This is a genomic window from Streptomyces sp. NPDC057623, from assembly GCF_042800355.1.
Classification (GTDB): Bacteria; Actinomycetota; Actinomycetes; order Streptomycetales; family Streptomycetaceae; genus Streptomyces.
Genome location: NZ_JBHVGZ010000082.1, coordinates 1 through 42,399 on the forward strand (window position 1 = coordinate 1; position 42,399 = coordinate 42,399).

27 protein-coding genes, 1 tRNA gene and 1 pseudogene are annotated in these 42,399 nt (G+C 68.8%); 19 read left to right on the top strand and 10 right to left on the bottom strand.

What is annotated here, in order from left to right; translation table 11 throughout:
* Window positions 1-349: 349 nt before the first annotated feature.
* Together ACFU95_RS43745 and ACFU95_RS43750 are read right to left on the bottom strand one after the other, a co-directional pair.
* A complete protein-coding gene (locus tag ACFU95_RS43745) occupies window positions 350-1,612 on the bottom strand; it encodes an NAD(P)/FAD-dependent oxidoreductase (RefSeq protein ID WP_383840936.1) in 1,263 nt (420 codons plus the stop codon).
* A gap of 391 nt (window positions 1,613-2,003) precedes the next feature.
* Window positions 2,004-2,948: an RNA polymerase sigma-70 factor gene (locus tag ACFU95_RS43750; RefSeq protein ID WP_383840939.1), complete on the bottom strand. Its 945-nt coding sequence runs from the start codon at window positions 2,946-2,948 to the stop codon at window positions 2,004-2,006.
* Window positions 2,949-3,222: 274 nt separating this feature from the next.
* Here ACFU95_RS43750 and ACFU95_RS43755 point away from each other — a divergent pair, with 274 nt between their 5' ends.
* The 6 genes from ACFU95_RS43755 (at window position 3,223) to ACFU95_RS43780 (ending at window position 13,873) form a co-directional block, all read left to right on the top strand.
* A complete protein-coding gene (locus ACFU95_RS43755; protein WP_383840942.1) occupies window positions 3,223-4,773 on the top strand; it encodes a TIGR02677 family protein in 1,551 nt (516 codons plus the stop codon).
* Window positions 4,770-6,050 (top strand): TIGR02678 family protein, encoded by a 1,281-nt coding sequence (locus ACFU95_RS43760; RefSeq protein WP_383840945.1) that lies wholly within the window; start codon window positions 4,770-4,772, stop codon window positions 6,048-6,050. Before ACFU95_RS43755 ends, ACFU95_RS43760 begins: the two co-directional genes overlap by 4 nt.
* Window positions 6,034-10,305: a TIGR02680 family protein gene (locus ACFU95_RS43765; protein ID WP_383840948.1), complete on the top strand. Its 4,272-nt coding sequence runs from the start codon at window positions 6,034-6,036 to the stop codon at window positions 10,303-10,305. Before ACFU95_RS43760 ends, ACFU95_RS43765 begins: the two co-directional genes overlap by 17 nt.
* 1 nt (window position 10,306) lies before the next feature.
* On the top strand, window positions 10,307-11,575 hold the full coding sequence (locus tag ACFU95_RS43770; protein ID WP_383840951.1) for a Wadjet anti-phage system protein JetD domain-containing protein: 1,269 nt from the start codon (window positions 10,307-10,309) through the stop codon (window positions 11,573-11,575).
* A gap of 404 nt (window positions 11,576-11,979) precedes the next feature.
* On the top strand, window positions 11,980-12,363 hold the full coding sequence (locus ACFU95_RS43775) for a hypothetical protein (RefSeq protein WP_383840954.1): 384 nt from the start codon (window positions 11,980-11,982) through the stop codon (window positions 12,361-12,363).
* A complete protein-coding gene (locus ACFU95_RS43780) occupies window positions 12,353-13,873 on the top strand; it encodes a caspase family protein (RefSeq protein WP_383840958.1) in 1,521 nt (506 codons plus the stop codon). The genes ACFU95_RS43775 and ACFU95_RS43780 overlap by 11 nt, the downstream gene beginning before the upstream one ends.
* Before the next feature lie 387 nt (window positions 13,874-14,260).
* On the opposite strand, the gene ACFU95_RS43785 is transcribed toward ACFU95_RS43780, so the two are convergent.
* Window positions 14,261-18,172, bottom strand: a complete 3,912-nt coding sequence (locus ACFU95_RS43785) for a hypothetical protein (protein WP_383840960.1) — start codon at window positions 18,170-18,172, stop codon at window positions 14,261-14,263.
* A gap of 234 nt (window positions 18,173-18,406) precedes the next feature.
* Here ACFU95_RS43785 and ACFU95_RS43790 point away from each other — a divergent pair, with 234 nt between their 5' ends.
* The 6 genes from ACFU95_RS43790 (at window position 18,407) to ACFU95_RS43815 (ending at window position 22,650) form a co-directional block, all read left to right on the top strand.
* Window positions 18,407-18,790 carry a hypothetical protein gene (locus ACFU95_RS43790; protein ID WP_383840963.1) on the top strand — a complete coding sequence of 128 codons (384 nt, stop codon included), beginning with the start codon at window positions 18,407-18,409 and terminating at the stop codon, window positions 18,788-18,790.
* A 149-nt stretch (window positions 18,791-18,939) separates the two neighbouring features.
* Window positions 18,940-19,227, top strand: a complete 288-nt coding sequence (locus tag ACFU95_RS43795; RefSeq protein ID WP_383840966.1) for an XRE family transcriptional regulator — start codon at window positions 18,940-18,942, stop codon at window positions 19,225-19,227.
* Window positions 19,224-20,792: a helix-turn-helix domain-containing protein gene (locus tag ACFU95_RS43800; protein ID WP_383840969.1), complete on the top strand. Its 1,569-nt coding sequence runs from the start codon at window positions 19,224-19,226 to the stop codon at window positions 20,790-20,792. The genes ACFU95_RS43795 and ACFU95_RS43800 overlap by 4 nt, the downstream gene beginning before the upstream one ends.
* The gene (locus tag ACFU95_RS43805) at window positions 20,792-21,364 is read left to right on the top strand and encodes a transcriptional regulator (protein ID WP_355836607.1); all 573 of its coding nucleotides are present in this window, start codon (window positions 20,792-20,794) and stop codon (window positions 21,362-21,364) included. Before ACFU95_RS43800 ends, ACFU95_RS43805 begins: the two co-directional genes overlap by 1 nt.
* A 61-nt stretch (window positions 21,365-21,425) precedes the next feature.
* Window positions 21,426-21,499 (top strand) — tRNA-Met (locus tag ACFU95_RS43810).
* A 530-nt stretch (window positions 21,500-22,029) separates the two neighbouring features.
* Window positions 22,030-22,650 carry a hypothetical protein gene (locus tag ACFU95_RS43815; RefSeq protein ID WP_383840972.1) on the top strand — a complete coding sequence of 207 codons (621 nt, stop codon included), beginning with the start codon at window positions 22,030-22,032 and terminating at the stop codon, window positions 22,648-22,650.
* Here the strand turns inward: ACFU95_RS43815 and ACFU95_RS43820 are convergent, their stop codons facing one another.
* Both ACFU95_RS43820 and ACFU95_RS43825 read right to left on the bottom strand, forming a co-directional pair.
* Entirely contained in the window at window positions 22,651-23,877 is a 1,227-nt protein-coding gene (locus tag ACFU95_RS43820) for a hypothetical protein (RefSeq protein ID WP_383840975.1), read from the bottom strand.
* Window positions 23,874-24,983 (bottom strand): ImmA/IrrE family metallo-endopeptidase, encoded by a 1,110-nt coding sequence (locus ACFU95_RS43825; protein WP_383840977.1) that lies wholly within the window; start codon window positions 24,981-24,983, stop codon window positions 23,874-23,876. Before ACFU95_RS43825 ends, ACFU95_RS43820 begins: the two co-directional genes overlap by 4 nt.
* 547 nt (window positions 24,984-25,530) lie before the next feature.
* Here ACFU95_RS43825 and ACFU95_RS43830 point away from each other — a divergent pair.
* The 4 genes from ACFU95_RS43830 to ACFU95_RS43845 all read left to right on the top strand — a co-directional run bounded on the left by ACFU95_RS43830 (window position 25,531) and on the right by ACFU95_RS43845 (window position 34,470).
* Window positions 25,531-27,357: an ATP-dependent endonuclease gene (locus ACFU95_RS43830; protein ID WP_383840979.1), complete on the top strand. Its 1,827-nt coding sequence runs from the start codon at window positions 25,531-25,533 to the stop codon at window positions 27,355-27,357.
* A gap of 375 nt (window positions 27,358-27,732) precedes the next feature.
* On the top strand, window positions 27,733-28,902 hold the full coding sequence (locus tag ACFU95_RS43835; protein ID WP_383840982.1) for an exonuclease SbcCD subunit D: 1,170 nt from the start codon (window positions 27,733-27,735) through the stop codon (window positions 28,900-28,902).
* Window position 28,903: 1 nt separating this feature from the next.
* Window positions 28,904-31,918, top strand: a complete 3,015-nt coding sequence (locus ACFU95_RS43840; protein WP_383840985.1) for an AAA family ATPase — start codon at window positions 28,904-28,906, stop codon at window positions 31,916-31,918.
* A gap of 161 nt (window positions 31,919-32,079) precedes the next feature.
* The gene (locus ACFU95_RS43845; protein ID WP_383840988.1) at window positions 32,080-34,470 is read left to right on the top strand and encodes a Helicase associated domain protein; all 2,391 of its coding nucleotides are present in this window, start codon (window positions 32,080-32,082) and stop codon (window positions 34,468-34,470) included.
* 693 nt (window positions 34,471-35,163) lie between these two features.
* Here ACFU95_RS43845 and ACFU95_RS43850 read toward each other — a convergent pair.
* The 3 genes from ACFU95_RS43850 to ACFU95_RS43860 form a co-directional block, all read right to left on the bottom strand.
* Window positions 35,164-35,373: a hypothetical protein gene (locus ACFU95_RS43850; RefSeq protein ID WP_097887225.1), complete on the bottom strand. Its 210-nt coding sequence runs from the start codon at window positions 35,371-35,373 to the stop codon at window positions 35,164-35,166.
* A gap of 1,242 nt (window positions 35,374-36,615) precedes the next feature.
* A complete protein-coding gene (locus tag ACFU95_RS43855) occupies window positions 36,616-37,074 on the bottom strand; it encodes a hypothetical protein (protein ID WP_383840991.1) in 459 nt (152 codons plus the stop codon).
* A complete protein-coding gene (locus ACFU95_RS43860; RefSeq protein ID WP_383840993.1) occupies window positions 37,071-37,226 on the bottom strand; it encodes a hypothetical protein in 156 nt (51 codons plus the stop codon). The genes ACFU95_RS43855 and ACFU95_RS43860 overlap by 4 nt, the downstream gene beginning before the upstream one ends.
* Window positions 37,227-37,786: 560 nt before the next feature.
* On the opposite strand from ACFU95_RS43860, the gene ACFU95_RS43865 reads away from it, so the two are divergent.
* A complete protein-coding gene (locus ACFU95_RS43865) occupies window positions 37,787-38,197 on the top strand; it encodes a hypothetical protein (protein ID WP_383840996.1) in 411 nt (136 codons plus the stop codon).
* A gap of 98 nt (window positions 38,198-38,295) precedes the next feature.
* A pseudogene (locus tag ACFU95_RS43870) lies at window positions 38,296-38,415 on the top strand (GntR family transcriptional regulator); the annotation flags it as partial.
* 342 nt (window positions 38,416-38,757) lie between these two features.
* Here the strand turns inward: ACFU95_RS43870 and ACFU95_RS43875 are convergent.
* On the bottom strand, window positions 38,758-40,407 hold the full coding sequence (locus ACFU95_RS43875) for a hypothetical protein (RefSeq protein WP_383840999.1): 1,650 nt from the start codon (window positions 40,405-40,407) through the stop codon (window positions 38,758-38,760).
* Window positions 40,408-40,528: 121 nt separating this feature from the next.
* Complete coding sequence (locus tag ACFU95_RS43880; RefSeq protein ID WP_383841002.1) at window positions 40,529-40,852, bottom strand: hypothetical protein; 324 nt, start codon at window positions 40,850-40,852, stop codon at window positions 40,529-40,531.
* A gap of 354 nt (window positions 40,853-41,206) precedes the next feature.
* Between ACFU95_RS43880 and ACFU95_RS43885 the strand changes: the two genes are divergently transcribed.
* Window positions 41,207-42,307, top strand: coding sequence for a pentapeptide repeat-containing protein (locus ACFU95_RS43885; protein ID WP_383841005.1), 1,101 nt, complete (start codon window positions 41,207-41,209; stop codon window positions 42,305-42,307).
* Window positions 42,308-42,399 lie beyond the last annotated feature (92 nt).

Below are 42,399 nucleotides of genomic sequence, written 5' to 3' on the forward strand. Positions count from 1 at the left end.
CCACCCCCCGGGTCATGGTCGACAGGGGGCAAAAGTCATGCCGGGCCAGAAGGCCGGGAGCCCCAAGATCGGGGCCGTCTAGAAGGTAACGGGGCATGACGGGCCCGGAGGCCGCTGGCCGTCTTGCCGGACCGCGAAGGACGCAACGGTGGGCGGGCTGCGTCTTGGGGTTCTTCGTGGTCTGTGGTGGGTGAGGGGCCTCGTTGCACGTTGTGTGGGGTTCTTTGCTGGTGCTGTGTCTGCGTGGTCTCGCTGGAGGGGGCGGGGCGGGGCCCTCGTGTTGAGGGCCTTGTTCCGTTGTGCGGGTCGGGTCGGGTCGGGTCGCGCCGTGCGGGTTGTGTTGTGTGGTTCAGGCTGCGGTTTCGACTGCTGTGTCGGCTTGCTTTGTCGGGTTCCCTGCGTCGATCTGGCCTGTTTGTCGCGTCTGGTCTGTCTGGTTTGTCTGCAGTGCTGGCTCTACGGTTCGGCGGCGGCGGGCGGGCATGCCGGCGGTGGGGTGGGCGACGGTCCAGGCGGCGCCCTTGCAGATGATTTCTTTGTAGAGGGCGGCGAGGCGGCCGGTGAGTGCTGTGGGGAGGGTCTGGTCGTCGGCGGTGACGAACTGGATCAGGCCTTCCTTGCGGCCGAGTGAGATGCACTGCTGGAAGTAGCGGATCGTAGTCTTCGGGAGCTTTGTGGCGGTGAGGCGGGCCGCGATGGTGTCGGCGGCCTGCCACGCGGTGGGGACGCCGGAGGCGCACGACATCCGCAGCGGCTTGTTGCCGGGGCCTGCTGCGAGGGCGGCGTCGCCGATGGCGTAGATGTCGGGGTGGGAGAGTGAGCGCATGGTCGCGTCGACCACGATCTGGCCGGTGCCGGAGGTGCGCAGTGTGCTGGCCTGTGCGATGGGGTGGACGGCGAAGCCGGTGGCCCAGACGGTGACCGCGGCCGGGACGGGCGTGCGGTCGGTCAGGACGCGGTCGGCCTCGACGGCGGTGACGGCGGTGTGTTCGTGGACGGTGATGCCTCGCTGGGCGAAGACTTTGTGCAGGTGGCTTTGGCCCTTGTCGGAGAGCCAGTCGCCGAGGCTGCCGCGGGCGACGAGGGCGATGTCCAGGTCGGGGTGCATCTCGGCGAGTTCGGTTGCGGCTTCGAGGCCGGTGAGTCCGCCGCCGACGACGACCACGGGCTGTCCCGCCTCGAGCCGGGTGAGGCGTTCGCGCAGGCGGAGTGCTCCGGGGCGGCTGGAGATTTCGTGGCCGTGTTCGGTGGCGCCTGGGACGCTCTGGGGGTTCCAGCCGCTGCCGAGGGCGTAGACGAGGGTGTCGTAGTGCAGTTCCTGCTGGCCGGTGGCGTGGGGGTCGGTGACGGTGACGGTCTTGCGGTCGGCGTCGAGGCCGGTGACCTGGGCGAGTTTCACCTCGACGCCGGTGCCGGCGAACATCTTCTCGAGGGGGCGGGGGGTGAGTTCCTGGCCGGCGGCGAGCTGGTGCATCCGGACGCGTTCGACGAAGTCGGGCTCGGCGTTGACGAGGGTGATGGCGACGTCTGCGCGGTGCAGCCGCCTGGCGAGGCGCCCGGCGGCGGTGGCTCCGGTGTAGCCGGCTCCGAGGACGATGATGCGGTGCTGCATTTCCTGCTCCTGTCTGCGCGGGCGGAAGGGGGCTTGCCGTTGCTCGGTGACGCCTCTTGAACCGGGCAGCCCGCGTTTTCCTGACAGGAACAGGATGTGAAGCAGGTCACATCCTCGCCGGGAGGTGTGACTCCGTCCGCCGAACGGCGAGGGGCGTCGCAAGGGCGAAGCGGGTCACACCTTGGCTGGGGGGCCCGGTCCGTCGAAGGGGGAGGGGTGTCGCGAGGGAGAAGCGGGTCGTGCTCTGGCTGGTGTGTGACCCGGGTCTGTCGGAGAAGTGAGGGGTGTCGCGAAGGCGAGGCAGGCCACACCTCGCCCGGGAGGCGTGACCTGGGTTTGTCGGATGGTGAGGAGGGTGGGGGGTGTGGCGGGGCTGGTGGGTGGTCTCGCGTCAGAAGGCGTGGAACAGGGGTTGTGCGTGTTCGGTGGCGGCCCATGTCTGGGTGGCGCGTTGGAGTTTGTCGGGGTTGACCTGGCTGCGGAACGCGAGGATGCCCTCTGCGGTGATCTCCAGGCAGATGATCCCGACGACCCGGCCGTCGACGACTGCCAGGACTGCGGGGCCGCCGTTGGCGGTTGCGATGTGGATCTCGGGTGAGCCACCGACCAGGGCCTGTTTGGCCGGGGCGGGTTTGAACAGGCCGCGCATGAACCTGGCGACTGCGAGTGCACCTTCGAATGCCCTGGCGCGGGCGGGGACCTTTCCGCCGCCGTCGCCGACCGCGATGGCGTCGGCGGTGAGGAGCTTGACCAGTGGTTCAGTCTTGCCGCTGGTGGCTGCCGCGAGGAATTCCTCGACGATGCGCCGGGCTGCCGTCTGGTCGATCTCGGTGCGGGCCTTGCCCACCGTGACGTGCTTCTTCGCGCGGTGGAAGGTCTGCTGGCTGGCGGTCTCGCTGACGTCGAGGATCTCGGCGATTTCCCGGTGCGGGTAGTCGAAGGCCTCTTTGAGCACGTAGACGGCCCGTTCGCTGGGGGAGAGGCGTTCGAGGAGGGTGAGGACGGCGTAGGAGAGGGATTCGCGCTGTTCGGCGGTGTCGGCCGGGCCGAGCATCGTATCGCCGGCGAGGAGGGGTTCGGGCAGCCACTGGCCCACGTAGGTTTCCCGGCGTGCGCGGGCCGAGGTGAGCTGGTTGAGGCACAGGTTGGTCAGGACCTTCGTCAGCCAGGCCTCGGGCACCTGGATCCGGCCGGTGTCAGCTGTCTGCCAGCGCAGGAACGTGTCCTGTACGGCGTCCTCAGCCTCGCTGGCCGAGCCGAGGAGGCGGTAGGCGATCGCCTCCAGGCGGGGCCTCGTCGCCTCGAACCGGTCCACGTCGTGCGTCGTCAGGGCCATGCCCCGGATCCTAGCCAGAGGCCAGGCGCATCGGCTGCCTCGCGCTCGCTCCCGAAAGCGCTGCTCTGCCCTTCTCGAAACTCCTGCGGAACGCCTGGCGTTCGGCCGGGGTGTTGCCCGCCCTGTCCGGCGGTGCGGGCGCCTGGTGTGTTGCGGACACCGCCGGCGTCACTCGGCCGGTGGCCGCGATGGAGGGCTCACTGTGTGGGCGGGGTTTGCGGGTGCAGCGGCATCATGGCCGGGGGCCGGGGGCCGGGGGGCGGGTGTAGCGCACGTGGCCGCATTCGGCGGGCGTATGAAGATCGTGGCCTACCTCAACCAGGAGAAGACGCTGTTCTATCGCGTGGTCCTGGATGTGTTGCTGGAGGAGGAGGCGCGACTCGGCGTCCACCTCAGCACGGCGCAGATCAGGCAACGGGTCCAGGAAAGGCTCGCGAGCGAACCGGACCTGCTGGAGGCTCTTCCGGCCGTCGAGGGCCTGCTCAAAGACCTGTGCGGCTGGCGGAATGTGGACTGGATCCACAACACCCGGCACACCACGACGCCTGAGGAGTACCTTGAGCGGGACTACCTGTACCAGCTGACCTCCGCCGGCGCCCGGGTTCACCGCGAGATGACCCGGATCGACGAGGACATGTCTGACGCCGGCTCACTGCAGGCCTCGATGCTTCCGGAGATCCTTTCGTCCCTTGCGGCACTGTTGCGGGCCGTGCGAGAGGAGGACGGCGATCTCAGTGGCGCCCTTGGCGCCTTCCGGCGCACGACGGAGGGATTCGCGCGGTTGTCGGAGGACGCGAAGCTCTTCGTCCAGGGCCTCAACGGCTCATTGGCTTCGGAGGAGATCCGGGACCCCGAGGTATTCATCGCCTACAAGAACGTCGTGGTGGGATATCTGCAGTCCTTCACGGTCGTCCTGCACCAGAGCGCTGCTCCGATCGCGAAGCTGATCAATCAGTTGGAGCGGGCGGGGCTCTTGGCCCGGCTCACAGAGATGGCGGCGCTCGAGGCCGCGCCCGTCCTGGGTGTCAGCCACGAGGAGGTTGTCGCCCGTGAGGCGCAACGGATGCGGGAGCTGTGGGAAGGCCTGCGCCGCTGGTTCGTGGCCGCCGAAGACCGTCCCCCGATCGCCGAACTGCTGCTCGACCGAGCCTCCGATGCGATCGCCTTCATCGTCATGACCGTCGGGCACATCAACGACCAGCGGTTCCGGCGAGCGAGTCGGACAGCCGACCTGGTGACCCTGGCCAGCTGGTTCGACGGATTCGACAGCACCGGCGACGGGCGCGAGACCACCGCGTTGTGGCGTACGGCCTTCGGCTCCTACTCGTCCCGGCACCTGGGCCATCCCGGTCCGTCCGAGGACGACTTCGATGTGCGACCCGAGGTCGGCTGGTGGCAGAGTGAGCCGGCGCCGGTGTCGGCGGAGCTGCGCTCACGTGGGTCTCGGGCACACACGGGGCCCCCGCCGCGAGTCCGCGACCCGCGACGCGCCAAAAGTCTTCTGGCTGTCCGGCAGAAGCAGGAACACGCGACGACGGAAGCTGCGGAGCAATCCCTGGCGAGCAGAGGACCCGTGCGACTGTCGGAGCTCGGCCAGCTGGATGCCGCCGAGGCGGAGGTCTTCCTGACCTGTCTGGGTCTCGTACTGTCGGCGCGGACACAACGCGGAGGCATTCGGCGCACGCGTACTCCTGACGGCCGCCTGCTGATCACGCTGGGGCCCGCGACGGAGGGCGCGGCCGCCGCCGTGGAGCTGCGGGGCGGAGCGCTGAGCACCCGGGACTTCGAGTTGACCCTGCTGGTGGAGGAGCGTGGGCGACGGTGAACGGTTGGACGGGGCAGGAGGGACACGAACGCCGTGAGGTCGTTCGCGCTCTGCTGCACACACCCGTGCTGCGGCGCGAGGGCCGAAACCGGCGGCTGGTGGATCAGGCCCGTCGGCACGGGGACGAACTGCGTGCCTGGTTCGACCGGCAGCTGGGGTGGCCGCTGGTGGTCGAGCGCGACCTGATACGGCTGCTCAAAATTCCCGAGGATCCCGGGCGTCATCCTGATCCGAGCGTCCCCACGCCGAGGCAGGGCGCACTGTACTGCCTGCTGTTGGTCGTCCTGCTCGACTGCGGTGGGCAGACCGTGATCAGCGAGCTGGCCGACCGCGTGACCGCGCTCACCACCGCGCACCGCGGTCTGCGCAGGTTCGACGCCACCTCGACGCGGGAGCGCCGCGATCTGGTCGCGGCGCTCCGGCTCCTTGCTGGGAGCGGCGTGCTGCGGTCTCCCCGGGAGGCGGGTGTCACGGCCGACTCCGAACAGGCCTATATCGCGGGACGCGGCAACGCCATCTACGACGTCGACCACCGTTTGGCCGCTTCCGCCGTGGTCTGCCCGGTCCCACCCAGCCAGGCCGACGGCCCGGATTCGCTGCTGCGCGTCACCGAAGGGGACCCCGGGCACGGGGCCAGGACCGACACCGAGCTTCGGCAGGCGCTCATGCGTCGTCTGGTCGACGACCCGGTCGTCCACATGGAGGACCTGCCGTCAGACCAACGTGACTACCTGGTGGTTCACCGGGAGGAACTGGCGGCGGAACTCGTCCTCGGACTCGACACCCGGGTGGAGGTGCGGGCCGAGGGCCTCGCGATCGTCGACTCCCGCTTCTCCGACATCGAGTTCCCCGCTGCCAGCGCTGTCTCGGTGGCGGCGCTGGCTCTGGCCGACCTGCTGGCCGGGGAGGCCGTCCCAGGGCAGGCGGGCAGCTTCGTCGTCGGGCACGACCGTCTCGTCGAGCTGGTGGGCCTGGTCGCGGCGCAGATCCGCCGCGTCGTACCGAACATCGAGCGCAAGCCCGTGGACGGTGCCGTCGTGCTGAGGTATTCCGTGCCCGTGTTGACGCAGTTCGGACTCGTCGACCCTCATGAGGACGGTGTATTCGTCCGTCCCGCCCTCGCCCGCTACCGCGACCCTTCCGGACGAGGGGTGCGTGTGACGGGGGAGGCCTTGCTTCTCTTCGGCCCAGATTTAGACACGCCGGCCAGCCGGAGCAGGTCGGAAACCGCTCGCTCCTCGACTCCGGAAGGTCACCCCGATGGCATCGCCGACTGACCGAACGCCGACCCCCGCGCTGCAGCGCATACTCGACGCAGAGCTGCCGCTGCCGGAACGGGAGCGGTTCCAGCAGTTGCGTCTGGGCCTCATCGGTATGTGGGAGTACGAGGAGCAGGAGTTCGTCTCCTACCGCAACGGGCTGATCCTGCGCGGGCGGAACGGGGCAGGGAAGACCAAGGTCATGGAGGTCACCAGCCCGCTGCTGCTTGACGCGCAGCTCAGTGCTCGGAGGCTGGACCCGTTCGGTTCGACCGCTCGCCCGATGCGGGACAACCTGCTGCATCGAGGGCGCGGCCATCGCGTCGGGTACACCTGGTGCGAGTACGGGCGCGTCACCGAGGACGGCGGCTACGAGTTCATCACCATCGGTATGGGGATGAAGGGCAGCACATCCGTCAAGGGAGGGGTGCACAAGCCCTGGTTCTTCGTCACCACCAAGCGTGTCGGCCAGGATTTCAGCCTGCTGAACGAGCAGCGGCAGCCACACCTGCGCAAGCAACTGGCGCTCAGGCTCGGCCCCGACGAAGTTTTCGAGGACCGGCGCGCATACCGAACCGCTGTCGCGGAGCGCCTGTTCGGCTTCGGTCTCGGAAAGCTGGCCGCCTTGGTGGAACTCCTGCTGGTCCTGCGCAAGCCGAAGCTGAGCGAGAACTTCAACGGCGAGCGACTCAGCCGGATGCTGAGTAACGGACTGCCGCCGGTCAGCACGGGGTTGCTGAACGACCTGGCCGTCCGCTTCGACCAGTTGGCCCGTGACCGAGTCGACCTGGAGCGGCAGGAGCGACATCAACTGGGCATGTCCACCTTCCTGTCGGTGTACTCCCGCTATGCGCGCCGGTGGACCAAGAGCATCGCGGAGGGGTTGGCCGAGGCAAATTCTCAGCTCACCGAGGCACGACAGAGAAGCAAGAACGCCGCCGACAAGGCAGACCTGATCGGGAAGGCGCTGAAGGAGAGACAGGAGGAGCGGCGGCGCTTCCTCGCCGAGCGCGAGACGCTGCGGATCGCCGTCGACGCACTTCGTACCGACCCGCTGATGGATCAGCATGAACTCCTCACCCGACTTCAGGAGCAGGCCGAGGAGGCGGAAGCGAAGCTTCCTGGCCTCCGACAGCGTCTGGAGGCGGCGGCGTCCGCCACGACAGAGGCCGAAGGCGCGGCCGCCAAGCAGACCCGGCTTCTCGAAAGAGCCGCCGAAGTACTGCTGAAGGCCGAGGACCAAGCCCTGAAGAGGGCGGCCAGGACCCGCATCGGGGATGCCCACATCGAGCTCGCCGCAGCTGTCCGAGAGGACCCCGAGCAGGTGGAGACCACGCTCTTGGGGCACGTGGAAGCCCGTGCGAACGTTCTCCGGCGCGCGGTCGTCCTGGCCGAGGCCACGCAGAGCGCCAAGACCGCACGCGATCAAGCGGACGAAGCCCTCCAGAAGTCGTTGGCGCTGCGTGGGACGGCCAAGCGGGCCATGGACGAAGGCGAGAAGCAACTCGGAGAGCGGATAGCCGAGTTGCGAGTCAAGCTCGTCGACTGGAGCGAGCGGTGCCAGGAACTACGGCTGAGTGACGTCGAACTGGGTGGGCTCCAGTCACTGGCGAAGACCTTCGGCCTTCAGGGCGCCACCACCCTCTCCCATGAGGTCACTCGCCTCGCCCGTCCCCGAGGCGACCTGCTCGCTCGGCAGTCGTCCGACCTGGCCACGGAACTCTGTACTGTCCAGGAGGAAAGGGACAGGACGGCCGCGATTCGGCTGCGCGTCGCCGAGGAGAAGGATCCCCGGCCGGAGGCCCCGACGCACGAGCGGCGGGATCGCAGCGCGGCCGCCGACGGTGCTCCGTTGTGGCGGCTGCTCGACTTCGCACCGGACATCGACGACCGGGCCCGGGCGGGCCTGGAGGCGGCCCTGCTCGGTTCGGGGGTACTGGACGCATGGGTCACCCCTGAGGGAGGCCTGCTGGACGGCAGCACTCTCGACAGTCTCCTGCCCGCTGACCGGGAGCCTGTCCTCGGTCGATCCCTCAAGGATGTTCTGCATGCGGTCAACCACGAGAGGGTCCCGTCGAAGGTGACCACGAGCATTCTCGCCGCCATCGCGCTCGCTCGCGCGAACTCGGAGCATCCGCAGGGTGATTGGGTTTCGATCGACGGCTCCTGGCGGATCGGCCCGGTCCACGGCCGTACCACGGCGACGCAGGCCGCGTACATCGGCGCCGCCGCCCGTCATGCCGAGCGCCTGCGACGGCTGCGGGCACTGGACGATCAGCTCGTCGAACTGGACGGCCGGATCGTGGAGACCAACAAGCGGCAGCAGCGCCTCAGCGAGCGGCAGGACGACCTGCGGGCGGAGTGCGACGAGGTCACCGACTTCGACCAGCCGCTCCGGGACTGTCAGGTAGCCCTGTCGACGGCCAGAGGCGTGTTCGAAGCGCACGACGCACAGAGCCAACTCGACAAGGCCGCGCTGGACGAGAGCGAGACCTTTTGGAAGGAGGCACGCGCGGAGCTTGAGCGCTACGCCAGGCAGCGCTCGACCGACACTCGGCTGGAAGCGCTCGCTACGGAGCAACAGGCTCTCAACGAATACGGGTCCAGCCTTGGCGACCTCTTCCGTCAGGTGGGGAGCTGGCTGGCCCGGACCGAGCAGTGCACCGGCGCCGCCGCGCTGCTGGCCGCTTGTCGCGACCATCAGAAACTGGCCGGGACCGACCTCGACAACGCCGAGAGCGATGCTGCAAAGAAGCGCCGACAGCACGATGCGCGGCGGAGCGTTGTCGGAGCGGATGTCGACGACGTGTTGAAGAGACTCGCCGCTGCCCAGGCAGGCCTCGCGAAGAACCTCGCCATGGAGGACGAGAGCCGGGAAGCCGTCGAGGCCGCGATCGAGCAGGCCGCTCTGGCCAAATCGGCGTGCGAACGGGCCCGCGACGTTGTCGAGCAGCGAGAGCAGGTCCTGGTCGAGCGGGGCGGACAGTACCGGGAACTCGACCGGCTCGGATTCCTCGCGCTGGTCTCCGCTGAAGAGTCGCGCGCGGACGCTCTCGACGCTGTCGCCGCAGCACGGGCCTTGATCCGGCAGCTCGTCGACGATCCCTCCGATCCAAGCGCCCTCGACCAGGCACGCGACGAGGTGGACCGCGCCCGCCAGGACCTGGAAGGCGTGCTGGCGGGCCCGGACTGGAAGGTACGGGCCGGCAACGAGAACCGGCTCGTCGCTGTTCGTCTGTTCCACAACGGTCAGCACCTCACTGTCGCGCAAGGGCTCGCGATCGTGGAGCGGGAGGTCCGCGAACGGAACCGTCTGCTCGACGCGACCGAACACGACCTGTTCACGGAGGTCCTCCTCGGACAGGTGGGCGACCATCTGCGCCGCCGCCGCGCGCGGGCCAAGAAGCTCATCGAAGAGATGAACAGACTCCTCGGACTGCGCCGCACGGCCTCGGGCCACGTCATGCGCCTGGTCTGGGAGCCGGACCCCGACAAGGGCGAAGAGACCCGAGAGGCACTGGCGACCCTGGACCGGCAGGCCAGCCGGTTCCTGCCCGACGAGGCCCGCGAGCATTTGATCGCTTTCCTCGGCCGACAGATAGCCGTGGCGAGGGAGGCGGAGGGCGGAGTGGACTGGAAGAGCCACCTGCGCATCGCCCTCGACTACCGGACCTGGAGCAGGATCCGCGTCCAGTACAAGACCGGCCCGCAGGAGAGATGGACCGACATCGACTCCGGCATGCACGGCAAAGGATCCGGGGGCGAGAAGGCCGTCATGCTGCAGCTCCCCCTCTTCGCCGCCGCCGCGGCCCACTACGCCGGAGCCGCGCGGACCGCACCGCGCCCGGTGTACCTGGACGAGGCGTTCGCCGGCATCGACGCCGAGATGCGGGGCGAGTGCATGGGACTGCTCGTCCAACTCGACCTGGACTTCGTCATGGCGAGTCACGACGAATGGGGCTTCTACGAAGAGGTCCCCGGCGTGGCGACCTACCAGCTGTTCCGCGACCCGCAGACGGAGGGAGTCCTCACCACCCCCATCATCTGGGACGGGGCCGAGCGGCACCTCATGCTTGATCCGGCACTGCTCGGCGGCAGCGGCGTCGACTTCGACGCCGACGACCAGCTGGACGACGACGAGGCGGACGACGACACCGAGGGCGAGGATCTGGACGACGAGCCCGAGACGGAGGAGGAGTTCGAGGACTCGGACGAGGACGTCATCACCCACGGCCGGATCGGAGGGCTGCTGGATGACTTGGACCTCGACTGACGTGGGAAACCCCGTCATCCTCCACCCCGATCTCGCGCAGTGGGCGGACAGCCCGGGAGGGGCCCTGTTCTGCGCCCGGGTGCGCGGGCACATCGCCAATGGTGGAAAGCTGAACCGCCGCCTCAACATGGGGATGACAGACCGTGAACGCGCCGATCTCATAGACCTGTTCGGTGACGCCGTCAGCGCGACGGGAGTCCAGCTCGCACGCGCCGACGCAGTGCTGCGCGGCAGTCGGCACAGCCTGCCCCTCCGGATGCTGATCATCGGTGCCGGCGGACCGATGCGCACGAAGCGCGGCCAGGCCCGGTACCGGGCCATCGTCAAACGCGATCGCCTGATGCGGGAACGTGCCGAGACCCTGGCCGCCATCGCCGACGTCTCGGAACTGGCCGCGGAACACGCGCTGCTCGCGTCACTGCCGGACGACAACAGGCGCGTGCCTCCCGAGGGTTCACGTGCCGAAACTCCTCACTGGGTCACGTACTGCGCCGCACTGCGGGCGGCAGCCGAATGGTTCCGCACCGCGAGCCGCGACTGGAAGTGCAGCGAGCGTGAACTGGCGGCACTGGCACTGGGCGGAACCAAGTCGTGGACCGATGCCTCCAAGGCCGCCTTCTCCAACCTCGTCGGCCTCCCTTTCGGCGAGGCCGTCCACACCAGTGACACGGGCCTGAGGATGACCGGTCCCGCCGAATGGCACCGGCAAGGCCTGGTGGCGGACCTGGCCCTCGCCGAACCCTTCATCGAGCTACCCGGCTGGGCGGTCACGAGAGACGGCCGGTTCGACCTCCAGGCCTGTGGTGTCTTCCTCATCGAGAACCAGGAGACTTTCGAAGCGGTCGCCTCGCGTACCAGCGTTCCCAGGAACTGGCTCTGCGTCTGGACCGAAGGATTCGCGTCTGGAGCACTGGTGCACTTCCTGGGTAGTCGCGTACCCGAGTCGCTGCCGATCGCGGCCTGGGGGGATCTCGACCCGCCGGGCATCGACATCATTCTCGACCTCTCGGAAAAGAGCGGCCGTGACATCCAGCCGATCGCGATGGACGCGGAGCTGTACCGGCGCGGGCGCAAACTAGTGGAGGAACCGTCGCAGCTCGAAAAGTGGCTAAACGAGGCGAAGCAGCAGGCCGACACCGTCCCGAGTCACTTCAAGGGCCTGGTGGCCGCCATGATCGATCACGGAGGGCTTCGCTGCGAACAGGAAGGCCTACACGAACAGGTCCTGCCGTATCTGCACAGCCGGTTGGCCGAACTGAAACCGTTCTGAGCAGGATCGGATCGTAGATGGCTTCGCCGAGGCGTTCTCGTACGTCGGGCCCTTGACGCCCCACAGTCGGCCTCCGGTAGCCCTGCTCACTTCTGCGTGCCCGAGCCGGCGGGGTGGGACGGTCGTGAGCCGTAGAGCCAGCGCGCATCGCGCTGCGACTCAACTTGGTGAGTCTTCCGATCCACTGCGGACGGGACTGCCTCCGGCCGAGCGGGCCGAGCCTCCGGCACCCTCACCGAGCGGAGCACGCGGCCTGAGAGGACCCCGAACGTGGGCCAGATGCCGCCTCCGGCACGGGCTCGCCCGCTGGGCCGGAGCAGGATCACCGCACCGCGTAAGGTATCTGATCCACCGCTTGGGAATGGCCAGGCGGGTCAGCCATGCGTAGGGGGCAGGGACAGGCGATGCAGGGCACCCGGAACATCAGGACGACGGACCTCCGGATCAAGGTCGACTCGGCCGACGCCGTCGACGACTATCTTGCTCTGGCGGGGTGGTTCCGCCATGAGCGTGCCCTCCACGGCCAGGTTCACTTGGTCCCGGCCGCCCCTGCCGGGGGCGAACTCGGCACCGCTTTCGAACTCCTCACCGTTTCCCTCGGCTCCGGCGGTGTAGCCACAGTACTGGCCGGCTCCCTCGCCACCTGGCTGCAGAACCGCCGCACTCCGACCAAGGTGCGTATCACGATCACCCGAGGCGACCGCACCCTGGAACTTGAGACCGGTGATGCCGCCGAGGCCGAAGCGCTGATCCGGCGCCTCCTGGGCGACGACACCGATGGAGTCTGACGACACTGCCGTCCTCATCGGCGTCTCGCGGTACCAAGATCCCTCCCTGCCCGATGTGCCTGCGGCACTCAACAGCCTCCACGCAATGCATCGGCTGCTCACCGATCCCGACCTGGGCGGCTGGTCCGAGGAACGGGTGTTCGTGCTGGAGGACCCCGTCGGCGCCGCCGAGTCGGCGCTGCGGCTTCATCGCCTGGCCGAAGAGACCACAGGCACGCTGCTGCTCTATTTCGTCGGCCACGGGACCGTCACCAGGACCGGCGAGCTCTGTCTCGCCACCGGTGACACCCAGATCCGCTACCCCGATCTGACCGGCCTGGAGTACGACAAGGTCCGCGGCGCCCTGCTCGAGTCGCCGGCCCAGGTGAAGCTGGCGATCCTCGACTGCTGCTACGCGGGCCGGGCGATCCGCGGCCTGGCCGGCTCCGAGAAGGACCATCTCGCCGAGGTCACCGATATTCACGGCGTCTACACGCTCACGGCGGCCGACCGTACCGCCCACGTGCCGCCGGATCAGACGGCCGCCTGCACCTCCTTCACCGGAGTCTTCCTCGACGTCGTCCGAGAGGGCATCCCCGGCGCCCCGCGGGTGCTCGCGCTCAGCGACATCTACCCCGAACTCAAACGCGCCCTCAAGACACGTGGTCTCCCCGAGCCCAACCAACGCGGGACGGACACCGTCAAGGCCTACCCCTTCAGCCGTAACGTCGCGTACGCCGGCGGCGAAGGTTTCCGGCTCGTTCCCCAGGAGCGTGTGGACTTCTTCTTCAAGATCCTCGCAGCGCAGCCACGCCACGCCCTCACGGCCGTCAATCTTGAGAACCTGTCGGACTGGCCCGGCGTCTACCTCCTCCACCAAGGTCGCAACGACGCACCGGAGATCGTCTATGTGGGGAAGGGTGATCGCTCGATCGCCGCCCGCCTCAGAGACCACCTGCGGAAGATCGACGGACGCTGTCACCTCGACCTCGACGAGTTCTCCTTCAACTACCTCAAGCTGGACGACGACCTCGACTATGTGGCACCGGAACGCCTCATGATCAGTCGCCTGCACGACCAAGGGCTCAGCCCCGCCTGGAACCACAACGGATTCGGCAACCGGGACTCCGGACGAATGAGAGACACGATCCGGATCGACAGCGGCAACTTCGACGCGCTCTACCCGATCGACCTGACCCGCCCCCTTCGCACCGACGGCCCGGCCCTCGATCTGACAGCCCACGAGCTGGCCCTCCACCTCAAGACCGAACTGCCCTACGTCTTCCGTTTCGAGCACCGAAGGGACGCCCTCGACAGCACACGGCTCACCGTCCCGGAAGGCCCTCTGCCCGCCGACCGTGCCTTCCGCCTGCTGGCCGCCGCGCTGGGCGACCAATGGCAGATCAGCGCCCTGATGGGCCGAGTCCTGATGTATCTGGAACAGAGGAGGCGCTATCCCAGCGCCGTTCGCTACTACGCCGGAGAAGAGGTGTCGGACGTCATACCCGACTGCCACACCCTGACGCCTTGACAGAGCCGGGCCTCGACCGATGCCCGGCTCGACCTGTCCCCCACGGGGATGCCGACTCGGCGCTGCGGCGGCACACGCCTTGTGCGAATCTCGGAACGGTCCTGAACAGCCGTCAGGGCACCAACAGCGGCTCTCGCACGCGAGATCGACGACGCCGAGGCCCGTCTCGCCTACGTCGCCGTCACCCGGACCCGCCGACGCCTCGACCTGGGAGGCCTGTCCTGGATCGACGAGCATCCGGAAGGAGTCCTGGCCAGTTCTCGGTCGCTGTAGTGATCACGCCCTGTGGTCTCTGGCGGTCGGTGGTTCGCCTGGAGGAGTGCAGGGCGGAGCGGCGGTGCGCGACAGCTACAGGCGGGACGCAGGACCGCACCGACCCAGGATGGCTCAGGCGCGGTATCCGCGGTCGAAGTCGGCTTCCCGCCGACGCTCTTCCCCTTCGAGGACGTCGAGGCTGTGCAGGGCGTCGGCGGCGAAAGCGCGAACAGCAGCGGTCGGGTCTGTGAGCAGCGGGGACAATGCCTCCCGGCGAGGCTGAAGTGCATCGGGAAGATCGGTTGTCATACCGGGCAGGACGACACCCGCCAGTAGGGCGTCTTTAGTGGCTGCGTCGACGCCTGCGGACAGAAGCATCGAGATGATCTCTGCCCACAGCGGATCCTGCCATGAGTGCTGGACGGCGGCCGCGGCCTGCCGACGCTGGGCTGGTGCCCCGGACGCCCACTGCCGCAGAATGTCGGCCCAGGCCGTCGTTCCGTTACCGAGCACCGTCAGAACCCCAGCGGCCGTCAGATCGACACGGGCACTGACTCCCGCCGCAGCGCGGGCTTCGTCCATCCTCCGTTGGAAGGCGATGACGAGCCGTTCGCGCGCCGACGGAGGGAGCTTCTCGAGTGACCGCTTCCAAGCGAGCGGGAGGCCGGATCTGCCGTCGACGGCCAGCAACTGCCCGGATACGACGGCGGCGAACTCCTCCGGCAGGGAGGAGGCGATCTCGGCGGCACCGTAGGCCGTGTCCTCGTCGAAGTCGACGGTTGCGGCAATCTGACTGGACTCGCTGAACCGACGGAGCAGCCCATCCGCGTACTTCGCGGCGACGGCGGTATCGATGCGAAGGCTGCTTTTGCGCGCCTCCTGGAGCAAGAAACCGATCACCTCGAGCGTGGTGGGAAGAGCCGGGGCAGGGCACTGCTCCGCCAGCAAGGCAAGGACGGCCATGCGTTGGGCGAGCGGCTGATTGCACGCGACCAAATGCCACGTCAGGTTCCCCGCCAAGCGGGCCGCGCCCTCACCCCCTGCCGCCGAGGCAGCGGAGGCGGCCTGCAGGATCAAGTCGAACAGGCGGGGCTCGCGCGCTGGGTGCTCGTGGGCGAAGGACAGCGCCGCAGCGGCCAGACGCGGATCGCCCACCCGTTCCTCCATCCAGGACCACACGGCATCGGGGTGACGCTGTGCGAGTCCCGCCAGCAGAGCATCTTCGCCGGCCATCGGCGCCTGGGCTATCCGCTCGAACGCCGGCTGGGGATCGGGGGCCGCAGCTCCGACCGCCCGAGTGAAGGCAGGAAGCGCGCTGACTGCTACGCCCGTGACATTCGGGCCGGTCTCCTCCAGCAGCCGGAGCGCCTCCGGCAGATCCATCTCGCTGCCCAGTTGCTGTGCGGCGCGCCGCTGCTCTTCAAGCGCCTCACGCCAGGGAGCTCGGCTGCGCAGCGGTTGCAGCACAAGGAGACGGCCAAGTCGGGTGTCCGCGAGTGCCACGGCTGCCACCGCATCCCCGGCTTCGGCCGCTCCTGCGAGGGAACGAGGCCGTGGATCAGGTCCCAGCACAGCCTGGGCTGCGCTGCGCCTCACTGCCAAAGGAAGTGAGTCCCACCGCGCGGCGATCCGTTCGGTGAACTCTCCTGCCGCGATGTCCAATACGGCGACCGCATGGCCGGCCAGGGACACGCCGGAGAACGCCATCGGCCGCGCTCCTTCGCCACGCAACTGACCGGGCAGGGAGACGAGCGTGTGCAGTATGGGTAAGCCTTCACCACTGCGCATTGTGGGTTCGTCCAGCAGCGGGGTGAGCAGCGTGAGCGCCTCGCGCAGCAGGGTGAGGGTTTCGGGGCGGTCGGGCAGCACAGCGGCGTGCAGGGAGATGGTGCTCGCTGACTCGGGTGTGCCGCCAGTGCTTTCCACGGTCAGGCGTAGCAGCGGCTGGAGGGCTACTACAAGCACGCGCGCGAGGCTGAGGGGGCCACGGATGGCGCTCTCCCCGGCGTCCAGTTCCTGCGGAGGGTGGGCAGCCCGGTCCCGGTGCCACTGGGCGATGACCCGCAGGACCTCGCGACGCCGCTCGAACAGTGCGTCAATTTGTTGCGGCAGGGCGTGGGCCGGCGCGGAGCACCACTGCCCGATGGCACGCAGAACCTCCTCGTGCCGGTCAGAGTTTTCCACGTGGAGGGCCGGTTCCATCAACCAGGCCACATCGAGCAGCAGGCTGACCGGACTGGGTACCGCATCGAGCCCGATGCGGTGGGCGAGCTGAGCGAACCGCTCGCCCAGGTGCTGCAGACCGTACCGGTAGTGGGCAACCGGGTCTCCGCCGTCCAGCAAGCGGGGTGCAGGATCCGGCGGCCACCGCTTCACCAGCGTCTCGTGCAGGTCCGCGAAGATAGTGGGGGAGGCCACGGCCACTTCACCGGCCAGTCCGACCACAGCGGCCCACTCGCCCAGATGCGCCTCGGACGGCAGCAGCGCGCGGACAGCCGCAGCCAGCCGAGCACCCACCACATGGTCTGCCCGGTCGTGTGCTGCCTGGGCCAGGACGTTCAACTGAGGACCGAGCCGGGACGCCCCGAATTCCAGGTGCCGGCCAGCGGACGTGACGGGCTGCCCGTCCGGCTCGAGCCCGGCCATCCGCACCACCGCTTGCAGCACCCGGTCCACGTCCAGCCGGACCCTGGCGTGAGGATCGAGCGCGTCGGCGAGGAGAACCGGGGCAAGCAGGGCAGGGCGCACCGAGTACGGCGAAGAATCGGCCAGCCCGGCATCGGCCAGCTCATCCAGCAGGACGGACAACCGGTGCGGCTCCGGCGGAAGCGTCGACACCGCACCAGCCAGCACGGCGAGATCCTCCCCACTGGTGACCGTGCCCAGCACCGCCAGCGCCACCGCCGCGGCCCGGTGCTCCTGTGCGGGGTCGTCGGCCGGCAGACGCCTTCCGACGGTGACCCGCAGCAGATCGGCCGCGCTCGGCCAGTCGAACCGGTTTGCGGCAAGCCCCGCTTCACAGGCCGCATGAGCGATGAGCGGGTTGCCCTGAGCCAGATTGATGACGGTTTCACGGAAGGCCGGATTCAGGATCCCCCGCCCGGTGACAAGCGCGTCGATGCCTCCTCTGTCCAGGGAACGAAGCGGGACGACAGCACCGCCCCAGCGCTCGATGTTCCAACGCTGCAGCACCCCCAGGTGACGGCCGGGCCGCACCGTCAGGACAAGACGCACACGGTCGAAACGGCCGTCGTGCAGGAGCGCGGGAAGACCGCTCAGATCCGGGGCGCGGTCGGCATCGTCAATGAGAACAACCAGGGGAGCATCGACCGGCGCTTCCGCGAACGCGCCGGCCTCCAACGGCACACCCGTGGGCGCGACGAGCACCGCCGACACCGACTTCGACGCCTCGATCGCCAGACGGGTCTTTCCGACCCCGCCCGCACCCTCCACCACCACGACCCGCGCCGCCGGATTCGTGTCAGCCAATGCCGCTCTGAGCGCCTGCATCTCCGCCTCGCGTCCCACCAAGGGCGCGGTCATCCCTGGCACCGACACGGACAGGGCATCGATGTACTGCGCCCACGTCGACAGCCTGCGCGGAGCCTGCGGACGCACACCGAGCTCGAGCTCGGCCACCCACCGCAAGCCGTCTGTCTCCAGTTCGGTGACCAGCTCAGCCAGAGTGACGATCTCCATCTCAACGCCGTACTCCGTGCGTGCTTTCTGTCTCCACCTCTCCTTGGTGATCTCGTTGGTCGAGCGGTTCATCACGTAGATCGCTTTGGCCCGCCTGCTGTGCTTGGCGTTCTTCACCAGCTCGGACTTCAGCTTGTCCGTCCACCGCTGCTGCAGACTCGCCCACAGCACGACTTGGTCGTTCTCGCCGAACAAGGGACGGCCGAACGCATCCCGGCCCAGATCCCCCGTGGAACTGGTGATCCGCAGCTGCGGAAAACGAACCCGCAGCACATGCAACGCCACCCGCTCGAGGACCTGATCGTTCTCGAGCCCCTGCAGAGCGGCTCTCGCAGTCTCGTACACGGGTGACTCCGCAAACGTAAGAGGGCTGTACACACGGCCACCTCTGCCGCACCGCAACTTCATCATCGCGCCACAACGGCACAGGCGTAACCCGGACGCCAACCTGTGCACCATGCGGACAGCCAGTCGGCACCAGCCCGGGTGACGCACGGGAAGCCCTCTCAGCCGCCGCATGCGGAACGGCCCCACCGGCCGCCCGCTGTCCACAGACGGCCCCGGGCAGGCTTTCAAGCTGTGAACATCAGCTCGCCGGGCATCGCCCGGAACAGCAGGAAGGCACCGCGCTGCGAGCGCCACGACGCCTTCCTCCACCCGGAGGAGCAGGCCGAGTCCGCCGCGCGGTTCCCGGCAGGCCACCAGGCGCAGATGGCATTCCTCCTGGCCGCCTACACCCGCAACGCCTGCGTGGTCGCTGCGCTCTTGGGCACCCGCGCACGTACGGTGCACCGTCACTGCCGCGGGTGGTCGCTGCCTCCCGGGCCCCGGCTGCGCCGGGCCCTGCGCCGCCGTGTCCTGGACCTCGTGTGCCCGCGGTGCCTGTTCGATCGGGCGGTTGAAGAGGCACGCCAGGCGAGGCGGGACGCCCGGCGCGCGGCCCGCCGACTTCCGCGTGAGTAAAGCGGTCCTCATCGCTGACCTGTCGGCCCGGGTGAGAGACCGCCATAGCGAGGGCCCTCGACTCCGAGCAGGTGAAGCCTCTATGCATCAGTGATAGCAATTAGCTATTGATGATGCGAAAATTGCATCGAATCGAGTACACTGGGGGTATGAGATCGGCCTTGGAGGAGTCGTTGCGGCTGACGGTGGCCGCGTTGATGCAGGTGACGGGTGACTCGCAGCGGTCGGTTGCGGGGGTGCTGGGACTGACGCAGACACAGGTGTCGCGCAGACAGTCGGGTGCCGTCTCGTGGAGCCTGCGTGACGTCGATGTCCTGGCCGAGCACTACGGCATCGACGTGCTGGACCTGCTGGCGGGTCCGACCAGAGCGTGTGAGGTGCTGCCCGCCGACAGGCGCCGTTCCGCCCGGGCCGAGGCGAAGGGGAGGAGCCGGTGAGCGACTTCGACGCGATCGACTCGCTGCTCGACGCCGTCGGCCCGCAGGCCGAACTCCCGCCCTGCCGCGTGCGCCGCGAGCTGCGGGAGCGGGCTCGGCTGTCCAAGGCGCAGGTGGCACGCGCGCTCGGCGTGAGCCCGTCAACCCTCAGCGGATGGGAAAGCGGCCGGGACCCGGCCGGCGAGATCCGCACCAAATACGCGTACCTGCTGGACGGGCTGAACACCAAGCTCGCCACCGAGACCGAGACCGAGACCGAGGTGGCGCCGGCTGTGGAGCAGCCCCTCACGTCAGACGCGGCCGCGACCGTCACCCCCTCGTCTTCGCCGGATCCCGGGCAGGACGAGGACTGGGACGAAGTGGAGCTGCTCGTAGTACCCGAGCCGTGTGTGCTATGCGGCCGTCCGGCCAGACAACGAGTGGCGGGGTTCGCTCAGCACCTGACCCCGGCCGACTGCCAGCTCACCGCCACCGAAGCCCCAGCTGCTCCGCCAGCCGGCCGGCCCACCGCGCACACCTCGAAAGCGCCGCTGCGCACGACACGTCCGGCGCGTGCGACGGAGCGTTCCAAGGGCCCAGCCCGCCACGCGTTCCAGGAGCCGTCCGGCCCGGTCGACCTGATCCGTGAGGCCGTGCAGGGTGCGCTTGCCGAGCACCGGGGCGACGTCGACGCAGCCACGGCGGCGCTGTTGAAGCGGGCGATCCCGGACGCGATGAGGCTGCTGGACGAGACCCGTAAGGGCGCCCGCTACGACGTGATCGCGCACCCCTGGATCCCCGACATCCTAAAGAAGCAGACCGCGCGAGGCACCGACCAGATCTGGGAGGCCCGCCCCAAGTGGACCCGTCACGAACTCCCGCCCGGCCGGCATGAGGTGACCGCGCTCGACATCAACGGCGCCTATCTCTCCGCCCTCAAGACGCACCTGCCCCTGGGCCAGCTCGAGCACTCCACCGGCCTGGCCCACGACCGCCGCCGCTCCGGAGTCCACCTGATCACCCCGCCCGAGTGGGAACACGAAGCGGTGCTGCCCAACCCGATCGGCCAGCGGGACGAGCCCGGTCCCCTGTGGGTCACCGAGCCGACACTCCGCCTCCTGCTGCGCCTGTCCGGCCCCAAGCACCAGCTGTGCGCGCCTCCTCAGATCCACGAGTCGTACACCTCCGGGGCCACGGAGAACCTGCTGGAGAAGTTCCGCATCGCGTTGAAGGACGCCCGCGACACGGCGATCGAGCAGGGCGATACGGTGACGCTGGAGTACGTGAAGGCGATGTACTCGAAGTTCGTCTCCACCATGGGGGAGTCGAACTACAACCGGGAGCTCTACCGGCCGGACTGGATGCACCTCATCCGCAGCCAGGCCTTCGCCAACCTGTGGCTCAAGGCGCTCAAGGCCCATGACGAGGGCCTGGCCGTCGTCCGGGCGATGGGCACCGACGAACTCCACGTCATCGGTGACTGGCGCCGTGTCTTCGCCGAAGGCCGAGCTGTTACCGAGGTCAAGGTCAAGGACACGTACACCGCCGGAACCGACGCCGCTGAGTACGCAGGCGAGGGGGAGTAGTGCCGGAGAAGAACATCGACTTCGGACGTTTCGGCGCCCGGGGCATCAAGGGCAGCGACGCCGTCGCTCGCAAACTCGACGAACTCGCGGGCGGCATCGCCACTCCCGTTACCGCCAAGCGCGGCTGGATGGCGCGCCTGCACTACCTGACGAAGTCGACCCAGACCCTGAAGGCCGCGCAGGACGCCGGACTCACCGTGACCCACCGGACGCTGAAGGCCTGGCTGGAGGGCAAACGCCGCCCCTCCAAGACCAGCCTGGAACGCATCGACCAGGCGTACCGGACGGTGCGCCGTCACAACGTCGCCCGCCATCTCCTCAGGCGCCTCAATCGCGACGGACGCGGCACCCGGGTGGAGATCCACCCGCTCAACCAGTCCCAGGTGCCGCAGCAGCTGCAGCGCGTGGTGGAGTACCGGACGATGAACGTGCGCCGCTGGGACCGCATCGTCGGCTCCTGGGCGGCCGGCGACCACCAGAGCCTCGACGCCGCGTGGCAGGACACGATCGTCGACCTCGGCTCGCAGTGGGGCCAGTACGAGTACGTCACCAACGTCGGCTTCGCCGCATAGAGCCCTGCGCCGGCAGGCGGTCTTCGGCGCTGCTGGGATGGCGTACGGTGGGGGGTACCGACGCGGGGTGGAGCAGCTCGGTAGCTCGCTGGGCTCATAACCCAGAGGTCGCAGGTTCAAATCCTGTCCCCGCTACTGCCGAAGAGGCCCGGATCTACACGATCCGGGCTCTTTCGTGTTCCCGGCACGAGCCCAGGTCTGCCTCCTGCCCGGCAGGAGGGCCGGCCGTCCTTGCTGCCTGACCGAGGTGATCGATCCCAGGCCGTTCTCGCTGGACGCTCTGCGGCGAACGAAGGAGTCCTCGGTGACGGTGCGCGGATCGCAGTGGCTGGCGTCTGCACACAGTGCAGGGTCGCCATGTGCGCGGTCCGGGCCAGGATCCCGCAGCACGTCCTGGTCTGCACAAAGCCGGTCTGCGCATAACCGTCACCGAGCCGCCGTGCCATGCGGGACCTGCGCCGTGGTCCGCCTGGCCACGCGGCATGCCGCCCGCGGGCCTGGTGTCCGGGGAACAGCGGTAGTTCTGCCGTGCGATCGGCGACATAGCAGTGTGGCAGGGATTGGGCGGGTTTTTGGAACGTTTGGACGAGGCGGCCGTGCCCCATCGGGTGGGATAGTCGGGGCCGCCGGGTGCGGCTGAAGTCGGATGAGGCAGGGTGAACGGCATGGTGACCTTGGCCAGCCCGTCGGTGGGCACATCGGTACGCGCAGCCTCCGCGGCCCTGCTGGATCCGGCCGCGCTGTCTGTCTCGCTCCAGCTGATGGGCAGCCAGGCGCTGCTGTTCTACCGGCTTGACGAGGAAGAATGCGCACGCCGCGCCCGCGTCTCAGCGGCCCGCCTGGACAGTCTTGACGCGCTGCAGACTCTTCTTGAGCTGCCCGTAGATGAGCCCGTCGCACTGGCGTCGCTGCCCGCACGGCTGCGTTCGGCGGTACGGCGGCTTCCGGCCGGGGCCGCCGACGTCGACCGCCGTGAGGTCACCCGGCGCGCGGTGCGGCCGCTCACCATTGATCTCGCCGTGGTGCGGGCAAGCGCCGTGGGCTGGCGCGGGGGACTCGAGCAAGCCGGCCGTTTCGCACCCTTCTGCCGGCGCGCCCTGCTGCTGGACAGCGCTCCACCGGCGGCTGAGGAGAAGCTGATGGAAGCCGCCTTCTACGGCATCGGCGTCCTGGTGGCCGACGGCGAGAGCGTGGACCTGCTGTTGGAACCCCGGCCATACATCCCGCGCCGCCACACCCCCGCGGCGTGGTGCTTCACCGAAGAGTTCCACCACCGCATCGGCTAGTCACGGCTCACCGCGCTCCACGCCCGCCACCGGGCGTGCCGTGGAGGGGGCTTGCGAGGCGACGGGAGCCTGCGCCCACTGCAGCAACTGCTGGGGCACCTTGAAGGCGCTGAACCCGGGATGGTCGAGTTCAGCGTTGAGCACCGGGTAGTGGTCCACCGCGCGCCGGCAGCGCTGCTGCCACCACGCGGGCCGCCCGGCCGGCTCGACGGCGTCCATACTGCGCAGCCACTCCATCAGCACCGCCGCGTTGTGGGCGGCCGCCGGCACCTGCCAGTGATTGCTGACGAACGTGTCCAGCACCAGTCCGTCACAGGCCGCGCACCGGCACACCGGCGCCAGGCCGGCGGCGAACCTCTTCGCCAGCGTCTCGCCGAGGAAGAAGTCCATCAGCTCCGGCAGCAGCACGGAGGGCGAGTTCGGTCCGCCCGGGGACCGCTTGGCCGCCTGGCCGGGCGGCACGATGTGCCGCACGCTGCTGGTGGCGCCGAAGGCGGTGAACGCCGCCCCGTGGGCCAGGGCCCCGAACGCCGCGAGGTCGGCACGCAGCAGCGCGGTTCCGGGGACCTCCGCCAGCAGCCGCTTGAGGTTGCCCACTGCCTGGGAGAAGCCGGCCAGCGGGTCCATCTGTCCGCCGAGCATGACTGCCTTGGGATTCGGCACGACATTGAGCCAGGCGATCAGCTGCCCGACCGCGTCGTCGCGCAGCCACCCCACGTCCACGGGAACACTGAAGAAGACGTGAGGGTCCTCCAGCTTGAGGACCTGGTGGACGGCGGCCTTGAGGGCGTCGGAGTCTTCCGCGTGCAGATATCCGGTGGGCGTCATGGCCGCCGTCGCGCCCACACGGTGGCCCACCTGTTCCTCGATCGACAGCCTCAGCGGGTCACCGAAGGCCAGCTGGCCTTCCGAGACGTCGGGGAAAGGGGCGTCCTCACTGGCCGCCGCCACGGTGTAGACGGCGGGATCCGCCAGCAGCGGTCCCGTGAACCCCTCCTCGCGCAGCTTGCGGACTTTCACCGCTGCCCCGGAACCGCTGACGACGAGCCCGCTGCGCACCGGATCGAGCTGCTCGCGGATGTAACCGACCCGGCTCACTCCGGCCTGTAGCAGCATCCGGCCCCGCAACTGCCCGGGTACAGAGGGAGGTTGGGCGAGAGGAGGGTCGGGAGGCTCCGCGGGATCAAAACCGGCGCCCGGGCGCGGAGAGGGGAACGACTCAGTCATGGCCTCACCTTCGAAGCGGAATCCACCGCCGCGCCTTCGCGCGGGGCGTACAGCAGCTGGAAGTCCTCGGGCAGCAGCCGCGCACAGCGGGCCAGTTCCTCCTCGCTCATCCCCGCGGCCAGAGCAGAGCGGATCATCTCGGGGACGTACCGGGGCCGCTCCCGGTCTATCTCGACCGGTTCGGCTGTGCGGTATCCCAGCGCGGACATCTCGACCATCACGCTGCGGTACTGCCAGTCCGTGACGATGTTCAGGCTCTGCGCCCGGCGCAGCAGCGCGGCCATCGACACCTTCCACTCCCGCTTCAGCCGGGCCAGGAGTTCCAGGTCGACGCGAGGCGTGAAGCCGGAGCGGATGTCACGCGCGGGCATGAGGAACTCGGCAGCGAATTCGTCGGCCTGCCGCTCCTGCACGGTGCTGTCGCTGGGGGACTGGTGCAGGACCAGGTGCCCCAGCTCGTGCGCCAGGCTGAAGCGGTAGCGGTCTGCGGGCGCGTGGTCGTTGGCCAGGATGAGCGGCGGCTGCGTTCCGTCCCACTGGCTGACCGCATCGAGCCGGCCGCTGCCCAGATCACGCGCGACCACCAGCGTTCCGGCCGCCTCCAGCGATGCGGTGATGTCCGTCGCCGGGCCCGGCGGCATGCCCCAGGCCTTGCGAACCTGCCGGGCTGCGTCCTTGGCCGTGGTCAGGGCGTCGAGTGCGACAGTGGGAATAGCCGCAGCCCGCATGCCGAGACCGGGGCGGCACGTGGCGATGCCCTGCAACTGCACTCGTGTCAGGGCGAGATGGGCATGCTGGCGCCGCAGGGCGGAGACGGTCAACGACGCACGCTTGCGGTGGTGGACGAGCCCCACGCCAACCCCGTGCACCTGCGGATCCAGACACAGCAGATCCGGCGGATACCCCAGAGCCGCCGCGTACAGCTCCAACCGCTCTCCCGAGACCGCCAGCCGGCCGCTCTCGGCGCGGCTCACATACCCCTGGGACACCGCCGCGTCACCACCGGAGGCCTTCACCATCGCCTCAGCCACGTCGGCTTGCGTCATGCCGCGGAACTCCCGGGCCACCACCAGCATCCCCGGCTGCGCCGGACGTACGTCACTCACGTCGTACCACCTCGGATCAGACATCAAAAGATTAGCTTCAAATATTCCCCGCTGTATCGAAGTTGACAAAAGTGACAGAACGTCAAGGAGGGGCCGGGGGATGGCTGGGCGCCGTGCCCCTTCCGGTTCACACCGATGGTTGCTCTGGGAGCCCAGGAGAAAGCTCAGTTGGCCGCGTTACCCGTGATGAAAGGCTCCGCCATGATGCACGCGACGTCCGAGCTCCGGATCCGGTGCCCCTCAGCTCTCAACCGCAGTGCGTGGAACCGTGCATCCCGGGTTCGCGCTGGCCCAAGACGTTCACTGAGGCTGTGCCGACGCAGCGCCCCGGCTTCTGCGGGATGCGGCGTTCCGCCCTCAGGCGGAGAGGCTCAGCCTCTCCTCGCCCAGACGCTAACTGGCGCAATACGGGGCACGGTTGCTGTGCGTGCCTCTAGGATGACTGCCTGCGCCGGGGCCTCAAGCGCCTCATCCGCATGCGTAACGCCCGCACGCCACACCCCTGCCCGTCGCCCCGGCGGAGCGGGAGATACGGAGCAGCTCGACCGTGCACCTCATCAGCTTCTCCGCGTGCGGGTTCCGCTCGCTGACCTATGTGCAGGACATCCCGGTCAGCAGCCCGACGATCCTGGCCGGCCGCAACGACGGCGGCAAGAGCGCGGTCCTGGCCGCGCTGGCCTTCCTGCTGGGCGAACACCGTCTGACGGACGAGGACCGCACCTACCAGCAGGACGAGGGTGTCAAGGGACAGCGCTGCGCGGAGACGTGGGTGGAGGGCGTCTTCCGCCTGGACACCGCCGAGCAGGCCGCAGCAGCTCCCTTACCGGCCGAGGTCCGTATCCGGCGCCGCTCACGCGTTGGTGAGGCGGCGTGCTGGGAGTTCTTCGGATCGCAGCCCGCCGACAGCCGTCTGCAGGGCCTGGGCCGGCTGATGAAGAAGGACCTGACCGAACTGGTCGCCGAGTTCGGCCTCGTCCCGTCGGGCACGCTGAAGGACGACCTGCTGGCCGCGCTCGCCGCACACGCCGCGACCGTCCCGCAGACCGACCAGTGGCAGCCGCTGCCCAAAGACCTCGAGACCCGGCTGCCGCGGCTGCTGGCGTTCGGCGGCAAGGACGAGAGCCCGGACGACGCGGTGCGCACCGCTTTGAGTAGCTGCTACGAGACCCATCTGGAGGACGAGACCCTCCAGGGGCAGGTCCGGGAGATCGAGAAGGAGATCACGCAGCGGCTGGAGAAGGAAGCGGACTCCCTGTGCCGGCACATCCGCCAGCACTGCCGAGAGTTCGTCGGCGTGGAGGTCAAGCCCGAGGTCTCCTTCAAAGGCGGCTTCAAAAGGGCGCCGCTGGAGGTCTCCAAGGCCGACGGCGAGCCCGTGGACCTGACCCGCTCGGGCCAGGGCAGCACCCGGCGCATCGCCCTCGCGGTGTGGGAGTGGACCAGCAGCCTCCTCGAAAGCAGTGAACTCGCCGCGGCGGGGGAGCAGGACGAGCCGCAGCCCACCCAGACAATCGTCGTCTACGACGAGCCCGACACCCACCTCGACTACCGCCACCAGCGCACCGTCATGGACATCATCCGCAAGCAGTGCGCCCTGCCCCACGTCAGCGTCATCGTCGCCACCCACTCGATGAACCTCATCGACGGCGTCGACATCGCCGACGTCGTCCACCTCAAGCTCAGCGACAGCGGCCGCACCCTCGTCGAGCGCCTCGACGACGACACCCACGACGGCATCGACTTCCACCTCGGACAGATCGCCGCCGCAGTGGGACTGCGCAACTCCGTCCTGCTGCACGAACGCTGCTTCCTGGCAGTCGAAGGCCCAACCGAGCAGCAGTGCGTGCCCCTGCTCTTCCGCCTCTCGCAGGGGCTGCCCCTGCAGGCGGCCGGCATCGCCCTGTGGGCCTGCGACAACAACGAAGGAGCACTCCACCTCGCGGGCTACCTCGTCAAGCACCACCGCATCGTCATGCTGATGGTCGACGCCGACAGCCGCGCCAACAAGCACTTCAAGACCGAGAAACTCATCAAAGCCGGCCTCGACCTCACCCAGCAGGTCTCCTACGTCGGAGAGAGCGACGGCTACAACGAGCTGGAGGAGCTCTTCAGCGACCTCCAGTGGGCGGCCGCCGCCAACGCCCACTGGCCCCGCCCCAAGGGCCGGCCCTGGAGCGCCGACGACTTCACCGAGCACCGGAGCGGCAAGTTCAGCGAGCGCATCCTCTACATGATCAAACAGCAGGCCGAGGAGAGCAGCCCCAACGGCAAGGCCGACATGCTCTACGCACTGGTGTCCATGCTCACCACCCCCGAAGAGGTCCCCCAGCAGCTACGGGACATCTTCACCGCGATGCAGGCCCTCGCCTGCTGACCTGCTGCTGCGCCCGCCGCTGCAGCATGCGCTCCTTGCGCTGCTCGTCGGTCGGCGCCGCCCAGGCGTGCCATCCGGCCTCCGCAGTCCATTGCCGCGCGTGAGCGCGGGCTTCGATTCCGCACCACCGGCAGCCCCCGGGCGCCACAGTGTGCTCGGTCCTGGCAGAACGCGATAACGACATCACATCCTCCTTCCCTCCACTGCTTATCTTGCCTCCTGCCACTGACAATCACCGCGAGCCGCGTCCGGCTCCGCCACCCGGCAGCGCAGACGAAGAAACCTTTCCCTCACGTGTCCCGAAGCCTCTGAAACAAGACCGTTTATCGGGAAAACCGCCCGTAGCTCCCACCACACTGGTTACGGTCTGTGCCCATGAGGTTCCTGCACACCTCGGACTGGCATCTCGGCCGCCGGTTCCACGGGGAAGATCTGATCGACCACCAGCGCACGGTCCTGGACCACATCTGCGCCGCCGCCCGCACCCAGAAGGTGGACGCCCTGCTGATCGCGGGCGACATCTACGACCGTGCCATCCCAAGCCTGGACGCGGTACGCCTGTTCGACCGGGCTCTGCACCAGCTCGCCGACCTCGGCATCCCCACCGTCATGATCAGCGGGAACCACGACTCGGCCCACCGCCTCGGCACCGGCTCCGGCCTGTACGCCAAAGCCGGCGTCCACCTGCGCACCGACCCCGCCGACGCCGCCCGCCCCGTCCTCCTCGACGACGAGCACGGCCCCGTCGCCGTCTACGGAGTGCCCTACCTCGAGCCCGCCCTGGTACGCACCCAGCTGGACGCCGAGACAGCCTCCCACCAGGCCGTGCTCACCTCAGCACTGGACCGCATCCGCGCCGACCTCGCCACCCGCCCGGGCACCCGCTCCGTCGTCCTCGCCCACGCCTTCATCACCGGCGCCACCAGCAGCAAAAGCGAACGCGACATCAGCGTCGGCGGCGTCGCCCACGCCGGCGCCGACCTCTTCGACGGCATCGACTACACCGCCCTGGGCCATCTCCACCGCCCGCAGCGCGTCAACGACCGCATCCACTACAGCGGCTCCCCGCTGGCCTACTCCTTCTCCGAGACCAACCACACCAAGTCCCTCACCCTGGCCGACCTGCCGGCCGATGGCGCCCCCACGGTCACCCGCCATGACATCCTGGCCGGCCTCCACCTGCCGCTGGCCCGGCTGACCGGCCGCATCGAGGACCTGCTGACCGACCCCGCACACGAACCGCTCAGCGAAGCCTGGCTGCAGGTCACCCTCACCGACACCGCCCTGCCGTACGAGGCGATGGCACGCCTCAGACAGCGCTTCTCCAAGACGCTGGACATGCAGCACGTGCCCGCTGGTATCCCGGCACAGGCCACCGACAGCCCCACCTACCGCGAACGGGTACGCGGCCGCGGCGACCTCGACATCGCCCACGACTTCATCACCGCCGTGCGCGGCACCCCACCCACCACCGCAGAGGCAGACCTCCTGCAAGAGGCCGTCGACGACATGCGCGTGCGCGCCCGGGAGAAGGAAACCGTCTGACATGCGTCTGCACTCCCTGCACCTGCAGGCCTTCGGCCCCTTCGCCCGCCGCCACACCGTCGACTTCGACGCCCTGTCCGCCGACGGCCTGTTCCTTCTGCACGGCGACACCGGCGCCGGCAAGAGCACCCTGTTCGCCGCCATCTGCTTCGCCCTCTACGGCCTGCCGCCTCACGAACGCAACATGCGGCTGCGCAGCGATCACGCTCCCGCGGGTCTGCTGACCGAAGTGACCCTGGAATTAACCCTGGCCGGCAAGCGCCTGCAGATCCGCAGGATCCCCGCCCAGAAGCGACCCCACCTGCGCAATAGCGCAGAGCTCGTCGACCAGAAGGCCGAAACCTACCTGCACCAGTGGGTCCTCGACGAAAACGGACACGGCCGGTGGGAAGGCATCATCAAGTCCCACAAGGAAGCCGCAGAAGAGATCAAGTCCCTCCTGCGCCTGACCCGCCAGCAGTTCTGCCAGGTCGTCCTGCTCCCGCAGAACGAGTTCACCAAGTTCCTGCGCGCCGACGCATCCGAACGCCGGGTCCTGCTCGGCACCCTCTTCGGCACCCGCCGTTTCGGCCTCATCGAAGAATTCCTCGCCCACCGCAAAACCCTCACCGCCAAGACGCGCGACGAGGCCCGCGCCGACGTCCTGCGCCTGGCCGAACGCATCCAGCAGGCAGCCGGCGACGACCTCGAACCGGCCCAGAACGCCCCTCGGGCCGACGACCCCGCCACCCTCACCGCACCCGCCCGCGCCTGGGCCAGCGCCCTGCACCACCAGGCCCTCACCCGCCAGCACGCCGCCGACGCCGCCACCGAAACCGCCGAGCAGCAGCTGACCGAAGCCCGCCTGACAGAACAGGCCGTCCGCGACCTCCACCGTCTCCAGCAGGCCCACCGCACCACCGCACACGACCTCGACCTGCTCCACGAGCAGGCCACCCACCACGACCACCTCGCCGAACGCCGCGACCGCGCCGTGAAAGCCCAACAACTGCAATCCGTCCTGGAGACCGCACACACCGCCGGCCTCGAGCACACCCGTGCCCTGGACGACGACAGCCGCGCCCGCGCCCTGCTGCCGCCCGAACACGCGTCCCTCGACACCGTCGGCCTCACTCACGCCGCCCAGCAGCTGCACGCCGACACCGGCGCCGTCCAGGCACTGCTGCCCGACGAGGCCACCCTCCAGCGCCACACGGCAGAACTGGCCGCACTTGACCGCGAGCGCCAGCAGCTCACCGAAACTTTCACCGACGCCGAGCAATGGCTCAACGACCTTCCGCAACGCCGCGCGGACCTTGCCGCACGCCTGGAAACCGCCCGCAGCGCGCAGGAAACCAGCCGCGAACTCACCCCCACACTCAACCTCGTCGAAAAGCAGCTGGAAGCCGCCAGGCGCCGTGACGCACTCGACCAGCAGATCAGCGCCGCCCACAAGGTCCTCAGTCAGGCCGAGAAGGACTCCGAGCAAGCCGCGAAAACGTACGTCGACATCCGGCGCCGCCGCACGGACGGCATCGTCGCCGAGCTCGCAGGCCGGCTCGTCGACGGCGAAGACTGCCCCGTATGCGGTTCCCCCACCCACCCCGCACCCGCCACCGCCCAGCCCGGTCAGCCCACCGCCGCCGACGAACAGGCCGCCGAAGCCACCCACAACCATGCTCAGAAGACGCAGAACAACGCCAAAGAGGCCCTGGCCCAGCTGAACGAACAGGCCGCCACAGCACGCGGTGAAGCCGGCGGCAACACCCCCCTCACCGACCTCACCGCCCACCGCACCGCCCTCGAACAACACCTCGCCGACGCTCTCTCCCAGGCAGCCGACGCCGGACCAGCCGGCGAACAACTCACCCTCCTGGAAAAAGAACAGGCCGACACCGAACACACCCGCAACACCGCAACCGCACGCCTGGGAGCCGCCGACGCCACCTACGACAGCCTGCACACCCAGCGCGAAGAGCTCACCCACCGCCTGGCAACCGCCCTCAACGGACACGCCACACTCGCTGACCGCATCACCCACCTCACCCAGCACGCCGGCCGACTCGAGGCCGCCGCCGCGTGCGCAGCCACCGTGACAACAACCGCCACAGACCGCCACAGCGCCACCGCTCTCGCAGAGCAGGCAGCGTACGCGGCAGGCTTCACCTCCCCGGCCGAAGCCTCGGCCGCCCGCCTGCCCGACGACGAACTCACCGCGATCGACAAAGAGATCACCCACTGGCGTGAACAGCGCCTCGTACTGACCGCCCGGCTCGCCGATCCCGAACTGCAGGCAGCCACCACCCAGCCACCCGCCGACCTCGAGCACGCCGTCACCGAACTGAACACCGCCACCACAACCCACACCCGCACGGCAGCCCTCGCCACCCAGGCCGCCGACCGAACAACCACCCTGGCCACCCTCACCGCTCAGCTGGACACCCAGATCCAGCGCCTGGAACCCCTCGAGGACGCCTACCGCACCGTCGATCACCTCCACGGCCTCATCAGCGGCGGCTCACCCAGCAACCAGCTCCGCATGCAACTGGAGTCCTACGTCCTGGCAGCCCGACTCGAAGACGTCGTCGACGCCGCCAACACCCGCCTGTCACGCATGTCCCACCACCGCTTCACCCTCGTCCACTCCGACGACAGAGCCGCCCGAGGCGCCAAATCAGGCCTGGACCTCAAGGTCCTCGACGCTTGGAGCGGACACAAACGCCACACGGACACCCTCTCCGGCGGCGAATCCTTCTACGTCTCCCTGGCCCTCGCCCTGGGCCTGGCCGACATCGTCAGCGCCGAAGCAGGCGGCCAGGCACTGGACACCCTCTTCATCGACGAAGGCTTCGGCACCCTCGACGAGGAAACCCTCCACCAAGTCCTCGACGTCTTGGACTCCTTGCGCGCCCACGACCGCACCGTCGGACTCATTAGCCACGTCCCCGAACTGCGCCGCCGCATCACCCAGCGCCTACACATCGCCAAGCACATCGACGGCTCCACCCTCACACACCTGACCGAAGCCGCCGAATGACCGCACAACAGGACACGGGACACTCGCCCGGCCACCCGCCGACCGGAACACATGACACCAAGGTCCTGGGCTCCAGTTGCTAGAGACCCGCTGCACCGAACCCCCGCTGTACGCGAGAATGAACGCGAGCCAGCCCCTCACGTATGCCGAGGAACCGTGCGATGACCGCCAGCCCCACCGCCACAGAACCCACCGGGCGTCTGGTCCTGCGCACGGACCAGCAAGAGGGCCTCGCCAGCACAGTCCGCCACCTGCGCCGCCCGCGTACCCGCGGACACGCCGTCTCGGCTTGCGGCACCGGCAAGACCCTCTTCGCACTGCGCGTCGCCGAGGAACTCGGCGTGCGCCACCTGGCGGTGGCGGTGCCCAGCCTGGACCTGGTCGCGCAGTGGGCTGCGGCCGCCCGAGCGGACGGCCGCCGCGAGCCGATGATCACCGTCTCCTCGCTGCGCGCCGAGTCCCACCCGCTCCTCGCCGACGCCAAGGTCGACTCGGCCAACGCGGGGGAGTACCTGGCCTACTGGCTGGGCCGCCACCCCAAAGCGACGGTGTTCTTCACCTACGACTCGCTGTCCAAGATCGAAGAAGCTCAGCACTCCGCGATCTTCCCCGCCCCCGTCTTCGGCCTGCTGATCGTCGACGAAGCCCACGCGACGGCCGGCACCTGGGAGAAGAACTGGACCGCGCTGCACGACAACGAGCGCATCCCTGCCGAGCGCCGCCTCTACCTCACCGCCACCCCGTATGTATGGGAAGCCCCCCGCCTGACCGAACCGCCCACCACCAGGGCGCAGCCCAAGCGCACCACCGCCACCGCACCGGGCTGGGACGACCCATCCCTGCTGGCGACTATGGACCAGCCGAAGATCTTCGGCCCCCGCCTGCACACCTACTCCCACGCCGACGCCATCGACGACGGCGTCCTGGCCGACTACCAGCTCGTGGTGCCCACCGTCACCGACACCGAACTGCGCACCGCGCTCACCGACCCGGAAGCCGGGCCCACCGCGCGCCGCACCACCGCTCTGCACCTGGCCATCATCAAGGCCATGCGCGAGCAGGACCTACGGCACGTGTTCGTCTACTTCCAGCAGATCGCCGATGCCGCCGACTTCGCCCGCCAGTTCGCCCACACCCTGCGCACTCTCCCCGATGAACTGCGCCCCGACTGGGCCAACGAGGTCGTCGTGCAGTCCATCGACGGCACCCACAGCCCCCACCGGCGCGCCCGCACCCTGGCCCGCTTCGCCGACGCCGAACGCGGCGTGCTGGCCAACGCCAAGGTCCTGGGCGAAGGCGTCGACCTGCCGGCCGTCGACGGCGTCGTCTTCGCCGACCGCACCGCCAGCGTCCGCCGCATTGTCCAGGCCCTGGGCCGCGCCCTGCGCAAGCCTCCCACCCTCAAGACGAAGACGGCCAGCCTCGTCGTCCCTGCCTACATCCCGCCCGGCGCCGACCCCACCGACCTGCTCGGCACCCCCTACGAGGCGCTCTGGCTGGTCACCGCCGCCCTGCGCCACCACGACCAGACCATCGCCGCCCGCGCTCCGCGGGCCAAGAACACCCATCCCGCCCGCGACTCCCACACCTACATCACCCGCCGCTTCCGCTTCGACCACACCCTCGATCCTTCGGCGATCGCCCGCGCCCTGGACCTGCTGGTGTGGCCATCCGACGGCGCCGTCCTGTCCGCCCCCCGCCGCGCCGGACTCGCCGCCGCCGTCCGCTACCACGCCGAACACGGCCACCTGCGCGTGAGCGCCGACTACGAGGACGCCTACGGCTACCGGCTGGGCAGCTTCATCACCGGCCAGCGCACCGCCTACCAGGCCGGAGCCCTCGACCAGAGCTGGATCGCCGAGCTCGAGGCCCTCGGCATGATCTGGGACGACCACGAGGCCACCTGGCAGGGCCACCTGGCCACCGTCGAGGCATTCCACGGCGAACACGGCCACCTCGCCATCCCCACCCAGGCCCCCGGCGGCCAGTTCCTCGCCGACCAGCGCGCCCTGGCCCGCAAAGACCGCCTCACCGCCGACCGCGACGCCCAGCTCACCGCCCTCGACGCGGACTGGAAACTTCCGCACGGCCCCGACTGGCACCGCAAGTACCACCTGCTCAAACGCCACCTCGAAGCTGGCACCCACCCCAGCACCCTGTCCCGCGACACGGTCATCCACGGGGTGAAGGCGGGCAGCTGGCTGAACCGCCAGTTCACCGACTGGGACCGGCTCGATCCCGGCCAGCGCGACCTGCTTGCCCGCATCGGCCTCACCCCCGACCGCGTCACCCTGGAAACGGGCGTACCGGGTACACCACGGCGGCGCAGCTTCGCGCAGACCGCCGAGATCCTCGCCCTGTTCGTCGAGCGGTGGGGTCGCGCGCCCGGAGCCCGCGAGTGGATCGAGGTCGACGGCGAGCGCGTCATGATCGGGCCCTGGCTCGCCAAGACCCGCACCAAACTGAATGCTGGCCAACTCCTCTCCAGCCAAGTGGAGTTGCTGTCCTCCACTCTTGCCGAGCACGGCATCGATTCGAGCCCCCGCCCCTGACCTTGGCGCCACCCTGTGCTCATTCCAGAGCATCGCGCAGCATCCCCGAAGCCCCCTCGCCGAACCGGCGTGAGCGTGCCGGCCGGGTGCGGGACGCTCACGGTCCGGTCGGCCGGACCGGTGGAGAGATGGACCCGGGAAGCCCTGACCGGTTCCGTATCGGTCCACGTACGCGGTGCCCGCCGGGACGTCCCCACGCCAGCCTGCTCCCGATGCCGTCAGACGCACGTCCCACGCTCGTCTGGAAAATCTCCGTTTCCGAAAACCCTCCATCCGGCCGGGCTTCGGTTTTTGAAGTTCTGGATTTTTCATGTTCCGCCGGATCGGAAAAATGGCGAAACGACATCCGGGCCGATTTGAGCGGTAGGCAGAAACTTTGAAGGCGCCGGAACCGTAAAAGTTGATTCTCCATTTTCAGGCGAATGCAGCGAAACGAAAGATGGCCGACGTGCGAATCCCGAAAACCTCGAAAACAAGAAACGCGCTGCGGGAGTGGAATCACCACTCCCGCAGCGCGTAGAATGACAGGGTCCGAAGATTTGGCAGGAATCAAATTTTCGGATCCGGTCTGGTTGATCTGGATTGCGTCCGGACCCGGGAGCCTGTGAAGCTGCTCGCTGAAAGCTCCCGGGACTGACCGAGACCGCCGCGGAGCCTGGACCCACGGATCACGTGGTACCGGGCTCCGCGGGCCTACAGGAAGGGCTGGACCAGCGGAAAGAGCTGTTCCTGCATCTGCAGCCACACCCCATGGATGGTGTGGCTTCCGTAGTAGGCGATCGCCAGGGTCATGTACGTCGCCTCGTACCACGACATGGTGTCGGGCATGGAGGGCGGCGTCCCGGCCGGTTCGGCGATCGGGTCCTCGGCCGACTCGTTGGAATTGATCTCGTCGTCGGCCATGGCGGCACTGCCTTTCTCTGTGGATTTATAAAGCTACGAGACGAGTTTACCCGCAGTCGCCCTGCATTCCCTTCATCGTGGTGAATACCGGCTTCTTGATCGCGGCCTGCGAGAGTAATTGGGCGATCGGCCCGTTTTGTCCTCACCTCTTCGGGCGGGAACGGAGCCCCTACGTATTGGATTGTGAGGCGTGTCTCAATTCGGCGTGCCGCTGACGCGGACGGCGGGATATTCGTGCGGTATGCAGGGGTCTTTCCGAAGGCTGCGTGTGACGGCTGTCAGGCGCAGCCCCGTGCTGCCTGTCGCTGCGTCTGGCATGCGGCTCCGGAGCGCTTGCGGCTCCGCGGTGCGTCAGAACATCCGTGCCCGGGGGCAGGGCGCACGATGGTGGGGCGGGTCTTCGCGCCGATCCCGAGCCGGTGCGAAGGCCCCGGCGGGTGCCCGGATCGCGCAGTAGTAGCGCCGCACGCCCTCTGCGCAGCGGCCGACCTCCCACGCCGGGCCCTGGGCCGGGCACGTATGTGTGACCGGGCCGGGACCGACGGCGAGCCCTTCGGCTGGCTAGGCCGACCGGTGCCATCACCACCTTTGCCGCATCACCGAGGACCAACGTGCGTGGCCGGCTTCCCGGGTTCGCCGCTGTGGCGGGGCCCAGGAAGAGCGCTCGGGCGAGCATCTCCTCGTCAAGGAGACGATGTTGAACGAGGGACGACAGTACAGCGGACTCGTCGGCGCCGGCGTCCTCCGCGTCGTGCTGCAGGAACCGGCAGACGGTGAGCAGGACCAATCGGCGCGGTCCGGCTTCCTCGGAGAGACGAGGCGACACGGCAATCCCGCACGCGGTGTGCTGGAAGTGCCATGACGAACGTAGCGTTTCGCGAAGACGGTCTCGGACGGCGTCCGGCGACAGGTTCTGCATGAACCTGGTGTCTTGCCAGGTGCCCGTCAGATCGTGCGTCTCCCCGGGCATGAGGTCCCTGCACGTCCTGCTGATGTACAGGACATGCTCGCCTGGCGACGGGGCAACGAAGGCCCCGCTCTGTGCGGTTGCCGCTGTGCACGTCTCCTCGGCGGCCCGCCGGTGAGCTGCTGCACGGATCCGCTCGGCTTCGGCCCGGGCGTCGTCGATGACGGCCTGGGCCTGACGCTGCGCCTCGGCGAGAAGTTCGTCGGCTTCACGGCGGGCCTGCCCGGTGATCTTCGCGGTCTCCGCCTGGGCGGAGACCGCCTGCCATGCGGCGTTCAGATTGTCCAGGACCGCGCTCCCCAGGGCTCGTCGTTCTTGCCGGGGTGGACACGGTTCGTGATGCACACGCCGGAGGAGCCCGGCAGCGCTTCCGGGGGCGCCGCCTCCACGCGCACGGCGGTGCCGGCGGCCGTGAGGCCGACGACGTTGAGGGATGTCTGCCGCATGGCCATCTCCTCGAGAGCCTGCTCGGCGCCGGGGATGCTGTGACCGGCGGCGACCCGCAGCCACCGTCCGGCGGCGCCGAAGTCACCGCGCTCGAGGTACTCCTGGCCCAGTGCGTACGCCTCGTATCCTAGAACCGTTTCGTCGGCCTGTGTCGTCAGTGCTGCCCGCTCCTCCGCACTGCGGCCCTTCAGGCGCTTCATGATCGTGGCGAAGCTCTCCCTCTTCTCCGCCGAGCTCAGCGTGAGGCCCTCCTGCGGCATGCCTTCCTTGTCTTCCACGGGGTTCACCGGTGCACCTCCTTTGCCCACCCGGCAGGCTCGCACGCGTCCATGCGCGGCGACTTCCTCAGCGTCTGCAGCGCCTTTTTCAGGATCTTCTTCATGTTGTCCGGACCCAGGTCAAGGACCGCGGCGCACTCCGTGACCGGAAGGTCGGCCACGTACCGGTGCAACAGAGCCTGCTGCCGGGCGGCTCCATCACGTACCCGGCCGCGTCATCCCCGGCACGGCCGACCAGCCAGTCCTCGAAGTACTGCACACAGACCCGGCGTTCGGCCCGCCAGCGGTTCGATACCGGGCACGGGCTCCCATCCCGGCGGGCCCGGGACGGCGTCGCAGCGGCCGGCGGGCGGAGCAGGCGCGCCTGGAGACGGCCGTCTTTGCCCTGCCGGACGGCGTCGTCCGGCAGGGCCGCGCGGCGAGCAGTGAGGTGCCGCTGCGTGAAGTTCGCTTGAGACGGCAGTCAGGACCAAGGTCGGTCACGGGAGTTCGAGGCCGTGGCGGAACGACTCGCGTGGGTCCCGGACGGCTTTGGGGCTGCGGCCTCCGGCGGTATGGGCGCCGAGGCCGCTGACCGGGCGCGGCACGCTGTTCGGCGGGTACGCCACCGTCGTGCCGGCTGCCTCCCGGTGGGGGCGGAAGGCGAGGGCAGGGGCGGCAGTGCGGTCTCGGCGACCCCGTCCATCTTTCGATTATCGTAAAAGTTTACGATAATCGAAAGATGCTGCTGATTGATGAACTCGCTGCCGTGCTCTGTCCGTTGCCCGAGCCGGGGAGCGTGATCCCGGAGGAGGCCTTCCCCGACGCCTACGAGGCGGCCGAGCGTGAGCGCTCGGATTACGCCTCCAACCTGGAGGCCGCCGCCCTGGGCATCGAGGCCGATCCCCTGATCCTGGCCCTGGAGGAGGCCCGGGCGCAGAGGGAGGCGGCCGACCGCCGTGTCCGTCTGGTCCTGGCCTACGCCCGGGAGTTCCAGCCCGCGAGCCGCTACCCCCTGCGTGAACTCGGCCCGGCCTCCGGCTACACGCCCTCGGGCGTGACCACCGCCTACGACGCCCAGCAGATCGAACTGGTCCAGAGCCGGATCCACCGCGCACCCCGGCGCCCCGTCCCCGGCGAGGACCCGTCGTGAGCAACAGCGCGGCAGCGCCCGGCCGTCCACGCGCGGGGGCCCGCAGGGCTGCGGTCGAGCGTCTGCCGCGGTCCTCGGACCGGCCTCCCTATCGGCTCGTGGCCGACGACCTGCAGCGCCAGATCCTCGTCGGGCGGCTGGCCCCCGGTGACCAGGTGCCACCCTCCCGCATCCTTCAGGAGGACTACGGCATCGCCGACATGACCGCCCGGTCCGCCGTACGGGTCCTGCGGGACGAGGGCCTCGTCCGTACCGAGCACGGCGGGGGAACCTTCGTCGCCCACCCCTCCTCGCCGGTTCCCTATCCGCGACCGCCGACCGGCCGCACATGCCCACGGACGAGTACACCGAACTTTCGCGCCGCATCGACGAGCTCGACGACGTCCTGGACACCTTGCTATGCCGCTATGCCTCTTCGGACAGGCCGGCAGCCTCCGCCGGCGGTCGGCCGCACCCGTCACGTGACAGGCGGCGGCCCCCGCCACCAGTCATGGCCCGGATCGTCTGCGTTTTGCACAACTCGCGGTGAACAGCGCTGCGTTGACGCTGCCGACGCGTGCCTACTCGGGCCGTTCGGCTCCCAGGTAGCGCACGGCCGGGATGTGCTCGGCCAGGCGCATGACCACCGTGGCGTGCCCGTGTTCGGCGAACTCGTGCCGTGCCTCCTTCATGTTCAGGATCTTGTTCATGGTGTAGGTCTCGGTGCAGGGGCCGAGGTCGATCTGGTGGTCGCCGAGTGTGAAGATCATGGATTCGTATCCGGCGGTGAGGCGGAACATCCCGCCGCGGATGTCGGCCAACTTGTCGAGGCCCTCGGAGCTGATCACCTCCACGGACATGCTCTCGCCCCGCAGGACGATCTTCTCTCCGTCGAGCAGCGCGTGGATCTCCTTGACCTCACGCACGTCTTGCTGGGTGAAGTCGTCGGGGACGGGGAAGAACTGGCCGGTCCGGCTCTGCAGCCGGGCCAGACTGTCGTATGCATCGGCCCAGAACCGGGCTTCGCCCGCCTCCCAGCCGCGCGGTGTCATGCCGGTGGTGACTGGGGCGCGCAGCTGGCCGTTGGTGTCCCCGGCGAGGATGAGCCCCATGAAGCGGCCGGGGTGGCTCTCGGCGATCAGCCGCAGCACCGGCACCGTGGCCGTCGGCATCGCGGCCTGGGGCGGCTCGAAGGAGAACTTGAGCTGGCCGGAGAGATCGCGTCGGTCGAAGCGCACCTGCACCCGCATCAGGCCGGTCAGGTCGCTGCCGTGGAGGGTTCCGCCGTCCGTGCCGAGGACGCGGTGGGTGAAGGTCACGGGCAGGGAGGTGACCGGGAGACCGGAAGGCTCCTGGACGATGATCTGCCCGCGCAGCGGCGGCGCCACCTCCTGGTGGGGCGAGGTGATGCGCACGCCGCCGAGCGTGAGCTGTTCCAGCCCGAGCCCGGCGGGCCCGGCCAGGCCGGCTTCGGCGAGGTTGTCCGCCGTCAGCTCCACCTCGCCGCCGAAGCGCATAGTCTCCTCGTACTGGCGCTGCCGCTGCGCCTCCTGCGGGTCACCGGCGGGGAAGCGGATGCGGCCGGTGAAACGGATCGCCGCCTGCCCGTCAGGGGCGGGCCCCTTGGGCGTCAGATGCACGACCGTCTGCCCGTCCGCGCCCAGCGTGGTGTGCACCGCGTAGTGCGGGGAGATCTCCTGGACCCGCGCCTGCAGTGCGGTCGCCCGCTCGATGTAGTCGGGAAGCCCGCCCAGCAGCACGTCGCGCTCGGCGCGGGCCTCGGCGATCCGCTCCAGGATGTAGTCACCGGACTCCTGCAGCGCGTAACGCACCAGATCGGGATGGGCCGCGAACTTCTCGTCCAGCCAGCTGCGCCCCAGCCACTCCCGCACGAACGGGAACTGCTCGCGCAGGCCCTCGAACCACTGCTCTTCGGTGGGGTTGTGGTCGATCGGTACCAGCAGGTCCCAGTGGTCGGGCTGATGGCGGGCCGCCGAGACCAGCGAGCGCACCACTTGCCTGCGGCGTACCTGGGTCATGCGGCCGGTGAACGACTTCGCCTCGTAGATGACGAGTTCACCGCCCTCGGTGTACTCGAACAGGTCCCGGCCGCCGTCCCCGCCGCTGCCGTCGACCGCCCGCGCCTTCTCGCGCAGCCGCAGCATCAGCAGGGTCAACAGTGACTCGGACACTTTCGGGCTCTCGGCCAGCTTGTCCCACGGAACCTTCACCGCACACCCGTCCTTCGAACGCCTACAGACATCACGACCTCCGCCTGGCTGCTGCACCACCCCTGTACCGCACCCTCCCGGGGCCCGGCGGACGATCCGCCGGGGCCCGGGAGGGGACCGGTCAGGCCGGTGCAGTAGATCGGTCACCGGCGCCGTCCCCGGGCGGGCGGGGACTGCCGATGCGGGAGACCGGGTGCGAGGTGACCAGGGCGAGCCACTGCGCCGGGGTGAACACGGGCCACGTCCGCGGGCCCATCCGGCCGCGCAGCCCGATCAGGTCGGCGGCCCGGCCCTCGGCGGCCTTGATCGCCAGGGGCGGGCTGAACGGGTAGGCCGCCGCGACGAACACCCCCGTGTAGACGCGCTCGCGCTCGGGATGACGGAGGTGATCCCGCAGCCGTGCGCCGACCCCGCCGTCGCGGTGGGCCTTGCCAAGCCACCGCAACCGACCGTCGGCGTCGACCGCCTGTGAAGTGCCGTTGCAGTGCCAGTAAGGGGATGCCGTTGCTGAGCCAGTGACAGGTACCTGATGTGGATGCTCTGACCTGCAAATAAGTGGATGCCTTTGATGGCGGCAGGTGACATCAACCGGTGACGTTGTGTGATGACGTTGCTGGACAGGCCGGTGGCACTTCCTATGTCGCTGCCGCAGCACGGAGTCCTCTGAGCGGTTGAGCTGGTCCCGACGGACACCACCGGACTGATCCGCCCGACTCTGTTCGCTGCCCGAAGCTCAACTTCACCTTAGAGATGGCCTGTTCATCTGTGCGCTGTAGTGAGTTCGGTCATGATGCGCTGCATGAAGCCGGAGACCAGGCGCGTTGTCCTCGCCGTAGTGGGTACGGCTGCAGCCATCGGGTATGTCCTGCTCCTGTGGCGCGGACCGTGGTGGATCGACGGTGCCCACCTTCGTGAAAAGGACCTTCAGCCGGCCGACGGTGTGGTCATTACCGGCTTTCGGACCATGCTCGTCGCCGTCGGGGCAGGGGCGATCGCCGGGCTTGGCCTCTACTACACCCACCGCAATCACCGGCATGCCGAGAAGTTGTACGAACACAGTCAGGAGCAGTTCGCCCACCTGCGTGAGAAGGACCGTGAGCAGGCGGAGCTGACGCGCGAGGGGCAAGTCACCGAGCGGTACGTCGAAGCGATCAAATTGCTCGGGTCCGACAATCTTCATGAACGGCTCGGCGGCATCTACAGCCTCGAACGAATCATGAACGACAGTGAGAGAGACCATCGGACGGTCGTCGAGGTCCTGTCGGCATTCGTGCGCACCCCAGCACTGGACGGAAGCAGGTCGAATGGAGGGACAAGAAGGGGTGCAGACGAGGACTCGGCGGAGACGCCATCCACACTTCTCGCCCCTGACGTCACCGCGGCTTTGACGGTCCTTGGACGCCAGCCGGTGCGGCAGAGCCATCTCGTGATGGACCTGCGCGGGGCCCGCCTCACTGGGGCCACCATCCACGACGTAGACCTGCAGGACGCGAATCTGCAGGGCGCCGAACTCACGGGCGCCCGTCTGGAAGACGTCGTGTTGGGCGGTGCCCATCTCGCATCGGCAACATTGACGGGTGCCACATTCTGGGAGGGCAATCTGTCTGACGTGATCGCCCCGGACGCCAACTTCACCGCAGTGAACGTCGTGGGCACGAGGTTCACGAACGCAGTCCTGACGAGAGCGATTCTGGTGGGGGCGGACCTCGCGCACGTTGACTTCAGCCATGCATCGTTGCCCCGTGCGACTCTGACACGCGCACACCTGAGTAAGGCCGTCTTGAGCCATGCAAGTCTTGAGCATGCCGACTTGAGCGAGGCGAACCTGGAGGGCGCCGACCTGGCCCACGCTGACCTTGTGGGCGTGAAACTCCAGGGAGCAGATCTCACAGGGGCCTGAGGGGCCTCGCGTTTTCCGGACTGGTGTCTGACCGTTCATTTCACGCGACGGCTCGCAACTTCACATGTTCGGCGTGGACTTCTCGCGGAGGG

What these genes read in the sequence shown, in the direction of transcription:
- ACFU95_RS43795 (WP_383840966.1), top strand. Translation starts at nt 18,940, where the DNA reads ATGAGATCGGCCTTGGAGGAGTCGTTGCGGCTGACGGTGGCCGCGTTG.
- ACFU95_RS43845 (WP_383840988.1), top strand. Translation starts at nt 32,080, where the DNA reads ATGACCGCCAGCCCCACCGCCACAGAACCCACCGGGCGTCTGGTCCTG.
- ACFU95_RS43775 (WP_383840954.1), top strand. Translation starts at nt 11,980, where the DNA reads ATGCAGGGCACCCGGAACATCAGGACGACGGACCTCCGGATCAAGGTC.
- ACFU95_RS43840 (WP_383840985.1), top strand. Translation starts at nt 28,904, where the DNA reads ATGCGTCTGCACTCCCTGCACCTGCAGGCCTTCGGCCCCTTCGCCCGC.
- ACFU95_RS43835 (WP_383840982.1), top strand. Translation starts at nt 27,733, where the DNA reads ATGAGGTTCCTGCACACCTCGGACTGGCATCTCGGCCGCCGGTTCCAC.
- ACFU95_RS43780 (WP_383840958.1), top strand. Translation starts at nt 12,353, where the DNA reads ATGGAGTCTGACGACACTGCCGTCCTCATCGGCGTCTCGCGGTACCAA.
- ACFU95_RS43820 (WP_383840975.1), bottom strand. Translation starts at nt 23,877, where the DNA reads ATGACTGAGTCGTTCCCCTCTCCGCGCCCGGGCGCCGGTTTTGATCCC.
- ACFU95_RS43865 (WP_383840996.1), top strand. Translation starts at nt 37,787, where the DNA reads ATGCTGCTGATTGATGAACTCGCTGCCGTGCTCTGTCCGTTGCCCGAG.
- ACFU95_RS43745 (WP_383840936.1), bottom strand. Translation starts at nt 1,612, where the DNA reads ATGCAGCACCGCATCATCGTCCTCGGAGCCGGCTACACCGGAGCCACC.
- ACFU95_RS43885 (WP_383841005.1), top strand. Translation starts at nt 41,207, where the DNA reads ATGAAGCCGGAGACCAGGCGCGTTGTCCTCGCCGTAGTGGGTACGGCT.
- ACFU95_RS43765 (WP_383840948.1), top strand. Translation starts at nt 6,034, where the DNA reads ATGGCATCGCCGACTGACCGAACGCCGACCCCCGCGCTGCAGCGCATA.
- ACFU95_RS43850 (WP_097887225.1), bottom strand. Translation starts at nt 35,373, where the DNA reads ATGGCCGACGACGAGATCAATTCCAACGAGTCGGCCGAGGACCCGATC.
- ACFU95_RS43815 (WP_383840972.1), top strand. Translation starts at nt 22,030, where the DNA reads ATGGTGACCTTGGCCAGCCCGTCGGTGGGCACATCGGTACGCGCAGCC.
- ACFU95_RS43750 (WP_383840939.1), bottom strand. Translation starts at nt 2,948, where the DNA reads ATGGCCCTGACGACGCACGACGTGGACCGGTTCGAGGCGACGAGGCCC.